Origin of the sequence: Actinoallomurus vinaceus (genome assembly GCF_039542055.1) — a bacterium.
Taxonomy (GTDB): domain Bacteria; phylum Actinomycetota; class Actinomycetes; order Streptosporangiales; family Streptosporangiaceae; genus Actinoallomurus; species Actinoallomurus vinaceus.
The window spans coordinates 1-57152 of record NZ_BAABHK010000004.1 but is presented as its reverse complement, the minus strand read 5'-3'; the positions used below and the strand labels follow the sequence as shown (position 1 = coordinate 57152).

Sequence of the window (57152 nt, the reverse complement as noted above, 5' to 3'; positions counted from 1 at the left end):
GACCTTGGCGAGCTCCTCCTGACGGCTCGGCTCCCGCAGCAGCGTGTAGAACCCGGCGAACAGGTCGGCGGGGCGCGCCTGGGCGGGCCCGATCAGCGAGCAGTACGAGGCGAGGTAGAAGTCCCAGGCCGCGGCGCTCGCGCGGACCTTCCGGAGCGCGTCGCCCATCGGCCGCCGCCCGGCGACCGCGACGGCCGATGCGTCGGCCTCCAGCTCCTGCCGCCGGGACACCGCCTGCGACACGCGCAGGTAGAGCTTGGCGTACAGCAGGAAGACCGTACGGATGATCGCGTGGTCGCGCAGCCGCTCGATCGTGCGGATCAGCGCGATACGGCCCCGATAGGTGATGCCGCCGAGGCGGGTGTGCGATCCGCCGTAGTGCCCGAGCTCGTGGCAGAGCACGGCGCGCATCTCGTCGGCGGTGAGGCTCAGCATCAGCGGGATGCCGATGTACATGTACCGCCGGCCCGGGATCAGGCCGAGCAGCCGGGTGTTCTCGCCGACCGCCGCGTTCACCTCGGGGACCAGGCGGATCTCGTCGGGCACCCGCGTGTTCACCTGGTGGGCGAGCTCGGCGACCGTCCGCCACAGCTCGGGCTCGTCGTTGGGCGACACGGCGACGCCGGGCTGCTCCTCGGCCTTGCGGCGGCCCACGACGAAGACGCCGCGCAGCATCGCCAGGACCCCCAGCGTGGCCAGCGCCGCGACCTTGAAGCCGCCCGCGTGGCCGTACTTCACCGCGTAGAAGTCGAACACGACCGTCCCGGCCGTGAAGGCGGCCACGAGAACGTAGAAGCCCGCGAGCAGCACGACGGCGACCGCGGCGCGGAACGTGGTGAGCATGGGCGCCCTCAAGACGTGCGAACAGGGACGAAAAGGACCCTAACCTAGGGATCTTCGAATCTCGTCCCCGCGTTTCAATGGTGCCAGGGGAGAAGGACCGGTTCGGGCGCGACCCGGCCGGCCATGAGGTCCCGCAGCAGGGGCACGAAGCCGAGGGGATAGACGTCCTCCGTGGTGGCGGCCAGCTCGTCCACGGTCCACCACCGGTGCCCGATGACCTGCTTCGCCTCGTACGGCTCCAGGCCGCCGGGGTCGACGTCGTGCGCGGTGACCCGGTGGAAGAAGAAATCGTCGCGGAAGGTGCCCTTCGCCCAGCTGAACTCGGCGTATCCGGAGGTCGTCGCGACGGGCCTGCCGAGATCCTCCGGGGCGACGACGAGGCCGATCTCCTCCCGCAGCTCCCGAGCCGCCGCCTCGTGAAGCGCCTCACCCGCGTCGACGCCTCCGCCGGGGGTGAGCCAGTAGTGACCACGGCGGGGCTTCCGGTGATCGTGGTAGAGGTTGAGCAGGAGGACGCGGTCGGCGTCGTCGAGCAGGATCACGCGGGCGCTGCGGCGCCGGTACGACTCATCGGGCATGGCCGCAGACTAGGGGGTGCCCGGTGGATCTTCGCCCGGCTGCGCGGCTACGAACAAGATCCACCTGGCACTCCCTTGGGGTGTTCGGTGCGTCTCTGTTCGGCTGCGCGAAACGGGCAAGATCCTCGATATACCCCCTGGACGGATACGCTCGGACTCCGATGAGCGGTTACAGCGAGCACGACAGGATGCGCTGGGCGCCCGAGCCGCCGAAGCGGCGCGGCCGCAGCCCGTTCGAGCGTGACCGCGCCCGCGTGCTGCACAGTGCCGCGCTGCGCCGGCTCGCGGCCAAGACCCAGGTCGTCGAGCCCGCAGCCGGTGATCAGCGCGGGCAGCACAGCCCGCGCACCCGGCTCACCCACTCCCTCGAGTGCGCCCAGATCGGCCGGGAGCTCGGCAAGGCCGTCGGCTGCGATCCCGACCTGGTGGAGGTCGCCTGCCTGTCGCACGACCTCGGCCACCCGCCGTTCGGCCACAACGGCGAGGCGGTCCTCGACGGGGTGGCGGCGGCGTGCGGCGGGTTCGAGGGCAACGCGCAGAGCCTGCGCCTCCTGACCCGCCTGGAGGCCAAGTCGTTCGCGCCGGACGGGCGCAGCGTCGGCCTCAACCTCACCCGCGCCGCCCTCGACGCGGCGATGAAGTACCCCTGGGCGAGGCGCGGCCCCGAAACGCCTCCCGAGCGGGCGAACGGCGTCAAGTACGGGGTGTACGACGACGACCGCGAGGTGTTCGCATGGATCCGGGAGGGCGCGCCCGACGGCCGGGCGTGCTTCGAAGCCCAGGTCATGGACTGGGCCGACGACGTCGCCTACTCCGTGCACGACCTGGAGGACGGGCTGCACGCCGGGCACATCCGGCTCGAGCGGCTCACCGACCCCGCCGAACGCCGCGCGGTCTGCGAGCTGACCGCCCGGTACTACTGCGACGCGGAGGTCGCCGAGCTGGAGGAACGCTTCGCGGCGCTGCTCGCCGAGCCGTACTGGCCCCCCGCCTATGACGGCAGCCTGCGTGCCGCCGCCGCGCTGAAGAACCTCACGAGCGAGCTGATCGGCAGGTTCTGCCGGGCCGCCGAACGGGCCACCCAGGAGGCGTACGGCACGGGTCCGCTGACCCGCTACGCGGGCGATCTGGTCGTACCGCGCGAGCAGCGGCTGGAGTGCGCGGTGCTGAAGGGAATCGCGGCGCACTACGTGATGGGCCGCGCGGACCACGGCGCGCGGCAGGCCCGGCAGCGCGAGCTCGTGGCCGAGCTGGCCGACGCGGTCGGGCGGAAGGCCCCGATGGTGCTCGACCCGGTGTTCCGCGGCTTCTACGCCGAGGCCGCCGACGATGGCGCGCGGCTGCGCGTCGTCGTCGACCAGGTCGCCTCCCTCACCGACACCTCGGCGCTGGCCTGGCACCACGAACTCCTCGGCTGACGGCACCGGACCAGCGACCTACGTCATCGTCGGAGCGAGCGTCTCTGATTGGCTAAGCGATCCTGAGTAATCCTCGGGAATCGTCCCGACTGGGTGCCGGGTATGTGGCCAATCGTCTTCGTGCCCTGGTGTCGGCAGACAGAGCCGCCGACCCGCGTGGCACGTCCCTCCGGACGCTATCGGTCCAGCGTGCACGGCTATCGGACCGAGGAGGGTGCCCCGCGTCGCCTGGGCACGGGGCGTGATGACAGAACGATACCATTGAATCACCAAGAGTGACTAATGAAAGAAGTGAGCCTCGCGAGGGACCGCAAGGCCGCGCAGACGCTGCGGGAGGAGGGCTTCACCGGGCGCGTGGTCCTCACCGACACCTCGGCGCTGGCCTGGCACCGCGAACTCCTAGGTTGACGGTCTCGCCGGGCGAGCGTCCCGGGACTGACCGTGACGGAGGATACTGGCAGACGCTGAGCCGAATATGGAGGTGGACATGCCCGTCCCGGAGACCCACGTCATCGTTGGAGCAAGCTTGGCCGGGGCCAAGGCCGCGCAGACGCTGCGGGAGGAGGGCTTCACCGGGCGCGTGGTCCTCATCGGGGAGGAGGCGCTGCGGCCGTACGAGCGGCCGCCGCTGACCAAGGGGTTCCTGACGGGCAAGGACCCCCTGGACAAGGCGTACGTCCATGAGGAGGCCTGGTACGCCGACAACGACGTCGAGCTGCGGTTCGGCGTCCGGGTGACCGGGATCGACCGCGCCGCGCGGCAGGTGCGCCTCGCCGACGGGGAGAGCGTCGGCTATTCCAAGCTCCTTCTCGCCACCGGCGCGTCCGTCCGGCGGCCCGCCGTTCCCGGCGCCGACCTCGACCACGTCCACTACGTGCGGACCGCGCCCGACTCCGAGCGGCTGCGGGCGGCGCTGGAGCCCGGGGACCGGCGCGTCGCGGTGGTCGGCGCCGGCTGGATCGGTCTGGAGGCCGCCGCAGCGGCCCGCGGGTACGGCAACGAGGTCCGGGTGATCGCGCGTGGCACGCCGCTGCAGCGCTCCCTGGGCACGGAGCTCGGGGAGGTCTTCGCGGCCCTGCACCGCCGGCACGGCGTGGAGTTCGTCCAGGGCGGCGGCGTCGCGAAGATCACGGACTCGTCCGTGGTCACCACGGCGGGCACGGAGGTGGAGGCCGACGTCGTGATCGTCGGCATCGGCGCCGTGCCGAACACCGCCCTGGCGGAGGAGGCGGGCCTGGCGGTCGACGACGGCATCGTCGTCGACGCGTCGCTGCGCACCTCCGACCCCGACATCTACGCCGCCGGCGACGTCGCCAACGCCGACAACCCTCTGCTGGGCCGGCGGATCCGCGTCGAGCACTGGGCGAACGCCCTCAACGGCGGCCCGGTGGCGGCGCGCTCGATGCTGGGACAGCCGGTCGTGTACGACCGCGTCCCGTACTTCTACACGGACCAGTACGAGCTCGGCATGGAGGCGTCCGGCGCCTGGGTCGGCGGCTACGACCAGGTCGTGTCCCGTGGGACGGACCCGGCCGCGTACGTCTCCGGCGACACGGACGACCTGGAGTTCGTCGCGTTCTGGCTGTCGGGCGGCAAGGTCGTGGGCGGCATGAACGTCAACATCTGGGACGTCACCGGGGACATCCAGGAGCTGATCCGCTCCGGCCGGCCGGTGGACGCCGCGCGGCTGGCCGACCCGGGGGTGCCCCTCGCCGATCTCCTCTGAGATCACCGGGTACGGTCGCCGTGTGACCGAGGAGGAGTGGGCGGAGCATCGGCCGGCGGTGTTCGGGGTGGCGTACCGGCTGCTCGGCACCGTGACCGACGCGGAGGACGTCGTCCAGGACGTGTGGCTGCGCGCCGCGGCCGCCGACCTGTCGCAGGTGGCGGACCGGCGCGCGTGGCTGGTCACGGTCGCGGCCCGCAGGTCGTACGACATCCTCCGGTCCGCGCGCGTGCGCCGGGAGACCTACGTCGGCCCGTGGCTGCCCGAACCGCTGCTGACCGGGCCGGACGCCGCCGAGCCGGTGCTCGTCGACGAGTCGGTGAGCACCGCGATGCTCCTCGTCATGGAGGAGCTCAAGCCGCCCGAGCGTGTCGCGTTCGTCCTCCACGACGTCTTCGAGGTGCCCTTCGACGAGGTCTCCGCCGTGCTCGGGAACACCCCGGCGGCGAGCCGGCAGCTCGCCTCCCGGGCCCGCCGCCGCGTGACCGCCGCGAAGGAGCGGCCAAGGGCGAGCCGCCCCGAGCGCGAGCGGGTGCTCACCGTGTTCCGCGCGGCCTACGAGGCGGGGGACCTGGAGCAGCTGGTCAAGCTCCTGCACCCCGACGCGGTCTACGTCACCGACGGCGGTGGCAAGGTCTCGGCGGCGCGCAAACTCATCCTCGGCGGCGAGCGGATCGCGGAGGTGCTGGACCGCGTCCGCCGACGCTGGACCCCGAACGGCGTCGTCGTGCCCTGCGAGGTCGGCGGCGAGCCCGCGCTCGCGGTCTACCACGACGGGCGCCCCTGGCTCGTCGACACCTTCGACATCGCGGCCGACGGCCGCATCCTGGCGGTCCGCCGTGTGCTCAATCCGGACAAGCTCGCGCACGTAAATCTGGCCCACTGAATTCTTTCGCCGGATCCCGTCACACCGGCGGGTGCCGTGTCGTCTCCCTGGCGACGACACGGACATCTGAGAGAAAGGCCGATGACGATGGCACGGTTGAACGTCGCCGAACTGGCGCCCCAGGCTTACAAGGCGTTCCTTCTGGCGGAGCAGGCGATCCGCAAGGGCCCGCTGGACACCACGATCCGCGAGCTCGTCAAGATCCGCGCCTCGCAGATGAACAAGTGCCTCTTCTGCATCGACATGCACACCCACGAGGCGCTCGAACTCGGCGAGAACCTGAACCGGATCATCCAGCTGCCCGCCTGGCGGGAGTCGCAGCTGTACACCGAGGCGGAGCAGGCCGCGCTGGCCTACGCCGAGGCCGCCACGGAGGGGCCGGAGGAGGTCACGGACGAGATCTGGACCGCGGTGACCGACGCGTTCAAGCCGGAGGAGGCGGCGTTCCTCGTGGCCCAGGTCGCGCAGATCAACATGTGGAACCGCATCGCGGGGACCATGCACAGCGAGCCCCCGACGCGCGACTGACACCCCGCCCCGAGAACGGCGCGTCGTCCATCGGGCGGCGCGCCGTTCCCATACATCGGACCAATCACGGCGATCAGGTCGACGATTCCGTGGCCGGAAGTGGAAGCAGTGCTCATTGCTCGGATCTCTGGCTTTCCTTGATCCGGAAGGGATGGGACGATGAGCCCCACCCTCACAGGTGCACGCCCATGCCTCCGGGAGGTGCCCGTTGTTCCACCAGGACCTCGACCCCACCGGCTCCCTCACGCTCAGCGCCCTGCTGGCCCTTCTCCCGCTCATCGCGCTGCTCGTCCTCCTCGGCGGGCTCCGCTGGAAGGCGCACTGGGCGAGCCTCGTCGCCCTCGTCCTCGCCATCGGGGTCGCGCTGTTCACCTACTCCATGCCGCTGGCCCAGACGCTCGACGCCGGGCTGTACGGCGCCGTCCTCAGCGTCCTGAACATCCTCTGGATCACGTTCAACGCCATCTGGATCTACAACCTGACCGTCAAGTCGGGGCACTTCGCGGTGCTGCGGCGGGCGTTCGCAACCGTCAGCGACGACCGCCGGGTGCAGGCCATCGTGATCGCCTTCTCGTTCGGGGCGCTGCTCGAGGCCCTGGCCGGGGGCGGCGGCCCGGTCGCGATCTGCTCCGTCATGCTCATCGCGATCGGCTTCGACCCGATCAAGGCCGCCGCGCTGGCGCTGATCGCCGACACCGCGCCGGTCGCCTTCGGCGGCCTCGGTAACCCGATCACCATCCTCGGCACCGCGACCGGCCTTAAGCCGGAGGACTTCGGCGCGATGGCGGGCCGGCAGACCGCGATCCTCGCGATCTTCGTGCCCTTCATCCTCGTGGGCGTCGCCGACGGCCGGCGAGGGCTGCGCCAGGCCTGGCCGGCCGCCCTCACCGCCGGTGTGACGTTCGGCGTCTGCCAGTTCGTGTTCTCCAATTACTGGTCGTACCGGCTCTGCGACATCTTCGCCGCGCTGGTCTCGGCGGGCGCGATCATCCTGCTGGGCCGGGTGTGGCGGCCGGGCGAGAGCGAGACGCCGGTCGCCGCGCCGGTCATCGCGGGCGGCTCGGTCGACGACCCGGCGTTCGAGCGCCGCGTCGGTCCGCCGGACGGCGATTCAAAGGCCGACGTCGTCCGGGCGTTCGCCCCGTACGCCATCGTCATCGCGCTGTTCTCACTCGCGCAGATCGACGCCGTCAAGAATCGGCTGGCCGTCATCCCGGGCAAGCCGGTCGGCACCGTCCTCGGCGTGCCGGTCGGGCACGTCTTCAAGTGGCCGGGGCTGCAGCACATCACCGGCCCGACGGGCAAGCCGGTGGCCGCCACGTACGTGCTGAACTGGATGGGCGCGACCGGCACCCTGCTGTTCGTCTCCGGGCTGCTGACGCTCGCCGCCCTGCGGATCAGCCCGCTCACGGGCCTGAAGGCGTACGCCGAGACGATCCGTCAGTTCGGCTGGGCGATCTTCACGATCCTGTGCGTCTTCGCGCTGTCGTACGTCATGAACCTGTCCGGGCAGATCTCCACGCTCGGCGTCTGGCTGGCCAAGGCCGGCGGGTTCTTCGCGTTCCTGTCGCCCGTCGTCGGCTGGTTCGGTGTGACGATCACCGGTACCGACGCGGGCTCCAACGCGCTGTTCGGCAACCTGCAGGTGACGGCGGCACATCAGTTGAACGTGTCACCGGTGCTCTTCGGCGCGGCGAACACCTCCGGCGGCGTCATGGCCAAGATGATCTCCCCGCAGAACCTCGCGGTCGGTACCGCCGCCGTCGGAATCGTCGGCGCGGAGGGCACGCTGTTCCGGCGGGTGTTCGGCTGGAGCGCGCTGCTGCTCCTGCTGATGTGCGTACTCGTGTGGCTGCAGTCCACGCCGGTGCTCGGCTGGATGGTGCCCTAACGGCGCACCGGGTCGAGGCGGCGGCCGTCGTCGCCGAACAGCAGGACGCGGTCGGTGTCGACGGCCAGCCGGACGGTGTCGCCTGCGCTGACGCCCGACCGCGACCCCAGCCGGAACACCACGTCGGACCGGCGATGGGTGCCCCCGTGCGAGATCCGCTCGGCGGGGGCCTCGTCGGCGACGAGGCCGGCGGTCCGCAGGATCCGGCGCAGCATGCCGCCATCGCCGTGCCCGTTGGCCGCCCGCCCGCCGGCGGGCGAGGGCGCCTCGTTGTTCTCGTACGGGGCCTCGGCGTCGACGTGCGGCAGGCCGGCCTCGGCGTAGGCGAGCCACTCCGAGCCGTGGAACTCCAGCGCCCGCACCCGCCCCGCCAGCAGGCCGTCCGCCGCCGGGCGCAGGGCGTCGGCGCGGATCCCCGCCGTCACGTACGTGCCGTGGCGGGACACGAGCGCGGACGACCTGGGGTCGGTCCACGGCAGGACCAGCCGGTTGTTCCCCAGGCCGAGCACGATCCCCTCTCCCTGGTCCGCCCAGACCGAGGCCCGCACGAGGTTGATCGGCGGGGCGCTGAGGAAGGCCGCCACGAACATCGTGGCCGGGTCGTCGTACACCTGCTGCGGAGTGCCGACGTCCTGCAGGACGCCCTGCCGCATGATGGCCACGCGGTCGGCGAGCGTGAGCGCCTCGGTCTGGTCGTGCGTGACGTAGAGCGTGGTCACGCCGAGGGAGCGGACCAGCGCGCTGATCTCCATGCGGAGCTCGGTGCGCAGGCCGGCGTCGAGGTTGGACAGGGGCTCGTCCATCAGGAAGATCCCGGGTTCGCGGATCAGCGCCCGGCCCATCGCGACCCGCTGCCGCTGGCCGCCGGACAGCGTCGAGGGCAGCCGGTGCAGCGTCTCCTCGATCCCGAGCGCCCGCGACAGCTCGACGATGCGCTCATGCGCGGCCGCCGAGTCGTCGCCGGAGATCTCCAGGGGGAACGCGATGTTGCGCCGGACGTCGCGATGCGGGTATAGCGCGCCGTTCTGGAAGACCATCGCGAGGTCGCGCTCGCGCGGCGCGAGGTGGTTGGCGAACCGGCCGCCCAGGTACAGGTCGCCGGCGGTGATCTCCTCCAGGCCCGCGACCATGCGCAGCAGTGTCGACTTCCCGCAGCCGGACGGGCCGAGGAGCACGAACAGCTCGCCGTCGGGAATCCGCAGGCTGACGTCCCGTACGGCGTGGAAACCGTCCGGGTAGACCTTGTTCACCGCATCGAGGACGACTTCGGTCATCGCTTCACCTCGCGTCACGGGGACGACCCGTGGCGTGCCCACCGTCGCTCGCGCGTGCTCTGCTCGCGGCCCCCGAACCACCCGATGCCGAGTGACGGCGGCATCCGCCATGGGCCGCCGAAGTTGAGTAAGTACATCGCGCCGTTCCGTGATTTGTCCAGAGTGTCGTCGCGCTTTCCGCACGCGGCCGCTCGGCGGCTCCGGCGGGGTGTCGGGCAGGCTCCAGCGGGGGCCGGCGGGGTGTCCGGTACGGGCTCCCGTGTCGGAGGTCGCGACTAGACTGCGGACGTGGCAGGCCGGATACGTGATGAAGACATCGCCCTTGTACGTGAGCGGTCGCCGATCGACGAGGTCGTGGGGGAGTACGTCCAGCTCCGCAACGCGGGCGGCGGCGCGCTCAAAGGCCTCTGTCCGTTTCATGATGAGAAATCGCCATCTTTCAACGTTTCGAACGGAATGTTCTACTGCTTCGGCTGCGGCGAGGGCGGCGACGCGATCGGCTTCGTCCAGAAGATCGAGCACCTGTCGTTCGCCGAGGCGATCGAGCGGCTCGCCGCCAAGGCCGGTGTGCAACTCCGCTACAGCGAGGGCGGCTACGTCCCGGGCCGGCAGAAGGGCGAGCGGACCCGCCTGGTGGAGGCGCACCGCGCCGCGGCGGAGTTCTTCGCCGAGCAGCTGATGACCCCGGCGGCCGAGATCGGCCGCCGGTTCCTCGCCGAGCGTGGCTTCGGACGGGAGGACGCCGAGCGGTTCGGCGTCGGCTACGCGCCGAACGAATGGGAGGCGCTCGTCCGCCACCTGCGCGGCCGGGGCTTCGCCGACAAGGAGCTCATCACCGGCGGGCTGGCCAGCCAGGGGCGGCGCGGGCCCATCGACCGGTTCCGCGGCCGGCTGATCTGGCCGATCCGCGACCTCACCGGCGACGTCATCGGGTTCGGCGCGCGCCGCCTGGAGGAGCGCGACGACGGCCCGAAGTACCTCAACACCCCCGAGACGCCGCTGTTCAAGAAGGGCTCGGTGCTGTACGGCGCCGACCTGGCGAAGAAGGACATCGCCAAGCGGCGACAGGCGGTCGTCGTCGAGGGCTACACCGACGTCATGGCCTGCCACCTGGCGGGCGTGGGCACCGCCATCGCCACCTCTGGCACCTCCTTCGGCGACGAGCACATCAAGATCCTGCGCCGGCTGCTGATGGACCAGGACGAGGCCAGCGGTGAGGTGATCTTCACCTTTGACGGGGACGCCGCGGGGCAGAAGGCCGCCCTGCGGGCGTTCGAGTCGGAGCACCGGTTCGCCGCCCAGACGTTCGTGGCGGTGCAGCCGGACGGCCTGGACCCCTGCGACCTGCGGCTGAAGCACGGCGACGCGGCAGTGCGCGACCTGGTCGCCTCGCGCGTGCCGCTGTTCCGGTTCGCGATCCAGGCGACCATCGCCAAGTACGACCTCGACACCACCGAGGGCCGGCTCGCCGCGATCGACGCCGCCGCGCCGATCATCGCGGGGATCCGGGACCGCGGGATGCGCGACCGGTACGCCATCGACCTGGACAAGTGGACCGGCTTCCTCGACGAGCAGTTCGTGCTCCGGCGGGTCCGCGAGCACGCCACCGGCCGTCCCGGCGACCCTCGGCGCGGTGACGCGCGCGCCCGGCGGCCCGAGGCGGCGCCGTCTCGGCGTCCGGCCCATGACCCGAACGACCCGGTCGTCCAGGTGGAGCGGGAGACGCTGAAGCTCGCGCTGCAGCGGCCGGCGCTGATCGGGCCGGCCTTCGACTCGATGCCCCCGGAGGCGCTGATCGTCCCGGGCCATGCCGCCGTGCGGGCGCTGATCGCGGACCTCGGCGGCGTCGCTTCGGCGGGCGGCGGGCCGGAATGGGCCGGGCGGCTGCGCGACGCCGCGCCGAATGACGAGGTCAGAGACCTGATCACCGGCCTGGCCGTGGAGCCGCTGCGGTCCACCGGAGATCCGGACGACCGATATGCCGCCGCGATGCTGTCCAGATTGCAGGAGATCCAGGTCACACGGGAGATCACCAAACTGCAGTCCAAACTCCGGCGGCTGAATCCGGTCGAGCACCAAGAGGAGTACAACCGCCTGTTCGGCGACCTTATGGCCCTTGAGCTGCAGCGAAAGGTGTTGCGGGAGCGAGCCATCAGCTCTTTGTGACCCCTGGGACTCAAAAATGGGTCCCCCGGAATCCGGGGCCCTTGCCGCACACTGTCACCGTGGGCCCTTCGGTGCTGCCAAGCGAAACGCCGCCGGTTGAACAGGTGGCGGACCTCGTCGCACGCGGCAGAGAACGTGGAATAACGGTGGACGACGTCGCCGCCGCGATCGATCGTTCCGACCTGCCGGCGGACTCGGCCGACCGGGTCGTCCGGATGCTCGCGGATCAGGGGGTGGAGGTTCTCGAGTCCCGGAGCGGGCACGAGGACTCCGCGCGAGCTGATGGGGACGACCTCGGGAGGCGGGCGCCGACAAGCGACCTGGTCCGAATCTACCTGCGCGAGATCGGACGCGTACCGCTGCTCACGGCAGAAGAAGAAGTAGAACTCGCGAAATCGATCGAGGCGGGACTGTTCGCTGAGGAGAAGCTGGCCCGCGCGGCCATCATCGCTCCCGGTGAACGCTCCGACCTCGAACTGCTCGCCCATGACGGAGTACGGGCGAAGCAACGACTGATCGAGGCCAATCTGCGCCTGGTGGTGTCCATCGCCAAGCGCTACGTCGGCCGCGGCATGCTGTTCCTAGATCTCATCCAGGAGGGCAATCTCGGGCTGATCCGTGCGGTCGAGAAATTCGACTACACCAAGGGGTACAAGTTCTCGACGTACGCGACGTGGTGGATCCGCCAGGCGATCACACGGGCGATCGCCGACCAGGCCCGGACCATCCGGATCCCGGTGCACATGGTGGAGACCATCAACAAGCTGGTGCGCGTCCAGCGCCAGCTCCACCAGGATCTCGGCAGGGAGCCGACTCCCGAGGAGATCGGGGTGGAGATGGGGCTGCCGCCCGACCGGGTGATCGAGATCCAGCGTGTCGCCCAGGAGCCGGTGTCCCTCCAGTCGCCGATCGGCGAGGAGGACTCCGACCTCGGTGACTTCATCGAGGACGCCGACGCGGTCGTCCCGATGGAGGCGGCGGCGTTCATCCTCCTCCAGGATCAGCTCGGCGGCATCCTGGGGTCGCTGTCGGACCGGGAGCAGCGGATCATCCAGCTGCGCTTCGGCCTGACCGACGGCCACCCGCGCACCCTCGAGGAGGTCGGCCGGGAGTTCGGGGTGACGCGGGAGCGTATCCGGCAGATCGAGTCGAAGACCCTGGCGAAGCTGCGGCACCCGACGCGTGCGCAGATGCTCCGGGAGTACCTGGATTGACGCGCTCCCCAGCCTGAAAGGCTGGGGAGCCAGTCCGTGTCGCGTTATGCGGCACCTCTGTGGCTTCCTGCTTCGACGGGCTTGCCACCTGGTGGGGTGGTCTTACCTGCCCTCCACCGGAGCGGCTTGCGCCGTCCCGCCCACTGGCGTGGGAGGCGTTTGGCCTCTCCGCCCGTCCGGCGGCGAGGATGTTCTTGGCTGCATTGACGTCCCGGTCGTGGACCGCCCCGCAGGGGCAGGTCCACGACCGGACGTTCAGCGGCATCGCCTCGGCAACGTTCCCGCAGGCGGAGCACAGCTTCGAGGAGGGGCACCACCGGTCGATCCGGTGTACGGTCCGCCCATACAGGCGGGCTTTGTACTCCAGCATTGCGACGAAGGATGATCAGCCGGCGTCGTGAACGCTCTTTGCCAGCCGGGTGCGCGCCAGTCCATTCACGGCCAGGTCTTCCACGTAGATCGCTTGGTTATCGCGGCGCGCACCCGAACGCCTTGGCCAGCGCGACACGCTGCCCCGGAGTCGGGTCTAGACGATAGGCATACCGTAACTGCATAGCACCGCACTATATAGCGGCCTGTAGTGGTTGGTGGCAACATTGGCTTGAACAGGTCAGGATCCGGCGATGCTCCACGTCCAGCCTGAAGGCTGGCGCAGTGCGGCGGAAGCCCGTAGCTCGGCGGGCGGCCCGCCGGGTGAGTGGTCTAAGCGCTCCCAGACAAGGTCGACGTGGTGATGTTCACACCGCGCCGGCCCCGCTGCCGCTTGACGAAATGAGGTTAGGTAAAGCTAAGTTAGGTATGCCTTATCAGGTGTCCCCGACCCATGCCCGCCACAACGGGCGTCTGACCGTCCTTCGCCTCACTGGAGACCCCATGCGTCATGTCCACGTGCTCGCCGCCGCGAGCGCCGCTCTCGTCTCCCTGGCCGCGTTGTCGGCGTGCGGGAAGGACGACAAGGGCGGTGCGAAGGGCGGCGCCGGGGCGATCGAGGTCACCGCCACCGACTCCTCCTGCGACGTCGCCGCCAAGAGCGCGGCGGCCGGAGCCGTGACCTTCAAGGTCACCAACAAGGGCTCCCAGGTGAACGAGCTGGAGATCCTCGCGCCGGACGGCAAGATCGTCTCAGAGCGCGAGAACATCGGCCCCGGCACCGGCGCGGAGGTCACCGTCCAGCTCTCCGCCGGCACGTACAAGGTCATGTGCAGTGCCGGGATGACCGGCAAGGGCCCGACGCAGGCGCTGACCGTGACCGGCCAGGGCAAGGCGGCCGACCCCCGTCTGGACCAGGCCGTCGCCGCCTACCGGACGTACGTCGCCGAGCAGGTCGACGACACGCTTTCCAAGGCGACGGAGTTCGCCGCCGCGGTGAAGAAGGGCGACGTCGAGAAGGCCAAGGCGCTGTACGCCCCGTCCCGCGTCGGGTGGGAGCGCATCGAGCCGGTCGCCGAGTCGTTCGGGGACATCGACCCGAAGGTCGACCTGCGTGAGGCCGACCTCAAGTCGGGCGAGAAGTGGACCGGCTGGCACCAGATCGAGAAGGCGCTGTGGAAGACCGGCTCGCTCTCCGGCGAGGGGCCGTTCGCCGACCAGCTCGTCAAGGACCTGCAGACGCTCAAGGCCAAGGTCGGCACCGCCTCGATCACCGCCACCTCGATGGCCAACGGCGCCAAGGAACTGCTCGACGAGGTGGCGACGGGCAAGGTGACCGGTGAGGAGGAGACCTTCTCCCACACCGACCTGGTCGATTTCAAGGCGAACGTCGACGGCGCGCAGAAGGTCTACGAGCTGCTCAAGCCCGTCGTCCAGGAGAAGGACGCCGAGCTGGCCTCCACCCTGGACACCGAGTTCGCCAAGGTGCAGAAGCTGCTGGCCAAGTTCCAGAAGGGCGACGGCTACGTCTCCTACGACACGGTCGGCGCGAAGGACCGCAAGGACCTCTCCGACGAGGTGAACGCCCTCGGAGAGCCGCTGTCGAAGCTCGCCGGGGTGGTGGCCAAGTAATGGAGCTCAGCAGGCGCAGGCTCTTCGGATACTCCGGCGCGACGCTCGCGGCGGGCGCCGCCGCCGGCGCCGGGCTCGTCAGCGTCGCCCAGGCCAACGACGACCGGCCGGCCGAGGAGGAAGCCGTCCCCTTCTACGGCGCCCACCAGGCCGGGATCGCCACCCCCGTACAGGACCGGCTGCACTTCGCCGCCTTCGACGTCGTCACCGACGACCGCAACCGCCTGATCCGGATGCTGAAGGAGTGGACCGCGGCCGCCGCCGCGTTCACCGGCGGGCACCCGTACGGCTCGGCCGCCGGTGGCCTCGGCGAGTCACCGCCCGACGACACCGGCGAGGCGCTCGGCCTGCCCCCGGCGCGGCTCACCCTCACGATCGGGTTCGGGCCGACGCTGTTCGAGAAGGACGGCAAGGACCGCTTCGGCCTCAAGGCCAAGCGCCCGGCCGCCCTCATCGACCTGCCGCACTTCGCGGGCGACGACCTCGACCCCGCCCGCACCGGCGGCGACATCTGCGTCCAGGCCTGCGCGGACGACCCGCAGGTCGCCGTGCACGCCATCCGCAACCTCGCCCGCATCGGCTTCGGCGTGGTCTCCGTGCGCTGGTCGCAGCTCGGCTTCGGCAAGACGTCCTCGACGACGCCGGACAAGCAGACGCCGCGGAACATGTTCGGCTTCAAGGACGGCACCCGCAACATCGCGGGCACCGAGGCCAAGGCCCTCGACCAGCACGTCTGGGCGTCCGGCTCCGACGGGGCGGCCTGGATGGCCGGCGGCTCGTACGTCGTCGCCCGGCGCATCCGCATGCACATCGAGACCTGGGACCGCACCTCCCTGCAGGAGCAGCAGGACATCTTCGGCCGGACCAAGGGCGAGGGCAACGCGTACGGCGCCAAGGGCGAGCACGACCCGGTGCCGCTCGCCAAGCTGCCCGCCACCTCCCACGTCCGGATCGCCCACCCCGACAGCAACGGCGGCGTCCGCATCCTGCGGCGCGGCTACTCCTTCACCGACGGCACCGACGGGCTCGGCCGCCTCGACGCCGGCCTGTTCTTCATCGCCTACCAGCGGGACCCGCGCAAACAGTTCGTCCCCCTGCAGAACAAGCTCGCCGCCAACGACGCCATGAACGAGTACGTCCAGCACGTCGGCTCGGGCATCTGGGCGTGCCCGCCCGGCGTCCGCAAGGGCGGTTACTGGGGCGACGGCCTCTTCAGCTAAAGCCTCGTCGGCGCTGCTCGCCTGGGGCCGGTGAGCCCTCAGGGGCGCTCGCTGGGGGCTGGTGAACCGGCGGGGTGGTGCTCTCTGGGGGCCGGGCGCCGCCGGGAGGAGCGTGGGGCCGGTCGGTTGTTGAGGCCGGGCGTCGCTGGGAGGCCCGGTGAGCCCTGAGGGTGGTGCTCTCTGGGGATCGGTGAACCCTCGGGGCCCCTGAGGGTGGTGGTCGCTGGGAGGCCGGTGGGTCCTCGGGGGTGGTGTTCGCTGGGGGCCGGGCGTCGGCGGGAGCGCCAGGGGGCCGGTCGCCCCGGGCCGGGCATCGCCCGGAGCGGCCCGGGGCCGTACGCTGTCCCAATGGGGTCCCGGCTCATCGGTGACGAGACGGCCCTCTGGGCGGCCGCCGCCCGCGTGCTGGATGCGAACTGGACCGGAGCGGCCACGGTCCCTTCCCCGGGGCTCTATCCGCACCAGTGGAGCTGGGACTCCGCCTTCACCGGCATCGGTCTCGCCCACCATCGCCCCGACCGCGCCGAGGCGGAGCTGCTGTCGTTGTTCCGCGGCCAGTGGGCGACGGGCATGGTCCCGCACATCGTGTTCAGCTCGACCGAGCCGCGCCGCGCGTACTTCCCCGGGCCCGAGCTGTGGCTCAGCGCCGCACAGCCCGCCGCTCCGCACGGAGTGGACACCTCCGGGCTCACCCAGCCGCCGCTGCAGGCCCTCACGGCCCTGCACGTCGTACGGGCGACCGGCGATGTGGACCGGGCCTTCCTCGCCCCGCTGTACCCCTGTCTGGTGGCCCAGCACGCCTACCTCGCCCGGGACCGCGACATCGGCGGCAGCGGCCTGGTGAGCCTGTGCCACCCGTGGGAGTCGGGCCTGGACGACAGCCCGGCGTGGGACCCGCCGCTGGCCGCCGTGGACCCGCGCGGCGTGGCGTACGCCGGCGGCGACCACGACCGGTACGTCGCGCTCGTCGGGGGCATGCGGGCCGCCGGATACCGCGCGGAGTACCTCCGGGACGACCACCCCTTCGTCGTCGAAGATCCACTGTTCAACGCGGTCTACCTGGCGTCCACGCACGCGCTGGCCGAGCTCGCCGACCTGGTCGGCGCCGATCCCCGTCCCCACCGGGAGGCCGCGGAGCGCATCCACGACGCCCTGCTGGAGCGCCTGTGGGACGAGTCGGCCGGCTGCTTCCGGGCCCGCGACCTGCGAACCGGGCGGCTGATCCGCGAGACGACCGTCTCCGGCTTCGCCCCGCTCCTGGACCCGGAGCTGCCCGACGGGATCGTGCGCTCGCTGGCCGACCTGCTGCTGTCGGCGCACTTCGCCGGGGCGGCCGGCTACCCGGTGCCGACCTGCGACATCCAGTCGGAGGCCTTCGACCGCGGCGCGTACTGGCGGGGGCCGACCTGGGTCAACACCAACTGGCTGCTGTGGGCCGGGGCCCGTGCGCACGGGCTCGGCACGGTCGCTGACCTGCTGTTCGGGTCGACGGTCCGGCTGGTGCGCCAGTCCGGGTTCCGGGAGTACTTCGACCCGTTCGACGGCAGCGGCCGCGGCAGCCATGATTTCAGCTGGTCGGCGGCGCTGGTGCTCGATCTGCTGACCGCACGCCGCGCGCCCTGATCGGGTCATTGTAGGTTGATCTGCCATGCGACTGACGTGGCGCAAGAACGTGCCGGACGGCGTGGCCGTCCGGCGAGGCGAGCGGGTCCTGGCGGTCGGCGGCGAGACCGTCGCGACCGACGCCGCCCTCTACCTCCCCGGAGCGGACGAGCACACCCGGCTGCCGTGGGAGCAGGTGGAGCAGGCCACCTGGCAGGACGGCGTCCTGTTCGTCCGTGAGGTCGGCGGCCGGCGCCACACCGTACGGCTGGCGGAGCCCGGCTCGGTGCCCGAGGCCGTCCGCGAGCGCGTCACCGCCACCGTCGTCGTCAGCACCCACGTCAAGCTGCCCGCCGGGGGAGTACGGATCGTCGGCCGCCGGCCGCCCACCGCCGCCGGCACCCTGGGCTGGACGTTCGTCTTCGACCGGGGCCTCGACCCCGACGACCCGGGTCTGCTGGCCCAGGCCGAGCAGGCCCTCGAGGAGATCCGCCGTCAGACGGGCCTGTAGGGCCTGTCCCAAAGCCCCGCTGTCCTACGGACGGGGACATTGAGACAGACCCTCGGGCCGGCGTGGGTGCGGTTCGCGGGTGCCCGACGCGCCGTCTTCCCCCGTCACTCTGGTCGCTTCGCTCCCGGCGCTCCGCAGTCCAGACGGCGCGCCCGCTGCGGTGGGTCAGGTGATGTCGGCGGGTTCGTCGCCGGAGCGGGCGGCGTGGCCGGTCCGGTCGGTGATGTCGGCGGGGGCCGGCTGGTCGGTCCGGCGGATACCGGGGACCTTCTCCTGGACCCTGCCGCTCACCGTCTGGACCTTGTCGCCGACCTTCTGCCGGGCCGTCTCGGCGAAATCACCGGCCTGGGCACGCAGGACGCCCGCGGCCTCCTGCACGGTGGGGTTCTCGGCGACCCGACGGGACAGCCGTTTGATCTGCTCGTAGCGCTCCTGGCCGGCGCGCGTCCCCAGTACGTATCCGGCCGCCGCCCCGACGAGGAACACAGCGCGGTATTTCATGATCAACTCCTCTGCTGAGTCGCCGTAGGACATACCCCGAAGAGCACGGGCCAGTCGAGGAAACGAGCACGTGCGTTATGCGCTAACCTTGTGCCCGTTGGGGCGGCCAGTGGTCAGGGCGGCCTCACCTGTGTGATCCCCCGTAGCTCAATTGGCAGAGCGTCCGGCTGTTAACCGGCAGGTTACTGGTTCGAGTCCAGTCGGGGGAGCGAGGCGGGTTCATCCTGCTCGCCGACTTTCGGTCGGCTTCGCCGGGGCCCGCCATATCCGCCCAGGGGGACGACCCCCTGGAACCCCCGATGTGAGGCTTCGCCCCACCGGGTTCATCCTGCTCGCCGATCTTCGGTCGGCTTCGCCGGAGCCCGCCACATCCGCCCAGGGGCACGACCCCTGGAACCAGATGCCTCACGCGAGGGCCGGGCTCGTCGAGTCCGGCCCTTCGCCGTATTCCGGGCGCCTCGGCCGTACGGGCCGGACAAGCGATGCACAAGCGGCTGTTGCAACGCTTGCCGCCGCATTCCCCCTCAACCCGTCGGAGGTTGGCAAATGCGTCGTCCTTCCTGGCGTCGGCTGCGTGCCGGAGCCGCAATCGTCCCCGCCGCGGTCCTCGTCGCCGCCGGTATCCCCGCGACCGCGCACGCGGCGCCCGCCCGTACGGTGTCCGCGCCGGCGAGCGTCTCCACGGCCGGGCAGGTATCCCCGCTCAGCGCCGGCGACGGCACGGCCGCCGGAGCCGTCCAGTGGATGAAGAACCACGTCGGCAAGACCGGCTGGGAGCACTACTGCGAGAAGGCGGTGGAGAACGCCTACGGCACGACCGGGGTGTGGGCGTCGGCGATCGCCCACTGGAACGGCGCCACCCACCACAGCGGCACCAAGCCCCCCGCCGGGTCGTTCGTGTACTGGAAGATCAGCGCGTACGGGCACGTCGGCATCGCCGACGGCAAGGGCGGGTTCTACTCGACCAGCATCGGCGGCAAGATCGGGCACGCGACGAGCGTGAGTCACTTCAGCCACTACCTGGGCTGGACGGCTGCGGCGGTGCCCCACCGGTGATGATCACGGGCAGGGTGCCGTCCACGGGGGCGGCACCCTCCCCGCGCGCCGCCGCCAGCCGGGACCGCGTGCGCGCCTCCCACAGGGGCACGTCGAGGCGGCGGAAGAGGCTCAGGGCCTCCTCCAGGCACCCGACCGCCCGTACGGTGTCACCGGAGTCGTGAGCCGCTCCACCGAGGGCCCACAGCGTGGACGCCTCGCCGAAGAGATCACCTTGTTCGCGGAAGGCCGTGAGGCAGCGGTCGAGAAGGTCGATCCCGGCTCGCGGGCGGCCCTCGGCGGTCAGGACCATCGCCCGCAGGCGGAGGGACCGGATCTCGGCGAGACCGTCACCGAACCGCCGGAACAGCCCGATGGCGCGCGTCGCGTGCCGGTGCGCGGCCGCGAGGTCGGTACGGGAGTGATAGTGCGTCGCGGCGAGGAAGCGCAGAACGTGCGCCTCCCCGTACTCGTCGCCCGCCGAGCGGAAGGTCTCCAGCGCTCGGTCCAGATGGGCGAGAGAGGCGCCCGGGTCTCCCCGGTCACGATGGACCAGACCCAGGTTGAGCAGGCTGTTGGCCCGTCCCGTGGGGTCGTCGTGCCGTTCGGCGATCCGCAGGGCCTCCTGGAAGCAGGCGAACGCGTCGTCCAGCCGGTCGCAGATGTGGTGGACGTCGCCGAGCGCGTTCAGGGCCCGGGCCGCACGGACCGGCGCGCCGAGCTCCCGGCTTCCGGCGACGGCGGCGGTCAGGTGCCCGGCCGCGTCCTTGTACCGGTCCTGCGCGGTCGCGAGAAGCCCGAGGCCGTAGCGCATCGCGGTCTGTCCCCACCGGTCGTCACGCGCGAGCGCCGCCGTCAGGGCGACCTCATGCGTACGGCGCCAGTCGTCCCAGTGCCCGCGCAGGTCGTGGAAGCTCAGCAGGGAGGCGGCCAGCCGCCAGGAGAGCTCCGCCGCGCCCACGGAGGCCGCTCGATGGACGGCCATGGCGAGGACCTGGCGGTTGGCCTCGAACCACGCGAGCGGCGCGCCCGCCACACCCACAGCCGTCGCCCCGGCGGCCGCGATATCACCTGCCGTCACGTCGGCGGCCGCAGCGTCCGAGGCCGCCGCGCTCCCGGCCGTCGCACCCGTGGGCATCGCGTCGGCGGCCTTCGCCTCCACCGCTGACCTATCCGCGGGCGCCGCGTCGACGTCGGCTGCGTCCGCCGATGACGCAACCGCGGGCGTCGCATCCGCAGGCGTCGCGCTCACGGCCGTCGTGCCGGCGGCCGTGGTACCTGCGGGCGTTGCGTCGTCGGTTGCGGCGTCCGCCGCTGACGCATCCGCGGGTGTCGCGCTCGCGGCCGTCGCGTCCGCCGCTGACGCACCCAGAGGTGTCGCGTCGGCCGGTGTGGCCTGGGCGGGCGTCGGCCGGTTCGGGTGGGGACGCGGATCCGGAAGGCGCAGCCGCCGGCTCTGCAGCGCGTCGTCGGCCCGTTCGGCGAGCTCGAGCAGCGCCCGCAGTACGCGGAGCACGGCCGCGTCCCGCGCGTCCGGCGCTTCGGAGCCGAGGGCCTGTTCGCGGGCGAACAGCCGGACCAGGTCGTGGCAGCGGTAACGGGGGCCGTCCGGAGGGTCCGCCCGGCCGGGTTCCAGCAGACGGGCGTCGACGAGGGCGTCGATCACGTCCTCGGCGTCGGCGACCGGCCGGTCGAGGAGAGCGGCGACCATCCAGGGCGTGACGTCGGGCAGGTCGAGCAGCCCGATGAGGTGGAACGGCCGCCGGTGCGCGGGAGGCAGGGCGTCCTGACTCAGCGCGATGCTGGACCGGACCTCCAGGTCTCCGGCGGACAGGCGGTCGAGCCGCCGGTGTTCGTCGGCGAGCTGGCCCGCGAGCCGGTCCAAAGTCCACTCGGGACGCCCGGCCAGGCGCGCCGCCGCGATCCGTACGGCCAGGGGGAGGTGGCCGCACTGGGCGACGAGGGTGCGGGCGCGGTCCTCCTCGGCGAGGATCCGGCGCCGGCCGATCACCCCGGCCAGCAGGTCGATGGCGTCGTCCGGGGCGAGGACGTCCAGGTCGATCAGGTCGGCGTACTCCAGACCGATGAGCGGTGACCGGCTGGTGATGAACGCGGCACAGCCCGGCGTGCCGGGGATCAGGGGCCGTACCTGCGCCTCGTCGACGGCGTTGTCGAGGACGAGGAGCACGCGGCGGCCCGCGAGCCGGTCACGAAGCAGGGCCGCCCGGTCGTCCACGCCGCCTCTGATCCGGCCGCCCCAGACGCCGAGCAGGCGCAGGAACCGGTCGAGCGCGGCCGCCGGGTCCATCGGATGGCCGGTGGTCCCGCCGAGGTCGACGTGGATCCGCCCGTCGGGGTACCGCTCGGCCAGCCGGTGGGCGGCGTGCACGACGAGCGTCGTCTTCCCCACCCCGGCCATGCCCGCCACGGCGCGTACCAAGGGGCCTGCGTCCGTACGAGGAGGCGCGAGCAGCCGCGCCAGCTCGGCCTCCCGGCCGACGAAGTGCGGGACGTCCGGCGGCAGCGCGAACGGGCTGTGCTCCGCCCGTGGCGCCGGATCCAGGGTGGGGTCGGCGGTCAGGACGGAGTGCTCCAGCCGGCGCAGCCGCGGCCCCGGCTCGACCCCGAGCTCTCGCGCGAGGACGGCCCGGGCGTCCCGGTACGCCTCAAGGGACTCGGCCCGGCGCCCGGCCCGGTACAGGGCGAGCATCAACTGGGCGCGGAACCCCTCGCGGAAGGGGTGGGCCGCCACGAGCGCGGTCAGCTCGCCGATCAGCTCCAGGTGCCGCCCGGCGCGGAGATCGGCGTCGATGCGCCGCTCGACCGCCCGCGCGCGCATCTCGGCCAGCCGACCGGTCTCCTCGCGCCACAGGACGTCGGAGCCCACATCGGCGAGGGGCTCCCCGCGCCACAGCCCGAGGGCCTCGTGGAGCAGGTCGGCCTCGGCGTCCGTGTCGCCGCCCGCCGCGGCCCGGTCCGCGTCCTCGACCAACCGGGTGAACCGGTGCGCGTCGATCCGCTCGGGGTCCACGCGCAGCAGGTACCCCGTCGGCTCGGTGACGATGGCCACATCCGGCACACCGGCCAGCGCCCGGCGGACCCGCAGAACGTACCCCTGGAGGGTGAGCCGTGCGCTCGACGGCGGGTCGTCCCCCCAGATCCGCTCGGCGAGTTCCTCCGTCGGCACCACCCGGTTGGCGCGCAGGACCAGTGCGATGAGCAGGGCGCGCTGTTTGGGCGCGTCGATCCGGATCCGGCGTTCGCCGTCGACGAGCTCGAACGGGCCGAGAATGCGAATCTCCATCGCGGCTCCCGGGCGGTCGGCGGGGAGGAGCCGCCCGCGCCCAGAATGCCGACAACCCCGAAAGTGATCAAGAGTGGCCGGTTCGTTTTCTCCCCCCTGAGGATGAGAGCGGCGTTCCGCCCTCCGTCGCCCGGCCGACCCCGGACCGGGCAACACCCACCTGACGGGCGACGTCGGGACGGCTCCCGGCTGCCATGCTGGACAGCGTCGGAGGGAAAGGGCCCGACCGAATGGTCACCGGAAGGCGCCCACCGCGGCGGGGTTCCCTTACACCGCTCTTACCCCCGGCAGGACAGACTTTGACAGTGACCAGTGCTATCGGGGGTGACGGGTGAAGGGTGACACGGTGGCGTGGACGCCGCCCACTTGGGACGAGATCGTGCGTGAGCACTCCGCGCGCGTCTACCGCCTCGCCTACCGGCTGACCGGGAACCAGCACGATGCCGAGGACCTCACACAAGAGGTGTTCGTGCGCGTGTTCCGTTCGCTGTCGAACTACACGCCGGGCACGTTCGAGGGGTGGTTGCACCGGATCACCACCAACCTCTTCCTCGACATGGTCCGCCGACGACAGCGCATCCGGTTCGAGGGCCTCGCCGACGACGCGGCCGAGCGCCTGCGGGGACGCGAGCCGAGCCCCGCACAGGTGTACGACGACCGGCACTTCGACGACGACATCCAGATGGCCCTGGACGCGCTGGCGCCGGAGTACCGCGCCGCGGTGGTGCTGTGCGACATCGAGGGCCTGTCGTACGAGGAGATCGCCGCGACCCTCGGCGTCAAGATGGGCACGGTCCGCAGCCGTATCCACCGCGGCCGCGCCCAGCTCCGCGACGCACTGGCGCACCGGGCCCCGGAGCGGCAGGCGTACGAGGAGCGCGCCGCATGCCGCAAGCCGCGGCGCGGCCGCGTGCGCACCAACCCGGCCTGGACCACGTCGTAGCCGTCGTCCGCGTCCCGGCACGACGCCGCGCGTTCGGCATCCGCTGCCACATGGGCCTGGGGCAGGTAGGCGACCGGACCTCAGACGGTCGGCATGACTCTCGACGAGACTCACGCCGAGGCCTGGGCGAGGTCGTGGGCGGCGGACGCGCGCTCGACGCCCGACCGCCTGCGCAGCCGGACGCGCACCATTCCGGACCGGACGGCGTCGCATCCCGCGGGAACGTCCGCGGTGGGACGCTGCCGAGATCACGATCAGCGCGTGGCCCGGTGATCGTCACCGGGCCATCCCAACGCGCGGCCGCATGCGTGGGATCCGGACCGGACGGCGTCGTAGACGCTGGACGCGTCCCAGGTACGAGCGCGGCCTGGGCGAATGCCCCCGGACGATGTCCAGGGAGCCGGGACGTGCTCCGGACGCGGGCGGCGACCGCCGTCAGGTCACCGTCACCGGATGGCGTACGACCGCACCGAACAGGTAGCCGAGCGTGTTGTACGGCGCGACGTCCGGCTGCGTCGCGCCGGTGCCGTCGGTGGCCCGCGCCAGCAGCTCGTACGATCCCGGGGCCGGTGGACGCCAGGGGAGCTCCCAGCGGACCCAGCCGAGGCCGCTGCGCCGTCCGTGAAGTGCCGCCCGCCGCCAGGTCCCGCCTCCGTCGGTGCTGACCGCGACGTGCCGCACGGCTCCGTCGCCGGACCACGAGCGGCCGCGCAGCACGGTGGTCCGCCCGGCGTCGAACCGTGCGTCCCACGGCAGCTCGAACGCGCTCTTGAGCACCTGCCGGGTCAGCGGGGCGCTGCCCTCCGGCGGGTATCCGGGTCCGAACATCCGGTAGTAGACGGTGTTCCAGGGGGAGGAGAGCGGCGCGTCGGAGACCTCGATGTCGCCGACCCATTTGATCGAGGCGATGCCCACCCAGCCGGGCACGACGAGCCGTACGGGGAATCCGTGGTCCGGAGGCAGCGGACGGCCGTTCATCTCGTACGCCAGCAGGACGTCGTCGAGCGCCTTGGCGATCGGCAGCGGCCGGCGCACCCGCCCGTGGTTCCGTCCCGCGTCGATGAAGTCGGGGTCGAGGCCGCGTGGCATGATGTCGACCGCCCGGCGCGTGAGTCCGGCGCGTTCGAGGACGTGGGCCAGCGGGACGCCGCGCCAGCGGGCGACGCCCACGCCGCCCAGCCTCCACGGCGTGCCCGTGACCGACTGGTGCTGCTGCGTCGTGTAGAAGCTGCGGCCGTTGCCGGTGCACTCGATGAACGCGTCGATCGTCCGGGCCGGCATGCCGCGCAGGTCCTCATAGGAGAACGCGACCGGCCGGTCGAGGGTAGGGGAGCCGTGCAGACCGCTCCCGAACAGGCGGAGCCGCCACGTGCGGACGTCGATCAGCGGGGTGCGGGTGTGGTTGCGGACGAAGAAGCGATCGGTCGGCGTGAGATACCCCTGCCCGCGCATGGCCTCCCAGCGCGTCTCGGCGTTCGTCCCGTACACGATGAACAGTTCGGGCGGCAACGGCTTGACGATCGGGCCGTCGGCCGCGCGGGCCGGCGCGGCGGGGGTGCCGGCCATCGCCGAGCCGAGGCCCAGGCCGGCGGACATGCGGAGCATCGTGCGTCGTGACGGCCGACAGTCGCCTTCTTCGGTGACGCCCACGTGCGACTCCCTTAGCAAGGTTTCCCGACCAATATAGTGGTGAAAGCCGGCGTCGCTCCAGCATGCACGCCGATGAAAGCAGCGCCGGGAGACCGGGCGCCCGGCGCGGGGAGGCCCCCGTCGGGGCGCCTGCGGGAGCGGTCGCCGCCCGCAGGCCTCGATCAGGACGCCTGCCGCGGCCGTCGTCGCCAGTCGGTCACGGTCAGGGCGTATTCCACGTCGCCGTGTTCGGCGCCCTCGATCGGGTCCGGCCAGTCCTCGTAGAACGTCCGGACGTAGGTCAGACCGGCCTTCTCCAGCACGCGCCGGGACGCCGTGTTCACCGCCATTGTCTGGGCGACGACCCGGCGCACGCCGAGTTCGGTGAAGCCCTTGCGTACGAGGGCGCGGGCCCCTTCCGTGGCGTGACCCCGGCCCCACGCGAACCGATGGAGCCGGTAGCCCAGTTCGACCACCTCGGGATCGTCGTCGGCGAGCGGACGGAGTTCGAACCAGCCCAGGAAACGCCCGCTCGTCCTGTCCTCGGCCGCCCAGAAACCGCGAGTTCCAAAGGAGGCGTGGTGCCGCATGAGCCGGGGGAGGGTCTCGTCGCGGATCGCGGTCCGGGAGGCCGGGCGCCCTCCGTTGATGAAGCGCATGACCTCCGGGTCGCCGTGCAAGGCGAGCACGTCGTCGAGGTCGGCCTCGGCGAAGGGGCGGAGCATGAGGCGCTCCGTCGTCAGGAAGGCGTCGGCCAATGGGGTCCTCAATGAGTTCTGTGAGTGAGCCATCCGGCAGGCTCCGGGGGCCGTCGGTGAGTGAGTACTCCGGGTTCCTTCAGCGGGAGGCCTGGGCACGGCGGTGTTCGCCATCCGGCATCGGGAGGCACCGCCGCGGCTGCGCGCCCAGGTGTTCATGACCGCGGCCAGCCTGAAGATCACCCTCGGGGCGCTGGGAGCCGCGTTCGGCGGCGCCCCGGCCGCCCGCTCGCTGACATCGGCGCTCGCGGTCGCGGCAGGTGCTCAGGCCGCGGCGGTCGCCTGTCTCATCGCGCCCCGGCCCGGTCGAGGGCGGCAGCCATGCGACGTACGGCCTCGGTGACGCGGTCCGGCGCCGTCGCGAAGTTGAGGCGGGCGAAGCCGTACCCCGCCTCGCCGAACGTCGGGCCCGCGGCGAGCGCCACCCTTCCGTCCCGCAAGAAGGCCTGCGCGGGATCGTCCCCCAGGCCGAGCGCGCGGCAGTCGAGCCAGGCCAGGTACGTGGCCTGGGGCAGGTGGTAGCCGATGTCGGGCAGGTGGTCGGCGAGGAGCTCGCCCACGAGCTGCCGGTTCGCGTCGAGCGCGCCGATCAGGTCGGCCAGCCAGGGGCGCCCGTGGGTGAACGCCGCCTCGGAGGCGATCACGCCGAACAGGCCGGCGGCCTCGCTGACCTCCGCATGGATCGCGGCGACGTCGGCGCGGGCGTCGGGGCCCGGTACGGCCAGGGCCGCCTTGAGACCGGGAAGGTTCCACGCCTTCGACGCCGAGGCGACGACGATCGCGCGCGCCGCGGCCGGGGCGTCCAGCGAGGCGAACGGGATGTGCCGCGCGCCGGGATGGGTCAGGGGCGCGTGGATCTCGTCGGCGACGACGCGGACGTCGTACCGGTCGGCGAGGGCCGCCACGGCCAGGAGCTCCTCGCGCGTGAAGACCCGTCCGGTTGGATTGTGCGGGCTGCACAGCAGGTACGCCCGAGCCCCGGCGGCGAAGTCGCGCTCGAGCCGGTCCAGGTCCAGGCGGAACCCGTCCGGGCCGGACACCAGGGGGTTGCGCACCACCTGGCGGCCGATCCGCTCGAGCCAGTAGAAGAACGGCGGATAGCCGGGCGTGTTCACCACGACGCGGTCACCGGGCTCGGAAATGATCGTCATGACCTCCCGAACGCCGTACATGACGTCGGGGACCAGCCGAATGGCGTCCGGCGCCGTACGCCAGCCATAGCGGTCCGCGGCGAAGTCCGCGAACGCCTCCGGAAGCCGCCCGGCGGCCGCGTACCCGGTGTCGCCGCGGGCGATCGCGCCGGTCAGCGCGGCGGCGATCGGCTCGGCGAGCGGGGTGTCCATCTCCGCGACGAACATCGGCAGCACGTCCGGCGGGTACTCGCGCCACTTGACGCTGCGCCGCTCGCGCAGGTCGGTCAGCTCGTACGCGGTGAGGGGATTCGAGGGCATGGCACGTCCTTCGGCGTTCATCGACATCGGCACGAGTCTGCTGGTCGAGCTTTGGACAGCCGCACCCGGGGTCGGAGCCGGCCGCGACCGAAGTCGCACGGTCGGAGCCGGGCGGCCGCACCGGGGTCCGGGCGGCCGCACCGGGGTCCGGGCGACCGCACCCGGGGTCGCGATCGGCCGTGACCGAGCAGCACGATCGGAGCCGGGCAGCCGCACCCGACGGTTCGTCCGGGCCGGGGCGGCCGTACCCCAGGCTCGCTCGGTGGAGCCGGGGTGGCCGTGCTCGGAGGTTCGCCTGGGGGTCCGGGGCGGGCGTGCTAGGGGGCTGCACCCGGGCTCGGGGCCGGCCGTGGCCGGGGGCGCGATTGGCCTTGACCGAAGTCGCACGGTCGGAGCCGGAGGGCCGCACCCCGGAGCCGAGCGGCCGCACCTGGGGTCTGGGGAGCAGCCCCGGGGTCGCGACCGGCCGCGACCAGAGCAGCACGGTTCGAGCTGGGCGGCCGCGTCTGGGTCTGGGGGGCCGAATCCGGGGTCGCGATCGACCATGGCTGCGGCCGCACTGGTCGGAGCCAGCCGGCCGCGCCTGACGGTTCGCCCGGGTCCGGGGCGGCTGTACCCGCCGGTTCCCCGGCAGAGCCGGGCGGCCGTGCTCGGAGGGCCGCACCTGGGGTCGTGGCTGGGGTCGTGGCTGGCCGTGGCGGGGCTGCGCTGCTCTGAGCCGGGAGGCCGCCCGACGGTTCGCCCGGGTCCTTACGGCCGTACCCTCGGGTTCTCGGCGGAGCCGGGGCGGGCGTGCTCGCGCACCCGGGGGCGAGGCTGGCCGCGACCAAGTCGTACGGCCGGAGCCGGGTCGCCGCACCTGACGGTTCGCCCGGGCCGGGCGGCCGTACCTTCGAGGTTCGTTCGGCGGAGCCGGGGCGGGCGTGCTCGGAAGGTCGCGGGTCTGGGGCGGCGCGCCCGGGGGGCGCGGTGGGTGGGCGTAGGGTGCGGCGTATGGCGGTGTCGGAAGATCTGGCGGCGGAGCTGGAACGGGTCCTTCCTGACGGCAGGGTCGTTCGCGACCCGGACGTGATTGCCTCCTACGCGCACGATGAGGCGGAGTGGGCGCCGTACGGCAAGCCGGCGGCCGTGGTGCGGCCCCGGGAGACGGCGGAGGTCCGTGAGGTCGTCGCCCACTGCGCCCGGCGGGGCGTGCCGGTGGTCCCGCGCGGGGCCGGCACCGGTCTGTCCGGCGGCGCCAACGCGATCGACGGCTGCGTGATGCTGTCGTTCGAGGCGATGAACGAGATCGTCCGGATCGACCCCGACGAGCGCATCGCGGTCGTACAGCCGGGCGTCGTCAACGACGACCTGCGCAGGGCCTGCGCCGAGCACGGGCTCTGGTATCCGCCGGATCCCGCGAGCGCGCCGTGGTCGACGATCGGCGGCAACGTCGCGACCAACGCGGGCGGGCTGTGCTGCGTGAAGTACGGCGTGACCCGGGACTACGTGCTCGGGCTCGAGGCCGTCGTCGGGCGGGGCGACGTCGTACGCCTGGGCCGGCGTACCGCCAAGGGCGTGGTCGGGTACGACCTGACCGGCCTGATGGTCGGTTCGGAGGGCACGCTCGGCGTCATCACCGAGATCACCGTACGGCTCCGGGGCGCCCGCGCGGCCGAGCGTACGGTCGTGGGCTACTTCGACACGCTGGTGGCGGCGGGGGAGGCGGTCAGCGCGGTCACGGCCGCCGGTGTGGTCCCCAGCGCGCTCGAGCTGATCGACCGGCACTGCCTGCGCGCCGTCGACGAGTGGCGGCACATGGGGCTGGCCGACGAGGGCAACGTCCTGCTGCTGGGCCGTAGCGACGCCCCCGGTCAGGCAGGGGAGGAGGAGGCCGACGCCATCCTGCGCTGCTTCGAGTCCGCCGGAGCGACCTGGAGCGCCCGCTCCACCGACCCGGAGGAGGCGGAGGCGCTGTTCGCGGCGCGCCGGCTGGCGTACCCGGCGGTCGAACGCCTCGGGCCGGTCCTGACCGAGGACGTGTGCGTGCCCCGCATGCTGGTCCCGGAGATGCTCGGCCGCATCGAGCGCATCGCCGCCGAGCACGACATCCTGATCGCGAACGTCGCGCACGCCGGTGACGGCAACCTGCATCCGCTGATGATCGTGGACCCGGACGACGACGCGGCGCGGGAGCGGGCCCAGGTCGCCTTCGAGCGGATCGTCGACGAGGCGATCGGCATCGGCGGCACCGTGACGGGCGAGCACGGGGTCGGGCTGCTGAAACGTCGCGGTATGGCCGAGGAGGTTGGGCCGGTCGTTCTCGGCATGCATCAGGCGATCAAGCAGGCCCTCGACCCGGCGGGCATCTTCAACCCCGGCAAGGTCTTCGCCTAGACCTGCGGTTGCAGGCGTCGGCGCCGTCTAGGCGCTCGGCCCTTCTCGGCGAGCGCGATGTCGCCGCTTCCCGCGTAGCGTTTCCCGGCGTGCCAGACTGTCTCGCCGTGGGGGACGACGAGAAGCGACGTGCTCACCCTGCTCCCGCCCGCGTGCGTGGCACTCGCCCCCGATTTCGCGTCGTGGCCTGTGAACTTACAACATCTGATTGTTAGGATCGCCTCATGACCAAGGACGGTGACAGCGTCCGTAGCGGGCCCGCCAAGCGGCAGGCGGCCATCGCCGACCATGTCCTTTCGCATGGCTCGGCCACCGCGGCGGACCTGGCCGAGCGGTTCCGCGTGAGCCTGATGACGATCCACCGCGACCTGGACGAGCTCGAGCGTCAGGGCGTCGTCCGGAAGTTCCGCGGCGGGGTGACCGCGCAGCCGTCCGGGGTGTTCGAGAGCAACGTCGCGTACCGCATGAAGTCGATGCAGGCGCAGAAGGACGCGATCGCCGAGCGGGCCGTCCGGCTGATCGAGCCGGGGATGGCGGTCATGCTCGACGACTCGACCACGGCGCTGGCCGTAGCCCGCCGGCTCGAGGGGATCACCCCGCTCACGGTCGTCACCAACTTCCTCGAGGCGATCAACCTGCTCGCGAAGGTGCGCGACATCCGCCTCATGGGCCTGGGGGGCGACTACGACCCCCTGCACGACTCCTTCCTCGGGGTCTCCTGCGTGGACGCCATCGAGGCGTTGCACGTCGACCTGTGCTTCGTCTCCACCTCCGCGGTGGCGGGCGGGTTCGCCTACCACCAAGAGCAGCACATCGTGTCGGTGAAGCGGGCGATGCTGGACGCCGGCGCGCGCAACGTGCTCCTGATCGACCATTCCAAGCTGGGCCGGGTGGCGCTGCACCGGCTGGCGCCGCTCAGCGCGTTCGACCAGGTGATCGTCGATGACGGCGCGTCGCCCGAGGCCGTACGCGACCTGGACGAGCACAAGGTCGCGTACGAGGTCGCGACCTTGTGACCAACGATCGGTGTTAACTCACCATCTTCGGGCGATAGATGTCCCACAGCTCGCTGAGGAAGAACCCGCCGAAGCGCTCCAGGGCGGCCAGGCCGTCCGGCCCCTCCGTGCGGAAGGTGGTGAGCTGCCGGGCGAAGTCGTCCAGGCCCAGGCGCAGGATGCCCGCGCCCGCGATCGGCGCGTCGTCGTCCCCGCCTTCGGGCACGTGTCCCTCGAACATCCGGAAGAACAGCGTCGTGGTGTCCGGCCAGACGCGCGAGGCCGGCCGGTGCCGGATGTCCTTCCACCCGGAGAGGGTGCGGGGCCGGTCCGCCGCGTCGGTGAAGTGCAGCCGATACCGCATGAGCCTGCGGTCCGGCGCACCTCCCGGACAGAACAGGTTGAACCAGCCCCGCTGGACGTGACACCGGCCCCCGCAGACAGCGGCGTCAATCCATCCCTCGGCCCGTGCCGTGTGCTCGGGCTCCTCCAGGAAGCGGTCCACGTCGTCGACTGTGATCGTGAGCCGGAACCCGAGCTTCTGCCCGTGCTCCCGCCCCGCCTGCTCCCCCGCCCCGGGAGCGTGCACACCTTCGGCGTAGAACCCCTTCATCTCCTCAGTGAACGACAGCGACGTGCGCTGGGAGGCACCCCTGCGAACCTCCGCAGTGCCCGCCGTGCCGTTCACCGCCCCTCCGACCGGGCGCTCCGCACGCGGACGCCCGGCGTTCTCCAGCAGGCGCGTGCTCATCCGGTCGGACAGCGCCGCGATCGTCAGCGATGGGTTCGGCCCGACCGCACCGGGCAGGGCCGCCCCGTCCGCGATGTACAGGCCTGGGAAGCCGTACACCTCCCCGTACGGATCGCAGACGCCTTCGTCCTGATGGCGTCCCATCGGCGCCCCGCCCCCCGGGTGCACCGTGATGATCCGCTTGCGGAACCAGATCGGGTTGTCGGCGTACGAGGCGCCGAGCACGGCGGCGATCCGCTTCATCGTGGACCGCAGCCGATCGAAGTACTCCTCGCTGGTCTTCGTCGTCCAGTCGGCGTCCAGCTTGCCGCCCCGCAGGTGCAGCACGCCGTCCGGGACGTCACGGCCCATGCCGAGCAGCGGCAGTGAGCTCACCGACAGCGCCCCGTCGCCGATCAGCTCCGACAGCTCGCCGGACAGGTTGGTGTCCGGCGCGCGGGAGATGAACGCGACGAACCGCTCGAACGCCAGCCGGACCGCCCGCGCGATCTCGTGCGTGACGTCGGCCTCCTCGACCATCCAGTCGACGAACGCCGGATAGCCGCCGTCCTCGATGTACGCGCCGCGCCCCGCGCCCGGCACGCCGTCCACCTCGTCGGGAAGGCGGATCGCGCTGGTGATCGTGGGACCTCGGCTGGCGTCGAGCGGACGGATCCGGGCCCGGTCCTTCGCCCGCATCAGGAAGGTGAGCAGGTCGCCGTTGCCGGTGAAACGGGTGCCGAGCGCGTCGCTCAGCCCCGGGAAACTCGCCTGGGCGCGCAGCAGAAGGTACGTCGTGCCGTACGTCCCGGCCGCCAGGATGAGGCGGTCGCAGGAGATGGTCCGCGGCGTCACCTTGCGGGCCTTCTCCAGCGGGTCGTGGTGGACGTAGTCGACCTCGTAGCCGCCCTCCGGGCGCGGCCGGATCCCGCGCACCTCGTGCAGGGTGCGCAGGTCCGCGCCGCGCCGCTTCGCCGCGGAGAGGTAGGTGTGGTCGAGGCTGTTCTTGGCTCCGTCGTTGCAGCCCAGATAGCACTCGCCGCACAGCCGGCAGGTGCGGCGCTCCACGCCGTGCAGGTTGCCGTACGACGGGTCGGCGATCGGCAGCCCGAGCCCGGGCTCGGCCCCCGGTCTCGACGCGAAGCTGACCGCCAGTGACGGCAGCTGCCAGTCGAGCCCGAGCTCGGCCGCCGCATCCTGCATCGCGTGGGCCTTGGCGGTGTCGGAGTAGGCCGGATGGTCGAGCGGGTAGGGCGTGCCCCCGAGCATGCCCTCGACCGCGTCGTAGTGCGGATCCAGGTCCTCCCGGCTCACCGGCCAGGTCTCGTACCCACCGTCGGGGAGCGCCTGCTCCTTGACGAACCACTCCTCGTCCTTGCGTAGCAGGACGCTCGCGTAGATCAGCGAGCCGCCGCCGAGGCCGCTGGAGACGACCGAGTCGAATCCCCGGAATCCCCACACGTCGTACAGGCCGTACAGCCCCTCCGACGGGTCCCAGAAGGCGCGGCTCATCTGCGCCGGCGTCCGGGCGAAGGTGCCGGGAGGGTACTCCTGGCCGCGCTCCAGCACGACGACCGACAGGCCCGCCTCGGCCAGCCGATAGGCGGCGACGGCTCCGCCGAACCCGGAGCCGACCACCACGACATCGGTGTGTTCGCTGGTCATGAGGCCTGCCGTTTCAGGAAGTCAAGGATCTTCGGGAAGACGTCGACGTGGGCGTTCTCGCCGATGAAGGGATCGATGTGGCCGTAGCCGGGGAGGGAGGCGAACTCCTGCAGCCCGGGCCGGGCCCGCTCCAGCGCCTCGTGGCAGGCCGCGTTCGCGCCTGGGAAGACACGGTTGACGTCGCCCGACAGCAGGAGGACCGGCGTGGTGACCTCGCTCGCGCGCGACAGGTAGGCCTCGGGCAGATCGGCGTGCCGCGGGTCGCCCGGGTCGTACTTGACGACCTGGCCGGCCGACACCATCTTGCGGATGTGCCGGAAGTAGTGCACCCCCGTCGGGCCGAGCAGGTCCGCGATGCGCTGGTGGGTGACCGGCAGCAGGTTGTCGTGCTCGTACAGGGCCGGACGGCCGCTGCCCCACATGAAACTGATCATGTGGCAGTCGCGCACGTCGCACTCCCGGTGGAACAGCGACACGAGACGGGAGACCATCCAGCCGCGCGTGAGGGGCGGGGCCTCGCCGAAACGCGAGTCCATGAAGGACAGCCCGAGGACGTACTCCGACAGGCCGGGGCCGGCCACGAGCTTGCACCGCGACCAGGCGGGTACGCGCGGGGTCAGCGAGACGCTGTTGCTCACGAAGCTCGTGACGCCGTCGAGGGCGCCACCGAACAGGCTCATCGAGAACGACATCGACCCGAGGCAGTGCGCGACCACGTGCACCCGCCGATCGCCGACGTGCCGGCGGATCTCGCGCAGGGCGGCCGGATGGTCCCAGGCCGCGATGTCGTCCAGCGTGTAGCGGTGCGTCTCGGCGTCGTACGGCAGCCGCGAGCTCATGCGGAAGTCGAGCGCCCAGACGTCGGTGAACCCGTTGTCCAGCAGGACACTCACCAGGTTCCGGTGCTCGGGCATGATGAACATGTCGATGGAGGCCGTGAGGCCGTGCAGCAGCAGCACGACGTCGTCGCAGTCGCCGCGCCGGAAGCGCGTCAGGTTGAGCCCGAGACCGTCCTCCGTCGCGAACGGATGCACGGACACCTCGGCGTCGGACACGCCCTCGAGGGTGTATCGCGCCGGGACGTGACGTTCCATGATTTTTCCACCTCCCTGCCTCCGCGCCCAACAATGGCAGTCAGGAGGGCGCGTGCATCATCGTGGTAAACCCTGATTCCCTACGACGGGGGACTACGGGTTCTGGTTCAGCGCGCTGACGATGCCGACGCGTGAGGACACACCGAGCTTGGCGAAGATGTGCGACAGGTGCGTCTCGACCGTGCGGATGCTGAGGAACAGGCGCTCGGCGATCTGCTGGTTCGTGCACCCCTCGGCGACCAGCGTCGCCACCTCGAACTCCCGGCGGGACAGTCCGTACGGGCCGGCCGACCGGCCGGTCGCGCCCGGCACGCGCACGCCGACCCTGCGCTGGGCCTGGACGGCCTGGGCGTGGAGGGTACGGGCGCCGCACTCGGCGAAGGTCTCCGCGGCGGCGCCGAGCTCGGCCCGGGCCTGGGCGCGTTCGCCGGCCGCGGTGTAGGCGATCCCGGCGCGGAGCCTGGCCCGCCCGGCCTGGATCCGCATGCCGCCCTCGTCGAGGATGACGGCCGCCGCCTGGGCCTGCTCGGCCGCCACGCCCGGATCGGAGGTCGCCAGCGCGTGCGCGCGGGCGAGCATGGCGAACCCGCCGTTCGTCTCCAGACCGGTCCGGGCGAGCATGTCGGCGCGGTTCGCCCATGCCGTGGCGTCCTGGGGCCGCCCCCGTGTGGCCTCGACATCGGCCAGCGTCTCACAGCAGGCCATCAGCGTGCCCGGATCGAGCCGGGCATCGCTGATGTCACCGCAGGCGTCGAGGAGCTGCTCGGCACCCTCGTCCAGGCGCCCGGCGTGGACCAGCGCCATTCCCCGCGCGTACAGGGCCATGGCGGCCCACCACTCCCTGCGGCCGAGCCCGAGGCCGACGAGCTCCTCACCGAGCCGCAGGGCGGATTCGTGGTCGCCGGACCAGCTCGCCACCAGGCACTGCTGCGTCACCGCGAAGCCCAGCGACTCGTTCGAGCGCAGGTGGCGGGCCTCTTCCGCGGCCTCCTCGGCGGCGGCGGCCGCCTCCCCCAGCCGCCCGAGCATCGTCAGTGTCCGCGCCTGGCCGGCCATGATGTGCGGCAGCATCGAGCTCTGCCCGGTGGCGTGGGCCACGGTCACGAACCGGCCGAAGTGCTGCAGGGCGTCGGCGTACCGGCCCATCATCAGCTCCAGCCAGCCGAGCCAGATGTCCGTGTCGAGCCAGTCGGCGAGGTGGTCGTCCGGCGCGGCCGCCATGAGACCGGCGGCCTCCGTCGCGTAGCGGGCGGCGTCGTCGATGCGACCGGCGGCGTAGGCGGGCATCGGGCGTACGGCGGCGACCGCCAGCACCAGGCTGGGCTCCCAGCCGTCGGCGCTCTCCGGCATCAGGTCCAGCACCGCTTGGGCGGCGCGGAAGTCGCTGCGCTTCAGGCTTTCGGTCACCAGCCGCATGCGCAGCTCGATGGCGGCCGGCGCCTGGGTGTCGGGAATCCGCCGGAGCTCGTCGAGGAGGAGCGCTCGGGCCTCGTGCGGGCGGTCGAGCTGGCGTTCCATGATGCCGCACAGGCGGGCGGCCCGGGCGCGGCGCGCGAAGTCATCGGGCGGCAGCAGGCGCAGCAGCTCCCGCGCGGTGTCCCTGCCCTCGGTGATCCGGCCGCTGACCGCCTGCGCGCGGGCGAGCTCCAGCAGCAGCTCCAGCCTCATGTCCAGGGTCTCCGGAACGAGCCGGAGCGCCTCCTGGAGCCAGTGCGCGGCGGTCGCGGGGGCCTGCGCCGCGACCGTGCGGGCCGCCTCGACGAGCGTGGCGACGGCGGTCTGATCGCCGATCCGGGCGGAACGCTCGACGTGCGGGGCCCGTGCGGTCGCCGGGGCGCGCAGGTCCGCGAGCCGGGCGGCGATCCGGGCGTGCACGGCGTGCCGCCAGCCCGCCGCCGCCGACTCATAGGCGGCGTGCCGGACGAGCGGATGCCGGAACCGGAACCGGCCCGGTGCCGCCGGCCGTACGACGTCACGTGCGACCAGCTCGTTGATCGCCTCCAGCGTGAGGTCTTCGGACGTCTCGGCGGTCACCGCGACGAGGCCGGGTTCGAACTCGTCGGCGACGACGGCGGCCGCCCGCGCGACGAGCAGCGCGGTGGCGGACAGACCGCTCAGCTCCATGCCGAGGGCCGCGCGCACGGCGGGCGGAAGCTCGCCGATCTCGGTCGGCTCGCCCGTGCCGTCGAGCGTCCCGACACCCGTCCCCATGCGGGCGAGCGCGTCGAGGTAGAAGGGGTTACCGCCGCTGGCCTCGTACAGCGCCCTGCGGCGCGCCCGGTTCGTCTCCGGGCCGAGGAGCTCGCCGACCTCCGCCTCGCTGAGCGGGCTCACCGGGATCCGCGTCGCGATCTCCATCAGCGCGGCGAGCCTGGGCGACGCCTGGGCGGGCCGGTGGGCCACCGCCGCAAGGATCCGCCCGCGCGGCGGATGGCGCGCCAGGTGGTCGAGCAGCTCGACCGTCGACTCGTCCGCCCAGTGCACGTCGTCGAGAATGAGCACGAGCCCGTCGGGTGAGGCCAGCTCCTCCAGCAGCCGCCGGACCGCGCGGTACAGGTGGTATCGGCCGGTGGCGGGTGCCAGCGTCTCGGCGTCGCCGGTCGCGGCGCCGGAGAGCGCGGGGAAGATCGTGGCCAGCAGACCGGCCGCCGGTGCGCCGAGCCGGTCGGGCAGTTCCTTCGCGATCGTCTCCAGACGGTCGTCCAGCGCGTCGAGCACGGCGCTGAACGGCATCTCCTCGAACTCGGTGGCCCGGCCGGACAGGACGGGCAGGTCGCGCCGGCCGGCCTCGGCGGCCAGCTCGTCGAGGAGCCGTGTCTTCCCCGCACCGGGGTCGCCGGCCAGGCCCACGAACCGGAAGGTGCCGTCAGCGGCGGTCTGGAGGAGCTGCCTGAAGTCATGGAGGACGTCGCGGCGTCCGACGAGCGGGGGATCGACGTCTCCCGTCATGCCCGCGGTCGACGATGCACCGGTCGCCCCGCCGACACGACGATCCATACCGTTTCCTTGAGGTGGCGGTGCTTCGCGGCCTGCTGCGACCCACTGGGCCGCCAGCGGCAGTTTACCGAGCCATGCCTTTTCGCGTCCTCGGCGGCGTCGCGGCCGGTCCCTGCTCAGCCGCACGTCGGGAGGCAGGTAATCAGATTGTTACTCGGGGAAGCATCCCGGGGCGGCCGTCGGAGGCCGGGGACGGGCACGCCCGGTCGGATGGGTCCGGTCGGATGGGTCGGCTGGGCCGTTCTGGTGGGACGGGGTCGGCGGGCCGTTGAGGCCGGCCATCGCGGTGCGAGTCGGGGGAGTGGACGGCTCAGGCGGAGGGGACGGCGAGGGCGGCCCATACCGCCTTGCCGGCCCTGGGAAGCGGCGTCCAGCCCCAGGTGCGGCTGAGGGCGTCGATCACGTGGAGCCCGCGGCCGTTCTCGGCGATGTCACAGGGGTCCCGTACCAGGGGCTCCTGGCGGCTGGCGTCCGCGACGACGCAGACGATCAGCCCGCCGTGGCGGACCAGCGTCAGCCGGATGGGCAGGTCGTCGGCGGTTCCGAAGCCGACCGGGAGCCCGTAGCGCAGGGCGTTGGTGACCAGCTCCGAGACGATGACGGTCGCGTCGTCCACCAGGCCCGCCAGTCCCCAGGCCCGCAGGGTCGCGACGGTGAACTCGCGCGCGATGCCGGGGGAGGCGCCGGTGGCCCGCAGGGGGCACATGGCGTCCTGGAAAGGACCGAGGGCAGGGCCGTACGGCGCGAGCTGAGGCAGCACGTGCACGCTGTCCCGCGTGAACGCCGCAGAGGGGGGCTCCTCGGCGCGCTCTTGCCGGGCAGAGGTACAGCTCGTGCGATATAGGGGCATCTGGGTGGCCTCCAGACGACTCGGACAGGCCGAGTGGGCTTGATCGGCTATCTTCCCTCGGAGCGCGTTCCGATGCAAGAACTGATGCACAATCAAATGCACGTGCAGATGCGCGGTCAGTGGGACCACTGATAGAGGAGTTCGGGGCGGCCCACCTGGCCGTACTGCGGAGTCCGGGCCGCCTGCCCCCCGTCGACGAGGTACTCCAGGTACCGGCGGGCGGTGACCCGCGAGATACCCGCGGCCGCGGCCACCGCACCGGCCGTCAGCCCCTCATCGGTGCTACGCAGGGTGGCCGTCACCGTCTCCAGCGTCGACGCGCTCATCCCCTTGGGCAGCGCCGGACGGTCCGCGCTGCGTAGCGTGGCGAGCGCCCGGTCCACCTCGTTCTGGTCCGCCGCCTCCCCGGGCCGGGCGACCGTGGCGTGGAACCGCGCGTACCGCTCCAGCTTGGCGCGCAACGTCGCGAAGGTGAACGGCTTGAGGAGGTACTGCACGACGCCGATCGAGACCGCCGAACGCACGGTCGTCAGGTCGCGTGCGGACGTCACCGCGATCACGTCGGCCCGCGACCCCGCCGCGCGGAGCCGCCGGCACAGCTGGAGCCCGTGGCAGTCCGGGAGGAAGAAGTCGAGGAGAAGAAGGTCGGCCGGCCGGCGTTCCAGCGCCCGCAGGGCCTCCGCCCCGGAGTGCACGACTCCCACGACCGTGAACCCCGGCACCCGTTCGACGTACATCCGGTGCGCCTCCGCCGCGACCGGATCGTCCTCGACCACCAGAACGCTGATCACGCCGGCGCCTTCCGCGCCATCGGCAGCGTCACGGTGAACACCGCGCCGACCTCACGGCCCACCTCGATCCGTCCGCCGTGCCGGGCGGCGACCTGGGCGACGAGGGCGAGCCCCAGCCCGCGTCCGGACGGGCGGTCCCCGTCCTTCGTCGACCAGCCGCGTTTGAAGATGTCCTCGACGGCGTCGGGGCCGATGCCGCGTCCGGTGTCGGCGACGCGGATGACCAGGTCATCGCCTGTCGTTCGGGCGGTGACGAAGACCTTGGACGAGGCGACGCCGGCAGCGCCGCCGCCGGTGCCGCCGTCGATCGGAAGGTCGTCACCGATGGGGAAGCCGCCCCCGGCGGGGAAGCCGCCTGCGAATGCGCCGTGGGCGGGCGAACCGCCGACCGCCGGGGAGACGGGGGTGGCGTCGGCGGGTGGGGCGTCGCCGGTGGGGGAGGTGTCGGCGGGCGGGGCGTCGCCGACGGCCTCCACGGCCGCGTCGACGGCGTTGTCGATCAGGTTGCCGAGGAGCGTCACCAGGTCACGGGCGCCGAGCGTCTCGGTGATCACCGTGTCGTCGATGCGCGTGTCGGGCGTGATGACGAGTTCGACCCCGCGCTCGTTCGCCTGCGCGGCCTTGCCGAGCAGCAGCGCGGCCAGCGCGGGCTCGGCCACCGCGTCCACGATCTGGTCGGCGAGGCGCTGGGTCAGCTCCAGTTCCGCGGTGGCGAACTCGACCGCCTCCTCCGGACGGCCCAGTTCGACGAGGGAGACGACGGTGTGCAGCCGATTGGCCGCCTCGTGCGCCTGCGACCGCAGCGACTCGGCGAACCCCCGTACCGAGTCCAGTTCGCCGCTCAGCGACTGCAACTCGGTGTGGTCCCGGAGCGTCACCACGCTGCCCAGGTCCCGGGAGCCCGAGGTCACGGCCGACTTGTTCACCACGACGACGTGCTCGCGCGTCACGTGGATCTCGTCGACGCAGGGTGCGGCGGAAGCGAGCGACGTCCGGAGGGTCTCGGGCAGGGCCAGCGTCTCCACCTCGCGCCCCTCCACGTCGTCGGGCAGCCGGAGCAGATCGCGCGCCGCGCCATTGGCCAGCGCCACCCGGGCGTGCGGATCGAGCAGCAGCAGCCCCTCCCGTACGGTGTGCAGGATCGCGTGGTGGTACTCGTACATGCGGCTCAGCTGCGCCGCGTCCATGCCATGGGTGTGGCGCCGCAGCCGCGCGTTGACCAGATAGGTGCCCACGCCGCCGACGCCGAGCGCCAGCAGGGCGAGCAGGACCAGGGCGAGCAGCTGCTCCCGGACCTGCCGGTCGACGATCCGCACCTTGATGCCCGTGCTGACCAGCGCCACCACCCGATGCTGCCGGTCGAACACCGGGGCCACCCTCCGGACCGACCGCCCGAGCGTTCCGGTGAAGGTCTCGGTGAAGGCGTGACCGGCCCGTGCCTCCTCGATGTGACCGAGGAAGCTTTGCCCGATCAGCTCCGGGTTGGGATGGGTGTACCGGATGCCGGCCGGACTCATGATCGTCACGAAGGCCACCCCGGTGTCCCGCCGAACCTGCTCGGCGTACGGCTGCAGCACCCGCGACGGATCCGGCCCTTCGACGGCCGCGACGACGGTGGGTGAGTCGGCCACCGCCGCCGCGACGGCGGTCACCTGCCGTCGGGCGGTCTCGTTCGTCCTCGCGGCGGCGTACAGGTAGGCGAGCACCGCCCCGCCCACGACCACCGCGGCCACCACGATGATCTGCATCACGAAGAGCCGGCTTGCCAGGCTCCGATGCCGCCGACCCGCAGGTCGGGAGACCCAACGCATGTACGCAAGTGTGCACTGTGCGTTGCGCTGGTGTGAACGGCGGTTTTCGTGAACGAAATGAACGTAACGGTGACTCGACCTTCGAACCTGCGCATAGTCCCTGGCAAATCCCCCCGAAATGAAGGAGCGGACATGGCTGCCGAGGCTGTGCGCCGGAAACCCGGAGGACGTCGGGACCGTACTCATCTGCTCTACCTGATGGTGATCGCGGCGGTCATCGCCGGCATCATCGTCGGCTTCGCCGCGCCGAAGTTCGCCGTCGAGTTGAAGCCCGTCGGGACCGGCTTCGTCAACCTCATCAAGATGATGATCACGCCGATCATCTTCTGCACCATCGTGCTCGGGGTGGGCTCGGTGGCCAAGGCGGCGAAGGTCGGCGCCGTGGGCGGGCTCGCGCTCGGCTACTTCCTCGTGATGTCCACCTTCGCCCTGGCGATCGGGCTCATCGTCGGCAACATCGTGCACCCCGGAGCGGGCATGCACCTGACCGCCGCGCTGAAGCAGGCCGGTCACACGCAGGCGGCGACGGGCAAGGCCGAAGGCGGGGTCGACTTCTTCCTCGGCACCATCCCCGACACCCTCCTCTCCGCCTTCACCTCGGGCCAGGTCCTGCAGACGCTGCTGATCGCCCTGCTCACCGGCTTCGCGGTGCAGTCCATGGGGCGGGCCGGAGCGCCGATCCTCCGCGGCGTCGAGCACCTCCAGCGGCTCGTCTTCCGCATCCTCTCGATCGTTCTGTGGGCCGCCCCGGTCGGCGCGTTCGGAGCGATCGCTGCGGTGGTCGGAGCCACCGGCGTCGACGCGCTCAAGAGCCTCGCGGAAGTCATGATCGCCTTCTACGTGACCTGCGCGCTGTTCGTGTTCGTCGTCCTCGGGACGGTCCTCTGGCTCACGGCGCGGATCAACATCTTCGCCCTGCTGCGCTACCTGGCCCGCGACTTCCTGCTGATCTTCTCCACGTCCTCCTCGGACACCGCGCTGCCGCGCTTGATCGCGAAAATGGAGCACCTCGGGGTCGACCGGTCCGTCGTCGGCATCACCGTGCCGACCGGGTACTCCTTCAACCTCGACGGCACCGCCATCTACCTCACGATGGCCTCGCTGTTCATCGCCTCGGCCACCGGCGCCCCGATGTCCATCGGCCAGCAGGTCGGTCTGCTCCTCTTCATGGTCGTCGCCTCCAAGGGCGCGGCCGGCGTCACCGGAGCCGGACTGGCCACCCTCGCCGGCGGCCTGCAGGCCCACCGGCCCGACCTCGTCGACGGCGTCGGCCTCATCGTCGGCATCGACCGCTTCATGTCGGAGGCCCGCGCCGTCACGAACTTCGCCGGCAACGCCGTCGCCACCGTCGTCATCGGTACCTGGACCAAGGAGTTCGACCGCGACCGCGCCCGCGAGGTCCTCGCCGGCCGATTCCCCTTCGACGAGACCACCCTCCTGGACGACGAACCGCCCGCCGAAACCGGCACCGTCCCCGCCCCGGCACCCGCCGGCGACACCCCGGCGGCCGCACGCGCCGGAGCCTGACCCCCTTCCCCCTCCAGACGCCCGCGCGGCTCGAGAAGTGTCGAGTTGCGCGGGCGTCTGCGGGCAGGCAAGGTAGTGGGGCTTGATGCTCACCATTCGGGGGCGGTAGCTCAGCCGGTCAGAGCAGGGGACTCATAATCCCTTGGTCGTGGGTTCGAGTCCCACCCGCCCCACTCGATCAAGCAGCTCGAACAGCTCGCTGACCTGCGGATATTCGCCGTCCTTCACTGACGCCCTGTGCCACGCTGTGCCAGCGTCGGCACCTCTGCGCCGCCCGCCACGGAATATACGCGGAATGATCTTGCCGCCCCTAGGCGTCCGCTGCGGGGGCGGTCTCTGATGGGGGCGGCGTCGGGCACGCCTCGCGGCCACGCACAGATCCCGCGATCGCTTCTGTACTCCACCGACCACGGCGGCCTGGCCGTCTGGTCCAGCCGTGCCAGGATCCCTCGCATATCGCGGCACTCACCCCGGGCAAGAACCGGCAGGAACCCCATGCAGCTTCCGGCACTCCACAGGAGTCACCAACCAAGGAGGCACCAGTTGAGGAGGCACCGGGGGTTCCCGCCGTAGGCGAGCAGACCCGCCGTTACGCGCGGGCGCGCGTGACGGCCGCGGCCGGGAAGCCGAATACTCCGGGGAAGGGACGGCCGACGTCGAAGCAGCCGCGGCGTCGGGTGCCGCGCGCGGCAGCCGAGCTGTACCGGACGCTGCCTGCCGAGTTCACCCGGCACGTCCCTGAGCACGGTTCCCGGCGCGTGCTATCGGCGATCGCCGCCGAGCTGGAGCACCGCAGCCCGGCCGAGCTCGCCGAACGCATCGCCCGCAACTGGGAGCACTGGCGCTACCGGACCAGCGCCAGAGAGCCGGTACGTGGCTCGGTAGCCGTCGCGATCCGGCTCGCCCGCCGAGGCATCGACTGCCCGGACGTTCGCTGCGAAGACGGCCACCAGCTCGACCTGGAAGCGCCGTGCAAGGCATGCGAGCAGCTCGCCGTCGAACGCATTTCCGGGTCCGTCGAGGAGCCGCCAGGGGAGAGGCCCGGCGCTGACCGGGCCCTGCGGCGCGCGCCGGCGGCCCGGTCGAGCGGCGACGAACCCCTGCACCAAGACCGGCGTGGTCGCGTCGACGTGCCGACGGCCGCGGCCGCCGCAGCGAGGCCTCCGGCCGACGCCGCTCGATACGGCGCGCTCGCCCGAGCACTCCTGAAAGCCCGCACCGACGCCGAACGTGACGCGATCCCGTGCCAGCCCCAAAAGGCCGGCCTTCGTCCCTGGTCCGGCTCAGACACCAGGGGACACCTGATCCGCCGGTAGGTTGGCGGGGCCCTACCGTTCGGCTTCTGTTCGGGTGCTGGTCCTGGGTGCGTTCCAGGACTCGATTGACGGTGGCCCGGCTGACGGAGAAGAACTCGGCGATGGTGTGCTCGCGGGTGGCGTGCTCCTTGACGAGGCCGGCCCGGCCGGCACCGCAGGATTTGCCGCATGCAGTTGTAACAACTATCGTTACGACTAGAACCGAGGGGCGAGGGAGGTGGAGTCCGACGTGAGTGCCAACAGCAGACTGACCATCGCGGCGCACACCCTGACATGGATCGGGCTGTATCAGCGGCGTGGCCACGAGGTCGCCACCTCCGAGCAGATCGCGACGAGCGTCAACACCAACCCAGTGGTGATCCGCCGCCTGCTGGCCAAGCTGAGCAAGGCCGGCCTGGCCGATTCACGGCGGGGGGCGGGGGCGGGCTGGATGCTCGCGCGGGACCTGGCGGCAATCACTCTGCTCGACGTCTACCAGGCGATCGAACCGGGACCGGTCTTCGCCTTGCATCGCGCGACACCGGACCCCGAGTGCGTCGTGGGTCACGGCATCGGGCCGGCGATGACCGCCGTGTACGACGATGTGGAGGCCGCCCTGCGCAGGGAGCTGGCCAAGACCACGCTGGAGGACGTGCTGCGGGACGTCTTGAAAGCCGCCTGACCTCGGACCGTCGGCTTCCCCTGATCGAGGGGATCGCATCCCGCACTTGATGTAACCAAAATGGTTACATCAAGAGCCGCTGCGTGAAGGCGGGGCGCTCATGCAGCTCTGTGGGCCGCTGAGCGGCAAGCACTTCCTGTTCCAGGGCTGAGGCCCGACCGACACCTCAAGCAGACGAAGAGACAAAGAACAAGGACAAGGACGATGGCAACAGATACTCAGACCTCGCGGACCGTGGCCGAGAAGTTCGTGGAGCGCCTCGGCAGGCAGGACCCCGACGGCATCCAGGAACTGTTCTCCGAGGAGATCGACTGGCACGTCCCCGGCAGTGACGCGCTGCCCTGGACCGGGCGCCGTACCCGCCGGGAGGAGGTCGCGCCGTACTTCACCACGATGTGGCCGCACTTCGCGCACGGCAGGAGCAAGGTCGTGCTGGAGCGCTTCATCGTCGACGGTGGTGACGTGGTGCTGCTGGCGGTCTTCACGCACACCGTCGCGGCCAGCGGCAAGGAGTTCACCACACCGGTGGCCATGCACCTGGCGGTCGAGGGCGGCCGGATCGTTCGCATGCACCTTTACGAGGACACGCTGACCGTCGCCGCGGCGTTCAACGCCGGCTGAGCGGAGGGTACTCAGGGGCCCCGCGGCCCGGGGCGGCCCGGCCGGGCACGTACGTAGAGGGTCAGCCGAGACACGGCCAAAGCCGAAACGGATAGCAGAACTCGCCCCGGGCCGATCGCTGCCGGTCAGCACGGTGAGGTGGTCGGCCTTCGGCGCTGACTGCCGATCAGGTCCCCCAGCGACGCCAGGCCGTCGGCCGGTGTCGCCATGCCGACCAGCGTGGCGCCCGCCGGGTCTGCCGCACTGGGGACTTGACCGGCGCCCACGAACTTTCGCGCCCCCACCATGTTCCGCCGGTCTCCGGCCTCCTCGCCCGGCTGAATGGTGTTCGCAAACGAAGGCGGTCTCAACAGTACGGCCATCTGCGTGCCCGGCTCGATGGCGGTCACAGTGCATCCGAACGCTGCCAGCGAGCGCGTCGCCTGACCGGTACCGCAGCCCACCTCGAGCACCGACGACCATTCGTTCATGCCCGTGATGGTGGCGAGGTCCGCGAACATCTCGTCGGGATATCTCGGCCGGACCCGGTCGTAAAGCTCCGCCACCTCGTTGAACACGCGACCGAGATCACGTCGATTCGGGCCAGCCATCACACCATTCTGCCGCGGCTGTTGCCGACGCCGTCGCGATTGCGAGCCGCGCGTCCCGCCGCGGCAAGGTCTACCCAGGCAGTGCCACGACCTACCGCTGAGCGCTGCACTCAGCCTCCCCGAAGGCCTATACGAACAAGTCGGTCGTGCTTCTCGCCGCAGGTTCTCTAGGGGTCGGGGCTTGAGCAGCAACCGAACGGCCAGTCACGTTAAGGAGCCTGGCGGACGCCTCTTATCGTGACTGGCCGTTCTGATGCGGGTGGTCGTGGGATGGCTGGTAGGGCCCCGGTCAGCCGATGAGGTTCACGGCGCGGCGGAAAGTGGCAGCGGCGGCTTCCAGGTCCGCGAGGGTCCTGCGCCAGTCGGCGGTCTCGTCCTCGTCCATGTCGACCCAGTTCTGGGCGGCGAACTCGCGGGCGAGCTCGCCAGCGTGCTCGGCGGTCTCGGCCACCTTGTTTTAGGACGGTCCCGGCGCTCATCCCGCCGGTGGGGCGGTGCAGAAACGGTAGAGCAGCAGCGGGAGGTCGGCGGCCGGGGTGGCCATGGTGGTGGCCTGCCGCTCGATCTCGCGGTTGATGTTGGACAGGTCCGCGAGCGGGCCCGTGCTGATCAGCTCCACCTCGGGGACGAGACCGGCATTGATCGCCGACTCCAGGTAGCTGCGTGCGGGGGCCAGGGACTGCTCCCGCTCGGCATCGGTCAACTCCTCCCAGGTCGGCAGGTAGCCGGCCCCTTCATGGGCGAGCTTGCTGGCGGGCCTTGGCGAGGGTCAGGACGCGCGGGTCGTCGAGCGGGATCTGCGGCAGCGGCACGGCGCTCTCCCTCGAGGGTTGGGTCTGGTCAGCGGGGGTCGTTCTCGGAGGCCGCGGCGGCGCGCTGGGTGTCGGCGAGGGTCTTGTGGACGACGCCGATGGAGACTTTGACTCCGGCGGCGATGGTACGGATGGATTCGCCGCGTTGGCGGCGGGCGAGGATGGCGGCGCGTTTGTCGTCGTCGATCACGGGACGGCGGCCGCCGACCCGGCCGCGAGCGCGGGCTGCGTCCAGGCCGTTCTTGGTCTTGCGGACGATGTCGCGGCGGCGGTCTTCGGCCAGGGCGAGGGCGAGGTCGAGGATGAGGGAGCGTTCGGTGTGCTCGCCGGCGGCGATGCCCTCCAGCACCTTGACGCCGACGCCGCGCTGGAACAGGTCGTTGAGAACGATCAGCCCTTCTAGGAGGTTGCGGCCGAGGCGGTCGACCTCCTGGACGGTCGGCAGGTCGCCGTCGCGGATGTGGGACAGCGCGTTCAACAGTGCGGGCCGGTCGTCGGTGGCGAGCTTGCCGCTGATCTTCTCCTCGAAGACCTTCCAGCAGATGGGGTCGAGGGCGTCGTGCTGCCGCTGGGTGTTCTGCTTGTCGCGGTGGGGTCTGATCTCCTCATCTGGAGCCGGTGGGGGGATCCGCTCACCGTGATCAGGCGGGTGGTGCCTGCCGGGCGAGGTTGTCGATGAGCAGCGCGAGGGCGAAGTCGAAGCGCTGGTGTCCGGTGCCGGAGGTGAGTTCGGTCGCGTACCGCCTGGTGTTGGGGAAGGCGGCCTGGGGCAGGGCGTTGAAGCGGTCGACCAGTTGGTCCTGGGTCAGGACCCAGGCCGCGTCCGGGTCTTTCTGCCGCTGCTGGACCATGGAGGTCTCCAGCGCGTAGCCGGCGACGTAGAGCGAGAGGGCGTCGATGGCCCAGGCCGCGCTCTGCGGCTGGATGCCCCCGGCGAGCAGGATCGCGAGCATCCCCTCGTTCACCCGCAAGGTTTCCAGGTTGGTAGGGACCATCGCGAGCGCGGCCCGGGAGATGCCCGGGTACCTCAGGTACTGGTCGCGGATCTGGGCGCACACGTCTCGGATCTGCTCACGCCACTGCGCCGGATCGGGCTTGGGCAGTACCAGCTCCGAGCACAACCGCCCGATCAGCAGGTCGTCGATGTCGGCCTTGTTGACGATGTGCGCGTACAGCGACGACGGACCGGTGCCGAGCACGGCGGCGACCCGGCGGATGGTCAGCGCGTCATACCCCTCGGTGGCGACGACTTCCAGGGCGGCGTCGGTGATCCGTTCGACGGTGATCGGCTTCTTGCGTGGTGCCGACGCGGCGGCCTCCGCTGCGGGTTGGGCGTGGCGAGCTGCGCGGCGTTGGCGGGGATCGGCGGACATGCCGACCACTATAACTTGACACGATCTAAGTTCGTTGAGTAGAACCTAGATCGTCAGAACGAACTAAGTTCGTATCGATGTCCCGGGGGTGTGTGATGCGAGTTTCCGTTGTCGGAGCCGGTCTGGGAGGTCTGGCTCTCGCGCAGGGTCTGCGTGGTGCCGGGATCGAGGCCGACGTGTTCGAGCGTGACCTGGGGATCGTCGCACGGTTCCAGGGCTACCGGCTCGTGCTGAACCTGATCGGTTTCCAGGCGGTGCGCGACTGCCTGCCGACGCGCTGGCACCCGCTGCTGGACGAGGTCGTCATGGACGCCTCCACCGAGCAGCTGATCCTGGACCCGCAGATGAACGAGATCGGCAAGCTCGGCGCGGGCCGGACCGGCATCGTGGTCGACCGGCAGGTGCTGCGACACCTGTTGCTGACTGGCCTCACCGTGCACACCAATGCCGCGCTGACCGGCTACGACGTGCTGGCCGACGGCAATGTCCAAGCCCAGTTCGCCCGCCGCGACCCGGCCACCGCCGACCTGCTCGTCGGCGCGGACGGCGTCACCTCCGCGGTCCGCGGGGTGTTGTCGCCGCAGACCACCCCGACCGACACCGGCGTCCGGTTCGTCATCGGCCGCACCCCGCTGACCGACGAGTTCGCCAGCCTGTCCAAGGCCTACGGCTCGAAGATCACGGGCGACGGCGTCAGCCTGCTGCTCGGCGCGATGCGCTTCCGTACCCCGCCGAGGCAGGCCGCCGAGCAACTGGCCCCCGAAGTCACGCTGCCCGACATCGGCGACTACGTGCGCTGGGCCATGATCCTGCCGCCGAACGGTTCGCTGGAGGACCTGACCGCGCAGGACGCCGTGCTGTCCAGGATGGAAGGTTGGCACCCGGAGCTGCGCGCGCTGATCGAGCAGGCCGACCCGGACAACAGCACGCTGCTGTCCATCCGGGTGGTCAAGCCCGGTGAGCGCTGGGCGTCCGGCCCGGTCACGCTGCTCGGCGACGCGATCCACGCCACCTCCCCGACCGGCGGCAACGGCGCGAACACCGCGCTGCGCGATGCCGACCTGCTGCGCCGCTGCCTGATCGAGGCCAACGAAGGCCGCCAGGATCTGCTCAGCGCGGTCGACGACTACGAGCGGCAGATGTTCGAGTACGGCGCCGAGGCCGTGCGCAGCAGTCTCGAGAAGCTGCCCGCCTTCGCCCCCGAAGCGAAACTGTCCTGAGGCCGAAATTCACCTTGTGCGATCGACCGGGCCCGCCCGGTCGTGGACATACTGATCCTCGCCAGTTGACGACGCGGTCGATCGGCCGGTACCCGACGTTCAGAGAGTGCGCGGTGAGGCACGCGGCGATCGAGACCGGCAGGTCCTTCAGCCGGGACCGGCCGCCCGACACCGCGGTGAACGCCTCGGCGAGCTCCGGCACCCACGACATGACTTCCATCGGGCAGCTCCACGCGCGGCAGCATCGCCGTCGTGCGGGCCCGCAGGTCGACCAGGGACGGCGGCTCCTCGATCGCCTTCACTCCACTCAGGTGGATCTTCACTGGCCCTCCGGGTGGGGACAGCGGATACGGGAACAGTCGGACGAGATCGAGCCAGGCATGTGGCGGGTGCGGTCGGGCGGTGGGGGGCGAGACCGTTCCGGCGCCGGGCTGCCGGGGAGCTGAGCTCGGCATTCCTGCCGGTGAGAGTGCACGACGATCACCGCTGCTCCAGCGCCTGCCGGCGGGCGGTTCGGAGTCGCTAACCGTGTGGGGCTGCGCTCCGCCTGTCGGTGGTTGCTTGCCGTCTTTGGGCGGCTTCGCTACGGCCCGCTATGTCTTTTGGGGACGGCTCCGCGAACCCTCCGGCGCGGGGCTGTGCCCCGCGTGGCGGTGATTGCTTGCTGCTCCTCTACTCCACCGGCCACGGCGCGCTGATGCCACATTCAGGGACGCAGTAGTTGCCGCACCCGTGCGGCCTCTCGGGTGAGGTGGTCGCGCTCCGGCACGCTGGTGGCGGCGCGGGAGGCCTCGGCATAAAGTTCGGCGGCGTGCTCGAGGTCGCCGGCGCGTTCGTGCAGGTAGGCCGTCACGGCGGAGTAGCGGGGCAGGTCGGGGCTCACGTGGGCCAGCGCCGCCAGGCCGGCCTGCGGCCCGTCGGCCTCCCCGACCGCTACGGCGCGGTTGAGCCGTACCACCGGGCTGTCGGTGAGGAGCAGCAGTTCGTCGTACCACTCCACGATCTGCGTCCAGTCCGTCTCGGATGCCGTCTGGGCGTCCGCGTGCAGCGCGGCGATCGCGGCCTGTGCCTGGTATTCGCCCAGCCGGTCGCGGGCCAGCGCCGCCTGCAGAATCGCCACTCCTTCGGTGATCAGGCCGGTGTCCCAGCGCGACCGGTCCTGTTCACCGAGCGGTACCAGGCGACCTCCCGGGCCGGTGCGAGACGCGCGGCGCGCATGGTGCAGCAACATGAGCGCGAGCAGCCCCGTGACCTCGGGGTCGTCGGTCAGGACGACGAGCTGGCGGGTGAGGCGGATCGCCTCGGCCGCCAGGTCGACGTTCCCGCCGTACCCCTCGTTGAAGACGAGGTAGAGCACGCGCAGCACCGTCCCCAGATCGCCGGGCTGGTCGAGCGGCTGCCCCGCGATCCGGCGCTTGGCCCGGCTGATCCGCTGCGCCATCGTCGCCTCGGGGACGAGGTAGGCCGTCGCGATCTGCCGCGTGGTCAGGCCACCGACCGCGCGCAACGTCAGCGTGACGGCCGAGGTCGGCGGCAGGGTGGGATGCGCACACAGGAAGTAGAGCCGCAGCGTGTCGTCCGTGGCCGGCGCCGGACCGGCAGGAGGCTCGATCGGCACGGCGAGTTCCCGCCCTCGCCGCGACGCCTCGGCGCGGGCGGCGTCGAGGAACTTGCGCCATGCGGCCGCGACGAGCCACGCCTTCGGATCGCGCGGTGGGTCGTCCGGCCACGTATTCAGCGCCCGGATCAGGGCCTCCTGCACGGCGTCCTCGGCCGACGCGAAGTCGGCTCCGCGCCGGACGAGGACGCCGATCACCGCGGGAACGAGCTCCCGCAGCAGCGATTCGTTCACTCGGTGACCGTGGGCGACTCGCCGAGAAACGGCCGGACCTCGAGCCACTCGTGGATCGGCTCGCCGCCGGGCCCGGGAGCGGCGGACAGCTCCCCGGCCAGCTGGACCGCGCGATCCCAGGACTCCACGTCGATGACGTACCAGCCGGCGATGAGGTCCTTGGTCTCGGCGAACGGACCATCGGTCACCGGTGGGCGCCCCTCGCCGTCATGCCGCACGAACGTCCCCTCGGGCGCCAGTGCCTGGGCGTCGACGAACTCACCCGTCTCCTCCAGGCGGGCCGCGAAGTCGCGCATGAACTGCACGTGCGCGTCGACCTCCTCCGGCGTCCACTGGTCCATCGACTCGAAGTCGACAGCGGGGGCCGGGCCACCTCGGTAGTGCTTCAGCAGCAGGTACTTCATGGATGTTCTCCTTACCTCGTAGGCACTTGGTCAGCTGCGCTGGCGTTCGGCTCGTTGCCGGACCAGCTCCTCGACCGCGCTGGGGAGGGTCGTGTCGAAGTCAATCAACTTCGCCCAGGTCGGGATCACGATGATCCGAACCATGCCGTCGTAGAGCGAACGGACCTCGGCCTCCCACTCGACCCGTTGCTCGGCCGTCATCTCGTAGGTGCCATTGATCTGGAGGTACTCGTCCGGGATGCCGTCGACGACCTCCAACTCTGCCTGACCGCGGATCAGCAGGATCTTCGGCGGGTGCACCTCAGTGTCGATCGTCAGGGCGACCGCCGGACTGTGGCGCAGAGCAGGAAGCTTCGGGGCGTTCTTCGACGTGCACATGACGATCTCGGAGCCGTTCCAGGTGAACGCGATCGGAATCGAACGCGGCGTTCCGTCCTTGGCGACGTAGGCCAGACGGGTCAGGTCGCGGGCCAGCAATTCCTGGCTGATCGGACGGTTCAGGACCTCGGCGATCTCATCCGGCTGCACGGTCGGCCTCCTCCTTGCTCACGCGGCCCGTCGTGGCCGCTCGTGTCCCTGGGACGAAGCCAGCGCCGCATTCTCGACACCCGAGACGCGCCGATCTCCACGACCTGGTTCTGGGCCGGCCGCGGGCGGGCCGTACCTGTATCGGACGGTTCCCCTCGGCGCGACCGCGGCCCCGTGGTGGTGTAGCTCTCTGCGATTCTGCGTGCCAGGTCGGTCTTCTGCTCGTGGGAGACGTCGACTTGGGGTGTACCGTCCACGGCGGCGAACTGTTGCTGGTCGAAGGGCACGCCGGGAGGCAGCGGAGCCAGGTGCCAGTGGACATGGTCGACTCCCTGGTGGCTGCCGAAGCTGAAGACGTACAGCCGCTCGGTGGGGACGACCGCGCTGATCGCGCGTCCGAGCCGGTGGATCCTGGACTGGAGCCCGAGGTATTGCCCGGGGGTGAAGTCGGCGACGACGTCCCTTCGGTGTTCCAAAGGGGCGATGAGCGTGTAGCCGTGGAGGCGGTAGGGCAGCGCGAGGAAGGCGACGCACACTTCGTCGCGGAGGACGACGATGTCCTCGGGCGGGTGCTGTCCGGCGACGATGCGGCAGATGAAGCAGCGCCCGGCTTCGTTGTCGCCGTGGATCCGTGCCGTGTAGGCGGCCTCGTCGAAGCTCATGATCGCAAGTGTGCCGCGTGGCCGACGGCGGCCCGCCCGAGGCGCGGGTGCGGTGGGTGCGTGGTCGGCGGAGCCGGGCCGGGGTCAGGCGTCGGCGTCGCTTGTCGTACGAGGAAGGTCCCTTCCAAGGCGGGCGAGTGGGGACAGGGCCATGAACAGTGGGGACAGCATCTGCGCGGCGGTGGTCAGGAGCAGACTCGTGCGCAGCCCCAGCGTGCCGGCCAGATAGCCGCCGAGAAGGGAACCGAGCGGGGTCAGGCCCATGCCGACGAAGTTGATCGTCGCGACGACCCGGCCCTGGATCGGGATGGGGGTGATGGCCTGGCGCACCGTCACGACGGTGACGTCGACCAGCTGGCTGAAGACGCCGAACAGGAAGTCGACCGCCATGAGCGCGGCGATCGTGACGGCCGAGGAGCCGTGCAGCGCGGGGACGCACAGCAGCACGCTGTCGGCGAGTGCCGCGGCGGTCACCAGCACGACGCCGTGGCCGTACCGCGACGGCAGCCTGGCGGACAGCAGAGAGCCCACCAGCGCGCCCGGGCCCATCGCCGCCAGCACGAGTCCGACGGCGGCGCCCGGCAGGTGCAGTGTGCGCGGCAGGAAGAGCAGGTAGACGGTCATCACGGCGGCGAAGGAGAACTGGAAGAGGGCCGAGGAGACGGCCACGGCCCGCAATGAGCCGTCGCCGGCGACGAGGCGCAGGCCCTCCTGGATCTGCCTCCACACACGCGCCTGCCGTACGGCCGGCCCGGGCAGTCGCTCGGGACGGCGGATCCGCCGGATCGACAGGACGGACAGGGCGAAGAGGAACGCGCTCGCCGTGATGGCGATCGGCGCGGTGAGGAGCGACACCAGCGCGCCGCCGAGCGCGGGGCCGGCGATCTGCGCGGCGGACCTGCTGGCTTCGAGCGCGCTGTTGCCGTAGGCGAGCCGACCGCGTTCCACCAGCCGTACGAGAGAGGTCTGGTAGGCCACGCCGAAGTACACGGTGAGGGAACCGACGAGGAAGGCGACCAGGAGAAGCAGCGGAACGTCGAGCATCCCGAGGAGATAGGCGACGGGGATGACGGCCAACGCCACGGTCCGGCCGACGTCGGCCAGCACCATCACCGTGCGGGCGCGCCGGCGGTCCACCCAGGCGCCGACGAAGAGCGAGAGCAGCAGGATCGGCGCCTGTTGGACGGCGCGGAGGACGCCGATCTGCTGAGTCCCGGCGTTGAGCGCGACGACGGCGATGAGCGGCAGGATGACCTGGCAGGCCTGAGCCCCCAGTTGGGAGGCGCTGTGGCCTGTCCAGAGCCTGCGGAAGTCACCGTCCCGCCAGAGGCCCGGCGGGGGTGGGGCGGAGGCCGTCATCGACGGCCTCGCAGGGGCGGGCACGCGAGCGCGGCAGGAGATACGAACGGCACAGGGGGTCCTTGAGTCGCTGAGAACGTGTGCCCGTCCCGTGGGATCCGGGCAGGGGAGGGTGCGCTGTGCCGCAGTTCGGATGCAGCACGCGGTGACAGGTCAGGAGTGACTGAACGTCAGCGCGTGCTCGGTCGGCCGGGCATCTCAGCTCCTCAGAAGGATCATTCGCCGGGGAGCCTAACCGCCGGGCGTCGTGGCGGACAAGGCGGTTCGCCGGCCGATTCGCGGCCTCTCCGTGCCGCCGAGTAGTAAAAGCGCCGGCCCGTCACCAGGCGGCGTCCACGTTGTCGAGTCCCCGGGCGATCCAGTGGAGGCGGCCGTCGTCGACCCGGGCCACCTCGCCGCTGCCGAAAAGGAGAAGGTGGTGTCCGGATCCGTCCGGCCGAACGCCCCCCGCGAAGGTCGGGACTCTCGTGAACCCGCCGACCGGGTCTCCGGTGGTCGCCGAGATCCGGGTGATGGCGCTGAAGGCGTCCAGGGAGACGACGACGGTCATCGTACGGCCGTCCGGATCGTAGGCGAACGCTTCGATCCGCCCGCCCTTGAGCGGGCCCTGCTGGATCCCCGCCGGCCGTAGGACCCGCGCCTTCGACAGATCACCGCCCATGGACTCTTCCGGGTCGAGCAGGAGGATCGGGGCCTTCTCGATGTTCCGCCGGACGTCCCACCAGAAGACGGCGAGCGTACGGCCGTCCGGACTCCACGATGGGGCATACCTCAGGTTGGCGTTCGTGGGCGCGGTCCAGCTCCGGATGCCACCGGATCGGGTGTCGAGGACGGAGACCCGGTAGGTCGTCTCGCAGGCCCCGCTGACGGCCACGCGTGTTCCGTCGCGGCTCACGGACATCGCCGTGTCATCTTCGCTGATTTCGATGGGAGCGTCCGCCCGGACCCGCTGTGGCGCGTCGACCGTACCGTCGGGCCGGAAGCTCAGCCGGTACAGGCTGATCGCACACCTTCCCTCGGAGGCGGCGAGGTAGAACGTGCGCCCGGCACCGTAGGCCGCAACGGCGACGTAAGGGCCTCGCTCGGCGGGGATGCCGGCGACCTTGCGCCCGGTCGCGTCGCGGATGACCGCCGTTCCGTCGTCGATGGTGACCATGCGCGATGGCCCGGTGCCGGATACGGGCGGGCTCTGACGGTGTCCTCGCATCTGTCCTCCGATCGCGATGGCGGCCGCCAGGACCAGCAGCGCGCCGGCGGCGGTGAGGGGAACGGCCCACTTGGCGGTCGAGCGCCGACGAGCGGGGGCGGTGAGGGGGGAGAGCGTGCCCGGCTCGACGGTGCGGGCGGTCGCGGACAACGCGTCGCGGAGGAGGTCCTCGGTCCTGGTCATGACATTCCTCCGAGTTCGGTGAGCTTCCGGGTGAGGGCGGTGATCGCCCGTGAGGTCGTGGACTTGACGGTCCCGCGGCTGATGCCCATCACCTCGGCGATCTCGGCCTCGTCGAGGTCGAGGTAGTAGCGCAGAACGATCGCCTCGCGCTGCCGGCGGGGGAGCTCCCCGAGGGCGGCCATGACCTCGCGTCGTTCCTCACCGAGGAGCGTCGCGGACTCGGCGGACCACACGGGCGGGTCATAGGTCTTGACCACGCGCCAGGCGAGTCGGCGGCGGCGAAGGACGGTACGGCACCCGTTGATGACGCTGGTGCGGATGTACGGCAGTGCCCGGTCCGGGTCGGTGAGCCGGTCGAGTTTGCCGTGGAGCGCGGTGAAGGCGTCCTGCACCACGTCCTCCGCGCTGGCGCGATCACCGACGATCAGCAGCGCCATCCGCACCATCTCCAGATGGTGTTCGCGGAACAACGCGGTGAAGACCGCCTCGAGAGGCGGGGGGTCGCCCGGAGGGGGACCGGCGTCGCCTCGGTTTCCGGCCAGGTCACGCTGCCGGGAAGGGGGATCGTTCGCGGCGCCCAGTATCTCGATCTTCACACCACTTACACTCGCCAGACCGTGATCGGTTGCTTCCCGGGCGGGGCGATCTCGCCAGGGGACTCTGCGCGTCGTCTGTCAGTGGTGATCGTAGGGACGCCCCGCGGTGGCCTCTGGGCGAGGCCGCCGCGGGGCGTGGTTTCCCCTGGTGTCAGAAGCGGCCGGAGCGGCAGTCCAGCGGGTGGGCCGGGATGACCGAGACGGCGTCGATCACGGGGCCGTAACCGCCGCCCGTGATGCTCGTGAACGTGAGCGTCACCGTCGGAGCGAGGGCGCGGAACCGGAACCGCTGCTGGACGTAGCCGAGGTCCGCCCGCGTCTTGCCCGTGGTGTCGAAGGCGAGGGTCTTCTGGATGAACGGGTGGCCGATGGCGTTCTGCGTCACCCGCGCGTACCCGCGTTTGATCGCGGGCCCGCCGTCCGGGTTCCCGGCGAGCCAGAAGTTGACGGTGTAGCAGCCGCCGAAGCGGGTCGCAATCGGCTGCTCGATCGTCCCCGGGATGTCCCCTTCCAGATCGAGGGACTGGTTGCCCTCCGCGGCCTGCCAGAAGCCGGCGCCGATGAGGTCGACGTTTCCGCCGGTGACCTTCCATTCGCCGAGGGCGCTCCCGGCGCCCAGCCTCGTGAAGTTGTTCGCGGGGGCCACCGGGCTCTCGAATCCGCCGTTGGCGAAGAGCGGTACCGGGGTGTGCCGGTCCTGGGCGGGCCGGGTGGCGGCCATGCACAAGGTGAGTGCGCCGGCCGCGGAAAGGGCGGTGAGCCATCGCGCGACGCGGGGACCTGCGGTCAACGGAACGGCCATGGTTCCTCCTGGTTGCTGACGTGGTCGGTACGCGGCGAACCGATTGGCCGGAATGAGCGGCAGGGCGCCCGATCGAATTCACCTGTTGACGGACTGTAATCAAATGATCTTGCTCTGTATTCGAAGCGTCGCGCCGTGGGTGGGATATGTACGCTGCGTTGGCCGCTATTTACGTGGCGTGTCGATTTCGTCGCCGGATGGGGGCCTTCGCGCTCACCCGAAGCGGCGCGACCGGTTCCCGTTTTGGCCGGATGTGGCCAAAGTGGAAAGTAATAGCGCTCTGCGGGCAATGCGTCGGGCCCGGCGACGCGTTCCCGGTGGCGGGGACCGCCGGATTCGGTCGCCTCGCACTTCGGCGCGGGGGTCGCGCTGCGCCTCCCCGGTCCCGGTGGTCGCGCTCCGTCCCTCCCGCATCGGGTGGCCCGGGCGCCGCGCTCGATGTTCTACGCCGGCTCGACGAGGCGACGCTACATTGAGGCTTGTATCCGTCACTGCCCGTGGGAAACTAAGCGGATTCCGTTGTTCTGAGGGGAGTGCAGTGATCGGTTCTCAGCCTGACGGCGAGACTGCCGTGAGCAGCCTGTTCGGTCATCATCGTGGTGGTCCGACGGTGCTGCGTATTGTGCTGGGGGCGCAGTTGCGGCGGTTGCG

General features: G+C 71.4%; 48 protein-coding genes, 2 tRNA genes and 1 pseudogene (1 of these 51 running past the window's edge). 22 read left to right on the top strand and 29 right to left on the bottom strand.

Features of this window, described 5'->3' with window-relative positions; translation table 11 throughout:
• Both ABEA24_RS15425 and ABEA24_RS15420 read right to left on the bottom strand, forming a co-directional pair.
• On the bottom strand, positions 1–843 hold the 5' portion of the coding sequence (locus tag ABEA24_RS15425; RefSeq protein ID WP_345431507.1) for a M48 family metallopeptidase. 678 nt of this gene lie to the left of the window's left edge; the window shows 843 of its 1521 coding nt (coding positions 1–843); its start codon is at positions 841–843; the stop codon falls past the left edge of the window.
• 74 nt (positions 844–917) lie between these two features.
• A complete protein-coding gene (locus ABEA24_RS15420; protein WP_345431506.1) occupies positions 918–1421 on the bottom strand; it encodes an NUDIX hydrolase in 504 nt (167 codons plus the stop codon).
• Positions 1422–1582: 161 nt separating this feature from the next.
• Between ABEA24_RS15420 and ABEA24_RS15415 the strand changes: the two genes are divergently transcribed.
• From ABEA24_RS15415 to ABEA24_RS15395, 5 genes are all read left to right on the top strand, one after another.
• Entirely contained in the window at positions 1583–2839 is a 1257-nt protein-coding gene (locus ABEA24_RS15415; RefSeq protein WP_345431504.1) for a deoxyguanosinetriphosphate triphosphohydrolase, read from the top strand.
• Between the two features lie 487 nt (positions 2840–3326).
• The gene (locus ABEA24_RS15410) at positions 3327–4565 is read left to right on the top strand and encodes an NAD(P)/FAD-dependent oxidoreductase (protein ID WP_345431503.1); all 1239 of its coding nucleotides are present in this window, start codon (positions 3327–3329) and stop codon (positions 4563–4565) included.
• A gap of 22 nt (positions 4566–4587) precedes the next feature.
• On the top strand, positions 4588–5451 hold the full coding sequence (gene sigJ, locus ABEA24_RS15405) for an RNA polymerase sigma factor SigJ (protein ID WP_345431502.1): 864 nt from the start codon (positions 4588–4590) through the stop codon (positions 5449–5451).
• An 81-nt stretch (positions 5452–5532) separates the two neighbouring features.
• Positions 5533–5979: a carboxymuconolactone decarboxylase family protein gene (locus ABEA24_RS15400; protein ID WP_345431501.1), complete on the top strand. Its 447-nt coding sequence runs from the start codon at positions 5533–5535 to the stop codon at positions 5977–5979.
• A 208-nt stretch (positions 5980–6187) separates the two neighbouring features.
• A complete protein-coding gene (locus ABEA24_RS15395) occupies positions 6188–7870 on the top strand; it encodes an L-lactate permease (RefSeq protein WP_345431500.1) in 1683 nt (560 codons plus the stop codon).
• On the opposite strand, the gene ABEA24_RS15390 is transcribed toward ABEA24_RS15395, so the two are convergent.
• Positions 7867–9144: an ABC transporter ATP-binding protein gene (locus ABEA24_RS15390; RefSeq protein ID WP_345431499.1), complete on the bottom strand. Its 1278-nt coding sequence runs from the start codon at positions 9142–9144 to the stop codon at positions 7867–7869. The genes ABEA24_RS15395 and ABEA24_RS15390 overlap by 4 nt on opposite strands.
• Positions 9145–9432: 288 nt before the next feature.
• Between ABEA24_RS15390 and dnaG the strand changes: the two genes are divergently transcribed.
• Both dnaG and rpoD read left to right on the top strand, forming a co-directional pair.
• Positions 9433–11310 (top strand): DNA primase, encoded by a 1878-nt coding sequence (gene dnaG / locus ABEA24_RS15385; protein ID WP_345431498.1) that lies wholly within the window; start codon positions 9433–9435, stop codon positions 11308–11310.
• Between the two features lie 71 nt (positions 11311–11381).
• A complete protein-coding gene (gene rpoD, locus ABEA24_RS15380; RefSeq protein WP_345432179.1) occupies positions 11382–12524 on the top strand; it encodes an RNA polymerase sigma factor RpoD in 1143 nt (380 codons plus the stop codon).
• A 127-nt stretch (positions 12525–12651) separates the two neighbouring features.
• Here the strand turns inward: rpoD and ABEA24_RS15375 are convergent.
• Positions 12652–12999, bottom strand: a pseudogene (locus ABEA24_RS15375) (RNA-guided endonuclease InsQ/TnpB family protein); the annotation flags it as partial.
• A complete protein-coding gene (locus ABEA24_RS53540) occupies positions 12992–13078 on the bottom strand; it encodes a helix-turn-helix domain-containing protein (RefSeq protein ID WP_425551201.1) in 87 nt (28 codons plus the stop codon). The pseudogene ABEA24_RS15375 and the gene ABEA24_RS53540, both read right to left, overlap by 8 nt.
• A gap of 319 nt (positions 13079–13397) precedes the next feature.
• Here ABEA24_RS53540 and efeO point away from each other — a divergent pair, with 319 nt between their 5' ends.
• From efeO to ABEA24_RS15355, 4 genes are all read left to right on the top strand, one after another.
• Entirely contained in the window at positions 13398–14525 is a 1128-nt protein-coding gene (gene efeO, locus ABEA24_RS15370; RefSeq protein WP_345431497.1) for an iron uptake system protein EfeO, read from the top strand.
• Complete coding sequence (efeB, locus tag ABEA24_RS15365) at positions 14525–15745, top strand: iron uptake transporter deferrochelatase/peroxidase subunit (protein WP_345431496.1); 1221 nt, start codon at positions 14525–14527, stop codon at positions 15743–15745. The genes efeO and efeB overlap by 1 nt, the downstream gene beginning before the upstream one ends.
• A gap of 348 nt (positions 15746–16093) precedes the next feature.
• Complete coding sequence (locus ABEA24_RS15360) at positions 16094–17368, top strand: amylo-alpha-1,6-glucosidase (RefSeq protein ID WP_345431495.1); 1275 nt, start codon at positions 16094–16096, stop codon at positions 17366–17368.
• A 25-nt stretch (positions 17369–17393) separates the two neighbouring features.
• On the top strand, positions 17394–17858 hold the full coding sequence (locus ABEA24_RS15355) for a hypothetical protein (protein ID WP_345431494.1): 465 nt from the start codon (positions 17394–17396) through the stop codon (positions 17856–17858).
• Positions 17859–18023: 165 nt separating this feature from the next.
• Here ABEA24_RS15355 and ABEA24_RS15350 read toward each other — a convergent pair whose 3' ends face one another.
• Positions 18024–18359: a YtxH domain-containing protein gene (locus tag ABEA24_RS15350; protein WP_345431493.1), complete on the bottom strand. Its 336-nt coding sequence runs from the start codon at positions 18357–18359 to the stop codon at positions 18024–18026.
• 136 nt (positions 18360–18495) lie between these two features.
• On the opposite strand from ABEA24_RS15350, the gene ABEA24_RS15345 reads away from it, so the two are divergent.
• Both ABEA24_RS15345 and ABEA24_RS15340 read left to right on the top strand, forming a co-directional pair.
• A tRNA-Asn gene (locus ABEA24_RS15345) sits at positions 18496–18568 on the top strand.
• A gap of 337 nt (positions 18569–18905) precedes the next feature.
• Positions 18906–19415, top strand: coding sequence for a CHAP domain-containing protein (locus ABEA24_RS15340; RefSeq protein ID WP_345431492.1), 510 nt, complete (start codon positions 18906–18908; stop codon positions 19413–19415).
• Here ABEA24_RS15340 and ABEA24_RS15335 read toward each other — a convergent pair.
• A complete protein-coding gene (locus tag ABEA24_RS15335; protein WP_345431491.1) occupies positions 19369–22698 on the bottom strand; it encodes an AfsR/SARP family transcriptional regulator in 3330 nt (1109 codons plus the stop codon). The two genes, ABEA24_RS15340 and ABEA24_RS15335, sit on opposite strands and share 47 nt — an antisense overlap.
• 331 nt (positions 22699–23029) lie before the next feature.
• Here ABEA24_RS15335 and sigE point away from each other — a divergent pair, with 331 nt between their 5' ends.
• Positions 23030–23641: an RNA polymerase sigma factor SigE gene (gene sigE / locus ABEA24_RS15330; protein ID WP_345431490.1), complete on the top strand. Its 612-nt coding sequence runs from the start codon at positions 23030–23032 to the stop codon at positions 23639–23641.
• 435 nt (positions 23642–24076) lie between these two features.
• On the opposite strand, the gene ABEA24_RS15325 is transcribed toward sigE, so the two are convergent.
• The 3 genes from ABEA24_RS15325 to ABEA24_RS15315 all read right to left on the bottom strand — a co-directional run bounded on the left by ABEA24_RS15325 (position 24077) and on the right by ABEA24_RS15315 (position 27479).
• Positions 24077–25237 carry a sulfite oxidase gene (locus ABEA24_RS15325; RefSeq protein ID WP_345431489.1) on the bottom strand — a complete coding sequence of 387 codons (1161 nt, stop codon included), beginning with the start codon at positions 25235–25237 and terminating at the stop codon, positions 24077–24079.
• Positions 25238–25452: 215 nt separating this feature from the next.
• A complete protein-coding gene (locus ABEA24_RS15320; protein ID WP_345431488.1) occupies positions 25453–26028 on the bottom strand; it encodes a GNAT family N-acetyltransferase in 576 nt (191 codons plus the stop codon).
• Between the two features lie 287 nt (positions 26029–26315).
• On the bottom strand, positions 26316–27479 hold the full coding sequence (locus tag ABEA24_RS15315) for a MalY/PatB family protein (RefSeq protein WP_345431487.1): 1164 nt from the start codon (positions 27477–27479) through the stop codon (positions 26316–26318).
• A gap of 993 nt (positions 27480–28472) precedes the next feature.
• Here ABEA24_RS15315 and ABEA24_RS15310 point away from each other — a divergent pair.
• Entirely contained in the window at positions 28473–29855 is a 1383-nt protein-coding gene (locus ABEA24_RS15310) for an FAD-binding oxidoreductase (RefSeq protein WP_345431486.1), read from the top strand.
• Between the two features lie 224 nt (positions 29856–30079).
• On the top strand, positions 30080–30871 hold the full coding sequence (locus tag ABEA24_RS15305) for a DeoR/GlpR family DNA-binding transcription regulator (protein ID WP_345431485.1): 792 nt from the start codon (positions 30080–30082) through the stop codon (positions 30869–30871).
• 13 nt (positions 30872–30884) lie between these two features.
• Here ABEA24_RS15305 and ABEA24_RS15300 read toward each other — a convergent pair whose 3' ends face one another.
• The 6 genes from ABEA24_RS15300 to ABEA24_RS15275 form a co-directional block, all read right to left on the bottom strand.
• Positions 30885–33245: an FAD-dependent oxidoreductase gene (locus ABEA24_RS15300; protein WP_345431484.1), complete on the bottom strand. Its 2361-nt coding sequence runs from the start codon at positions 33243–33245 to the stop codon at positions 30885–30887.
• The gene (locus ABEA24_RS15295; RefSeq protein WP_345431483.1) at positions 33242–34339 is read right to left on the bottom strand and encodes an alpha/beta fold hydrolase; all 1098 of its coding nucleotides are present in this window, start codon (positions 34337–34339) and stop codon (positions 33242–33244) included. The genes ABEA24_RS15300 and ABEA24_RS15295 overlap by 4 nt, the downstream gene beginning before the upstream one ends.
• Before the next feature lie 93 nt (positions 34340–34432).
• Positions 34433–37336: a helix-turn-helix transcriptional regulator gene (locus ABEA24_RS15290; RefSeq protein ID WP_345431482.1), complete on the bottom strand. Its 2904-nt coding sequence runs from the start codon at positions 37334–37336 to the stop codon at positions 34433–34435.
• Positions 37337–37646: 310 nt separating this feature from the next.
• Positions 37647–38102 (bottom strand): ATP-binding protein, encoded by a 456-nt coding sequence (locus tag ABEA24_RS15285; RefSeq protein WP_345431481.1) that lies wholly within the window; start codon positions 38100–38102, stop codon positions 37647–37649.
• A 200-nt stretch (positions 38103–38302) separates the two neighbouring features.
• Entirely contained in the window at positions 38303–38977 is a 675-nt protein-coding gene (locus ABEA24_RS15280; RefSeq protein ID WP_345431480.1) for a response regulator, read from the bottom strand.
• Positions 38974–40725 (bottom strand): sensor histidine kinase, encoded by a 1752-nt coding sequence (locus tag ABEA24_RS15275; protein WP_345431479.1) that lies wholly within the window; start codon positions 40723–40725, stop codon positions 38974–38976. The genes ABEA24_RS15280 and ABEA24_RS15275 overlap by 4 nt, the downstream gene beginning before the upstream one ends.
• A gap of 195 nt (positions 40726–40920) precedes the next feature.
• Here ABEA24_RS15275 and ABEA24_RS15270 point away from each other — a divergent pair, with 195 nt between their 5' ends.
• From ABEA24_RS15270 to ABEA24_RS15250, 5 genes are all read left to right on the top strand, one after another.
• Positions 40921–42315, top strand: a complete 1395-nt coding sequence (locus ABEA24_RS15270; RefSeq protein ID WP_345431478.1) for a cation:dicarboxylate symporter family transporter — start codon at positions 40921–40923, stop codon at positions 42313–42315.
• A 99-nt stretch (positions 42316–42414) separates the two neighbouring features.
• Positions 42415–42488: transfer RNA gene (locus ABEA24_RS15265), tRNA-Ile, on the top strand.
• A gap of 504 nt (positions 42489–42992) precedes the next feature.
• Complete coding sequence (locus ABEA24_RS15260; protein WP_345431477.1) at positions 42993–43631, top strand: hypothetical protein; 639 nt, start codon at positions 42993–42995, stop codon at positions 43629–43631.
• Positions 43632–43860: 229 nt separating this feature from the next.
• The gene (locus tag ABEA24_RS15255; protein WP_345431476.1) at positions 43861–44292 is read left to right on the top strand and encodes an Rrf2 family transcriptional regulator; all 432 of its coding nucleotides are present in this window, start codon (positions 43861–43863) and stop codon (positions 44290–44292) included.
• Positions 44293–44496: 204 nt separating this feature from the next.
• On the top strand, positions 44497–44913 hold the full coding sequence (locus ABEA24_RS15250; protein WP_345431475.1) for a nuclear transport factor 2 family protein: 417 nt from the start codon (positions 44497–44499) through the stop codon (positions 44911–44913).
• 125 nt (positions 44914–45038) lie between these two features.
• Here ABEA24_RS15250 and ABEA24_RS15245 read toward each other — a convergent pair whose 3' ends face one another.
• The 5 genes from ABEA24_RS15245 to ABEA24_RS15225 all read right to left on the bottom strand — a co-directional run bounded on the left by ABEA24_RS15245 (position 45039) and on the right by ABEA24_RS15225 (position 47688).
• Complete coding sequence (locus tag ABEA24_RS15245) at positions 45039–45503, bottom strand: class I SAM-dependent methyltransferase (protein WP_345431474.1); 465 nt, start codon at positions 45501–45503, stop codon at positions 45039–45041.
• A 289-nt stretch (positions 45504–45792) separates the two neighbouring features.
• Complete coding sequence (locus tag ABEA24_RS15240) at positions 45793–45954, bottom strand: hypothetical protein (protein ID WP_345431473.1); 162 nt, start codon at positions 45952–45954, stop codon at positions 45793–45795.
• A gap of 24 nt (positions 45955–45978) precedes the next feature.
• Positions 45979–46206 carry a hypothetical protein gene (locus ABEA24_RS15235; RefSeq protein ID WP_345431472.1) on the bottom strand — a complete coding sequence of 76 codons (228 nt, stop codon included), beginning with the start codon at positions 46204–46206 and terminating at the stop codon, positions 45979–45981.
• Positions 46207–46343: 137 nt separating this feature from the next.
• Positions 46344–46916: a recombinase family protein gene (locus ABEA24_RS15230; RefSeq protein ID WP_345432178.1), complete on the bottom strand. Its 573-nt coding sequence runs from the start codon at positions 46914–46916 to the stop codon at positions 46344–46346.
• Between the two features lie 40 nt (positions 46917–46956).
• Positions 46957–47688 carry a TetR/AcrR family transcriptional regulator gene (locus ABEA24_RS15225; RefSeq protein ID WP_345431471.1) on the bottom strand — a complete coding sequence of 244 codons (732 nt, stop codon included), beginning with the start codon at positions 47686–47688 and terminating at the stop codon, positions 46957–46959.
• 95 nt (positions 47689–47783) lie between these two features.
• Between ABEA24_RS15225 and ABEA24_RS15220 the strand changes: the two genes are divergently transcribed.
• On the top strand, positions 47784–48908 hold the full coding sequence (locus ABEA24_RS15220; protein ID WP_345431470.1) for an FAD-dependent oxidoreductase: 1125 nt from the start codon (positions 47784–47786) through the stop codon (positions 48906–48908).
• 706 nt (positions 48909–49614) lie between these two features.
• Here ABEA24_RS15220 and ABEA24_RS15215 read toward each other — a convergent pair.
• The 8 genes from ABEA24_RS15215 to ABEA24_RS15180 form a co-directional block, all read right to left on the bottom strand.
• Entirely contained in the window at positions 49615–50760 is a 1146-nt protein-coding gene (locus ABEA24_RS15215; RefSeq protein WP_345431469.1) for an RNA polymerase sigma factor, read from the bottom strand.
• On the bottom strand, positions 50757–51164 hold the full coding sequence (locus ABEA24_RS15210) for a YciI family protein (RefSeq protein ID WP_345431468.1): 408 nt from the start codon (positions 51162–51164) through the stop codon (positions 50757–50759). Before ABEA24_RS15210 ends, ABEA24_RS15215 begins: the two co-directional genes overlap by 4 nt.
• A 30-nt stretch (positions 51165–51194) precedes the next feature.
• Positions 51195–51692: a pyridoxamine 5'-phosphate oxidase family protein gene (locus ABEA24_RS15205; protein ID WP_345431467.1), complete on the bottom strand. Its 498-nt coding sequence runs from the start codon at positions 51690–51692 to the stop codon at positions 51195–51197.
• Complete coding sequence (locus ABEA24_RS15200) at positions 51662–52354, bottom strand: HIT family protein (RefSeq protein ID WP_345431466.1); 693 nt, start codon at positions 52352–52354, stop codon at positions 51662–51664. The genes ABEA24_RS15205 and ABEA24_RS15200 overlap by 31 nt, the downstream gene beginning before the upstream one ends.
• A gap of 84 nt (positions 52355–52438) precedes the next feature.
• Positions 52439–53713, bottom strand: coding sequence for an MFS transporter (locus ABEA24_RS15195; RefSeq protein ID WP_345431465.1), 1275 nt, complete (start codon positions 53711–53713; stop codon positions 52439–52441).
• A gap of 319 nt (positions 53714–54032) precedes the next feature.
• A complete protein-coding gene (locus ABEA24_RS15190; protein ID WP_345431463.1) occupies positions 54033–55103 on the bottom strand; it encodes a hypothetical protein in 1071 nt (356 codons plus the stop codon).
• Positions 55100–55699 carry a SigE family RNA polymerase sigma factor gene (locus ABEA24_RS15185; RefSeq protein ID WP_345431462.1) on the bottom strand — a complete coding sequence of 200 codons (600 nt, stop codon included), beginning with the start codon at positions 55697–55699 and terminating at the stop codon, positions 55100–55102. Before ABEA24_RS15185 ends, ABEA24_RS15190 begins: the two co-directional genes overlap by 4 nt.
• A 151-nt stretch (positions 55700–55850) precedes the next feature.
• On the bottom strand, positions 55851–56501 hold the full coding sequence (locus ABEA24_RS15180) for a choice-of-anchor C family protein (RefSeq protein WP_345431461.1): 651 nt from the start codon (positions 56499–56501) through the stop codon (positions 55851–55853).
• Positions 56502–57152: the final 651 nt, after the last annotated feature.

Excerpts from the sequence above, each read along its gene's own strand:
- ABEA24_RS15420 (WP_345431506.1), bottom strand. The coding sequence starts at position 1,421 with ATGCCCGATGAGTCGTACCGGCGCCGCAGCGCCCGCGTGATCCTGCTC.
- ABEA24_RS15415 (WP_345431504.1), top strand. The coding sequence starts at position 1,583 with ATGAGCGGTTACAGCGAGCACGACAGGATGCGCTGGGCGCCCGAGCCG.
- ABEA24_RS15410 (WP_345431503.1), top strand. The coding sequence starts at position 3,327 with ATGCCCGTCCCGGAGACCCACGTCATCGTTGGAGCAAGCTTGGCCGGG.
- ABEA24_RS15400 (WP_345431501.1), top strand. The coding sequence starts at position 5,533 with ATGACGATGGCACGGTTGAACGTCGCCGAACTGGCGCCCCAGGCTTAC.
- ABEA24_RS15390 (WP_345431499.1), bottom strand. The coding sequence starts at position 9,144 with ATGACCGAAGTCGTCCTCGATGCGGTGAACAAGGTCTACCCGGACGGT.
- ABEA24_RS53540 (WP_425551201.1), bottom strand. The coding sequence starts at position 13,078 with ATGCAGTTACGGTATGCCTATCGTCTAGACCCGACTCCGGGGCAGCGT.
- efeO (WP_345431497.1), top strand. The coding sequence starts at position 13,398 with ATGCGTCATGTCCACGTGCTCGCCGCCGCGAGCGCCGCTCTCGTCTCC.
- efeB (WP_345431496.1), top strand. The coding sequence starts at position 14,525 with ATGGAGCTCAGCAGGCGCAGGCTCTTCGGATACTCCGGCGCGACGCTC.
- ABEA24_RS15360 (WP_345431495.1), top strand. The coding sequence starts at position 16,094 with ATGGGGTCCCGGCTCATCGGTGACGAGACGGCCCTCTGGGCGGCCGCC.
- ABEA24_RS15355 (WP_345431494.1), top strand. The coding sequence starts at position 17,394 with ATGCGACTGACGTGGCGCAAGAACGTGCCGGACGGCGTGGCCGTCCGG.
- ABEA24_RS15350 (WP_345431493.1), bottom strand. The coding sequence starts at position 18,359 with ATGAAATACCGCGCTGTGTTCCTCGTCGGGGCGGCGGCCGGATACGTA.
- ABEA24_RS15340 (WP_345431492.1), top strand. The coding sequence starts at position 18,906 with ATGCGTCGTCCTTCCTGGCGTCGGCTGCGTGCCGGAGCCGCAATCGTC.
- ABEA24_RS15335 (WP_345431491.1), bottom strand. The coding sequence starts at position 22,698 with ATGGAGATTCGCATTCTCGGCCCGTTCGAGCTCGTCGACGGCGAACGC.
- ABEA24_RS15325 (WP_345431489.1), bottom strand. The coding sequence starts at position 25,237 with ATGTCCGCCGGCCTGGGCCTCGGCTCGGCGATGGCCGGCACCCCCGCC.
- ABEA24_RS15315 (WP_345431487.1), bottom strand. The coding sequence starts at position 27,479 with ATGCCCTCGAATCCCCTCACCGCGTACGAGCTGACCGACCTGCGCGAG.
- ABEA24_RS15310 (WP_345431486.1), top strand. The coding sequence starts at position 28,473 with ATGGCGGTGTCGGAAGATCTGGCGGCGGAGCTGGAACGGGTCCTTCCT.
- ABEA24_RS15305 (WP_345431485.1), top strand. The coding sequence starts at position 30,080 with ATGACCAAGGACGGTGACAGCGTCCGTAGCGGGCCCGCCAAGCGGCAG.
- ABEA24_RS15300 (WP_345431484.1), bottom strand. The coding sequence starts at position 33,245 with ATGACCAGCGAACACACCGATGTCGTGGTGGTCGGCTCCGGGTTCGGC.
- ABEA24_RS15295 (WP_345431483.1), bottom strand. The coding sequence starts at position 34,339 with ATGGAACGTCACGTCCCGGCGCGATACACCCTCGAGGGCGTGTCCGAC.
- ABEA24_RS15290 (WP_345431482.1), bottom strand. The coding sequence starts at position 37,336 with ATGGATCGTCGTGTCGGCGGGGCGACCGGTGCATCGTCGACCGCGGGC.
- ABEA24_RS15275 (WP_345431479.1), bottom strand. The coding sequence starts at position 40,725 with ATGCAGATCATCGTGGTGGCCGCGGTGGTCGTGGGCGGGGCGGTGCTC.
- ABEA24_RS15270 (WP_345431478.1), top strand. The coding sequence starts at position 40,921 with ATGGCTGCCGAGGCTGTGCGCCGGAAACCCGGAGGACGTCGGGACCGT.
- ABEA24_RS15250 (WP_345431475.1), top strand. The coding sequence starts at position 44,497 with ATGGCAACAGATACTCAGACCTCGCGGACCGTGGCCGAGAAGTTCGTG.
- ABEA24_RS15245 (WP_345431474.1), bottom strand. The coding sequence starts at position 45,503 with ATGGCTGGCCCGAATCGACGTGATCTCGGTCGCGTGTTCAACGAGGTG.
- ABEA24_RS15225 (WP_345431471.1), bottom strand. The coding sequence starts at position 47,688 with ATGTCCGCCGATCCCCGCCAACGCCGCGCAGCTCGCCACGCCCAACCC.
- ABEA24_RS15220 (WP_345431470.1), top strand. The coding sequence starts at position 47,784 with ATGCGAGTTTCCGTTGTCGGAGCCGGTCTGGGAGGTCTGGCTCTCGCG.
- ABEA24_RS15210 (WP_345431468.1), bottom strand. The coding sequence starts at position 51,164 with ATGAAGTACCTGCTGCTGAAGCACTACCGAGGTGGCCCGGCCCCCGCT.
- ABEA24_RS15200 (WP_345431466.1), bottom strand. The coding sequence starts at position 52,354 with ATGAGCTTCGACGAGGCCGCCTACACGGCACGGATCCACGGCGACAAC.
- ABEA24_RS15195 (WP_345431465.1), bottom strand. The coding sequence starts at position 53,713 with ATGACGGCCTCCGCCCCACCCCCGCCGGGCCTCTGGCGGGACGGTGAC.
- ABEA24_RS15190 (WP_345431463.1), bottom strand. The coding sequence starts at position 55,103 with ATGACCAGGACCGAGGACCTCCTCCGCGACGCGTTGTCCGCGACCGCC.
- ABEA24_RS15180 (WP_345431461.1), bottom strand. The coding sequence starts at position 56,501 with ATGGCCGTTCCGTTGACCGCAGGTCCCCGCGTCGCGCGATGGCTCACC.